This window comes from Pseudodesulfovibrio halophilus DSM 5663, assembly GCF_059568665.1.
The window spans coordinates 1-56,915 of record NZ_JCANTV010000015.1 but is presented as its reverse complement, the minus strand read 5'-3'; the positions used below and the strand labels follow the sequence as shown (position 1 = coordinate 56,915).

Annotated in this window: 54 protein-coding genes (1 of these 54 running past the window's edge); 28 read left to right on the top strand and 26 right to left on the bottom strand. The window is 58.8% G+C overall.

The window, feature by feature from the left end:
- The 8 genes from BR24_RS14750 to BR24_RS14715 all read right to left on the bottom strand — a co-directional run.
- Positions 1-656 carry the 5' portion of an alkaline phosphatase family protein gene (locus tag BR24_RS14750; protein ID WP_496542242.1) on the bottom strand. It extends 643 nt beyond the left edge of the window, so the window shows 656 of its 1,299 coding nt (coding positions 1-656); its start codon is at positions 654-656; the stop codon falls past the left edge of the window.
- A 44-nt stretch (positions 657-700) separates the two neighbouring features.
- Positions 701-1,582, bottom strand: a complete 882-nt coding sequence (locus BR24_RS14745) for a DUF2156 domain-containing protein (RefSeq protein WP_496542241.1) — start codon at positions 1,580-1,582, stop codon at positions 701-703.
- A complete protein-coding gene (locus BR24_RS14740; RefSeq protein WP_496542240.1) occupies positions 1,566-2,978 on the bottom strand; it encodes an MATE family efflux transporter in 1,413 nt (470 codons plus the stop codon). The genes BR24_RS14745 and BR24_RS14740 overlap by 17 nt, the downstream gene beginning before the upstream one ends.
- A gap of 116 nt (positions 2,979-3,094) precedes the next feature.
- Positions 3,095-3,814, bottom strand: coding sequence for an energy-coupling factor ABC transporter ATP-binding protein (locus BR24_RS14735; protein ID WP_496542239.1), 720 nt, complete (start codon positions 3,812-3,814; stop codon positions 3,095-3,097).
- Complete coding sequence (gene cbiQ, locus BR24_RS14730; RefSeq protein WP_496542238.1) at positions 3,811-4,578, bottom strand: cobalt ECF transporter T component CbiQ; 768 nt, start codon at positions 4,576-4,578, stop codon at positions 3,811-3,813. The genes BR24_RS14735 and cbiQ overlap by 4 nt, the downstream gene beginning before the upstream one ends.
- A gap of 71 nt (positions 4,579-4,649) precedes the next feature.
- The gene (locus BR24_RS14725; RefSeq protein WP_496542237.1) at positions 4,650-5,204 is read right to left on the bottom strand and encodes an HDIG domain-containing metalloprotein; all 555 of its coding nucleotides are present in this window, start codon (positions 5,202-5,204) and stop codon (positions 4,650-4,652) included.
- 33 nt (positions 5,205-5,237) lie between these two features.
- A complete protein-coding gene (locus tag BR24_RS14720) occupies positions 5,238-6,191 on the bottom strand; it encodes an ABC transporter ATP-binding protein (RefSeq protein ID WP_496542236.1) in 954 nt (317 codons plus the stop codon).
- Positions 6,188-7,165, bottom strand: a complete 978-nt coding sequence (locus BR24_RS14715; protein WP_496542235.1) for an ABC transporter ATP-binding protein — start codon at positions 7,163-7,165, stop codon at positions 6,188-6,190. Before BR24_RS14715 ends, BR24_RS14720 begins: the two co-directional genes overlap by 4 nt.
- Positions 7,166-7,239: 74 nt before the next feature.
- On the opposite strand from BR24_RS14715, the gene trmFO reads away from it, so the two are divergent.
- From trmFO to BR24_RS14695, 4 genes are all read left to right on the top strand, one after another.
- Entirely contained in the window at positions 7,240-8,553 is a 1,314-nt protein-coding gene (gene trmFO / locus BR24_RS14710) for a methylenetetrahydrofolate--tRNA-(uracil(54)-C(5))-methyltransferase (FADH(2)-oxidizing) TrmFO (protein ID WP_496542234.1), read from the top strand.
- Positions 8,554-8,731: 178 nt separating this feature from the next.
- Positions 8,732-9,793 carry a M48 family metalloprotease gene (locus tag BR24_RS14705; protein ID WP_496542233.1) on the top strand — a complete coding sequence of 354 codons (1,062 nt, stop codon included), beginning with the start codon at positions 8,732-8,734 and terminating at the stop codon, positions 9,791-9,793.
- A gap of 85 nt (positions 9,794-9,878) precedes the next feature.
- Complete coding sequence (locus tag BR24_RS14700; RefSeq protein ID WP_496542232.1) at positions 9,879-11,222, top strand: MATE family efflux transporter; 1,344 nt, start codon at positions 9,879-9,881, stop codon at positions 11,220-11,222.
- A 213-nt stretch (positions 11,223-11,435) separates the two neighbouring features.
- Positions 11,436-11,774 carry a hypothetical protein gene (locus BR24_RS14695; RefSeq protein ID WP_018125320.1) on the top strand — a complete coding sequence of 113 codons (339 nt, stop codon included), beginning with the start codon at positions 11,436-11,438 and terminating at the stop codon, positions 11,772-11,774.
- Positions 11,775-11,849: 75 nt separating this feature from the next.
- Here BR24_RS14695 and greA read toward each other — a convergent pair whose 3' ends face one another.
- Complete coding sequence (gene greA / locus BR24_RS14690; RefSeq protein WP_496542231.1) at positions 11,850-12,341, bottom strand: transcription elongation factor GreA; 492 nt, start codon at positions 12,339-12,341, stop codon at positions 11,850-11,852.
- Positions 12,342-12,506: 165 nt separating this feature from the next.
- Positions 12,507-13,148, bottom strand: a complete 642-nt coding sequence (locus BR24_RS14685) for a hypothetical protein (protein ID WP_496542230.1) — start codon at positions 13,146-13,148, stop codon at positions 12,507-12,509.
- Positions 13,149-13,472: 324 nt separating this feature from the next.
- Between BR24_RS14685 and BR24_RS14680 the strand changes: the two genes are divergently transcribed.
- A complete protein-coding gene (locus tag BR24_RS14680) occupies positions 13,473-15,047 on the top strand; it encodes a DEAD/DEAH box helicase (protein ID WP_496542229.1) in 1,575 nt (524 codons plus the stop codon).
- A 58-nt stretch (positions 15,048-15,105) separates the two neighbouring features.
- On the opposite strand, the gene aroC is transcribed toward BR24_RS14680, so the two are convergent.
- From aroC to aroL, 4 genes are all read right to left on the bottom strand, one after another.
- Positions 15,106-16,170, bottom strand: coding sequence for a chorismate synthase (aroC, locus tag BR24_RS14675; protein ID WP_496542228.1), 1,065 nt, complete (start codon positions 16,168-16,170; stop codon positions 15,106-15,108).
- A gap of 8 nt (positions 16,171-16,178) precedes the next feature.
- The gene (locus BR24_RS14670; RefSeq protein WP_496542227.1) at positions 16,179-16,838 is read right to left on the bottom strand and encodes a potassium channel family protein; all 660 of its coding nucleotides are present in this window, start codon (positions 16,836-16,838) and stop codon (positions 16,179-16,181) included.
- 13 nt (positions 16,839-16,851) lie between these two features.
- Positions 16,852-18,216: a TrkH family potassium uptake protein gene (locus BR24_RS14665; protein ID WP_496542226.1), complete on the bottom strand. Its 1,365-nt coding sequence runs from the start codon at positions 18,214-18,216 to the stop codon at positions 16,852-16,854.
- A gap of 105 nt (positions 18,217-18,321) precedes the next feature.
- Positions 18,322-18,834 carry a shikimate kinase AroL gene (gene aroL, locus BR24_RS14660; RefSeq protein ID WP_496542225.1) on the bottom strand — a complete coding sequence of 171 codons (513 nt, stop codon included), beginning with the start codon at positions 18,832-18,834 and terminating at the stop codon, positions 18,322-18,324.
- Between the two features lie 173 nt (positions 18,835-19,007).
- Here aroL and BR24_RS14655 point away from each other — a divergent pair, with 173 nt between their 5' ends.
- Positions 19,008-19,415 (top strand): hypothetical protein, encoded by a 408-nt coding sequence (locus BR24_RS14655; RefSeq protein WP_496542224.1) that lies wholly within the window; start codon positions 19,008-19,010, stop codon positions 19,413-19,415.
- A 171-nt stretch (positions 19,416-19,586) separates the two neighbouring features.
- Here BR24_RS14655 and BR24_RS14650 read toward each other — a convergent pair whose 3' ends face one another.
- From BR24_RS14650 to BR24_RS14640, 3 genes are all read right to left on the bottom strand, one after another.
- Complete coding sequence (locus BR24_RS14650; RefSeq protein ID WP_496542223.1) at positions 19,587-19,895, bottom strand: tetratricopeptide repeat protein; 309 nt, start codon at positions 19,893-19,895, stop codon at positions 19,587-19,589.
- Positions 19,896-20,088: 193 nt separating this feature from the next.
- Positions 20,089-20,733: a FlgO family outer membrane protein gene (locus BR24_RS14645; RefSeq protein WP_496542222.1), complete on the bottom strand. Its 645-nt coding sequence runs from the start codon at positions 20,731-20,733 to the stop codon at positions 20,089-20,091.
- A gap of 58 nt (positions 20,734-20,791) precedes the next feature.
- Entirely contained in the window at positions 20,792-21,634 is an 843-nt protein-coding gene (locus BR24_RS14640; RefSeq protein WP_496542221.1) for a purine-nucleoside phosphorylase, read from the bottom strand.
- A gap of 98 nt (positions 21,635-21,732) precedes the next feature.
- Between BR24_RS14640 and BR24_RS14635 the strand changes: the two genes are divergently transcribed.
- From BR24_RS14635 to BR24_RS14600, 8 genes are read left to right on the top strand one after another with little or no spacing between them, the layout of a single operon-like run.
- Positions 21,733-22,482 carry a motility protein A gene (locus BR24_RS14635; RefSeq protein ID WP_496542220.1) on the top strand — a complete coding sequence of 250 codons (750 nt, stop codon included), beginning with the start codon at positions 21,733-21,735 and terminating at the stop codon, positions 22,480-22,482.
- 3 nt (positions 22,483-22,485) lie between these two features.
- The gene (locus BR24_RS14630; RefSeq protein WP_496542219.1) at positions 22,486-23,229 is read left to right on the top strand and encodes an OmpA/MotB family protein; all 744 of its coding nucleotides are present in this window, start codon (positions 22,486-22,488) and stop codon (positions 23,227-23,229) included.
- A 47-nt stretch (positions 23,230-23,276) separates the two neighbouring features.
- The gene (locus BR24_RS14625; RefSeq protein WP_496542218.1) at positions 23,277-23,648 is read left to right on the top strand and encodes a PilZ domain-containing protein; all 372 of its coding nucleotides are present in this window, start codon (positions 23,277-23,279) and stop codon (positions 23,646-23,648) included.
- Between the two features lie 8 nt (positions 23,649-23,656).
- Complete coding sequence (locus tag BR24_RS14620) at positions 23,657-25,066, top strand: biotin carboxylase N-terminal domain-containing protein (protein ID WP_496542217.1); 1,410 nt, start codon at positions 23,657-23,659, stop codon at positions 25,064-25,066.
- Between the two features lie 3 nt (positions 25,067-25,069).
- Positions 25,070-27,337: an acetyl-CoA carboxylase carboxyl transferase subunit alpha/beta gene (locus BR24_RS14615; RefSeq protein ID WP_496542216.1), complete on the top strand. Its 2,268-nt coding sequence runs from the start codon at positions 25,070-25,072 to the stop codon at positions 27,335-27,337.
- Positions 27,338-27,384: 47 nt separating this feature from the next.
- Positions 27,385-28,032, top strand: a complete 648-nt coding sequence (locus BR24_RS14610; protein WP_496542215.1) for a biotin/lipoyl-containing protein — start codon at positions 27,385-27,387, stop codon at positions 28,030-28,032.
- A gap of 9 nt (positions 28,033-28,041) precedes the next feature.
- Positions 28,042-28,386, top strand: a complete 345-nt coding sequence (locus BR24_RS14605) for a hypothetical protein (RefSeq protein WP_496542214.1) — start codon at positions 28,042-28,044, stop codon at positions 28,384-28,386.
- A gap of 35 nt (positions 28,387-28,421) precedes the next feature.
- The gene (locus BR24_RS14600) at positions 28,422-28,976 is read left to right on the top strand and encodes a single-stranded DNA-binding protein (protein WP_496542213.1); all 555 of its coding nucleotides are present in this window, start codon (positions 28,422-28,424) and stop codon (positions 28,974-28,976) included.
- Between the two features lie 37 nt (positions 28,977-29,013).
- On the opposite strand, the gene BR24_RS14595 is transcribed toward BR24_RS14600, so the two are convergent.
- Positions 29,014-30,672: a response regulator gene (locus BR24_RS14595; RefSeq protein WP_496542212.1), complete on the bottom strand. Its 1,659-nt coding sequence runs from the start codon at positions 30,670-30,672 to the stop codon at positions 29,014-29,016.
- A gap of 60 nt (positions 30,673-30,732) precedes the next feature.
- Here BR24_RS14595 and BR24_RS14590 point away from each other — a divergent pair, with 60 nt between their 5' ends.
- Positions 30,733-31,173, top strand: a complete 441-nt coding sequence (locus BR24_RS14590; protein WP_496542211.1) for a hypothetical protein — start codon at positions 30,733-30,735, stop codon at positions 31,171-31,173.
- A 112-nt stretch (positions 31,174-31,285) separates the two neighbouring features.
- Here the strand turns inward: BR24_RS14590 and BR24_RS14585 are convergent, their stop codons facing one another.
- Together BR24_RS14585 and BR24_RS14580 are read right to left on the bottom strand one after the other, a co-directional pair.
- Positions 31,286-32,194 carry a hypothetical protein gene (locus BR24_RS14585; protein WP_496542210.1) on the bottom strand — a complete coding sequence of 303 codons (909 nt, stop codon included), beginning with the start codon at positions 32,192-32,194 and terminating at the stop codon, positions 31,286-31,288.
- Between the two features lie 3 nt (positions 32,195-32,197).
- A complete protein-coding gene (locus BR24_RS14580) occupies positions 32,198-35,407 on the bottom strand; it encodes a DEAD/DEAH box helicase (RefSeq protein WP_496542209.1) in 3,210 nt (1,069 codons plus the stop codon).
- Positions 35,408-35,595: 188 nt separating this feature from the next.
- Between BR24_RS14580 and BR24_RS14575 the strand changes: the two genes are divergently transcribed.
- Positions 35,596-37,182, top strand: a complete 1,587-nt coding sequence (locus BR24_RS14575) for a peptide-binding protein (RefSeq protein WP_496542208.1) — start codon at positions 35,596-35,598, stop codon at positions 37,180-37,182.
- A gap of 3 nt (positions 37,183-37,185) precedes the next feature.
- On the top strand, positions 37,186-39,354 hold the full coding sequence (locus BR24_RS14570; protein ID WP_496542207.1) for a RelA/SpoT family protein: 2,169 nt from the start codon (positions 37,186-37,188) through the stop codon (positions 39,352-39,354).
- Between the two features lie 243 nt (positions 39,355-39,597).
- Here BR24_RS14570 and folE2 read toward each other — a convergent pair whose 3' ends face one another.
- The 3 genes from folE2 to BR24_RS14555 form a co-directional block, all read right to left on the bottom strand.
- Positions 39,598-40,362, bottom strand: coding sequence for a GTP cyclohydrolase FolE2 (gene folE2, locus BR24_RS14565; RefSeq protein ID WP_496542369.1), 765 nt, complete (start codon positions 40,360-40,362; stop codon positions 39,598-39,600).
- A gap of 11 nt (positions 40,363-40,373) precedes the next feature.
- Entirely contained in the window at positions 40,374-40,793 is a 420-nt protein-coding gene (gene nikR, locus BR24_RS14560) for a nickel-responsive transcriptional regulator NikR (RefSeq protein WP_018125197.1), read from the bottom strand.
- Between the two features lie 70 nt (positions 40,794-40,863).
- A complete protein-coding gene (locus BR24_RS14555) occupies positions 40,864-41,538 on the bottom strand; it encodes a class I SAM-dependent methyltransferase (protein ID WP_496542206.1) in 675 nt (224 codons plus the stop codon).
- Between the two features lie 295 nt (positions 41,539-41,833).
- On the opposite strand from BR24_RS14555, the gene gcvH reads away from it, so the two are divergent.
- The 4 genes from gcvH to lpdA all read left to right on the top strand — a co-directional run bounded on the left by gcvH (position 41,834) and on the right by lpdA (position 46,431).
- Complete coding sequence (gcvH, locus tag BR24_RS14550; protein WP_496542205.1) at positions 41,834-42,214, top strand: glycine cleavage system protein GcvH; 381 nt, start codon at positions 41,834-41,836, stop codon at positions 42,212-42,214.
- A gap of 65 nt (positions 42,215-42,279) precedes the next feature.
- Positions 42,280-43,614, top strand: a complete 1,335-nt coding sequence (gene gcvPA, locus BR24_RS14545; protein WP_496542204.1) for an aminomethyl-transferring glycine dehydrogenase subunit GcvPA — start codon at positions 42,280-42,282, stop codon at positions 43,612-43,614.
- Positions 43,614-45,065 carry an aminomethyl-transferring glycine dehydrogenase subunit GcvPB gene (gcvPB, locus tag BR24_RS14540; RefSeq protein WP_496542203.1) on the top strand — a complete coding sequence of 484 codons (1,452 nt, stop codon included), beginning with the start codon at positions 43,614-43,616 and terminating at the stop codon, positions 45,063-45,065. Before gcvPA ends, gcvPB begins: the two co-directional genes overlap by 1 nt.
- Positions 45,066-45,069: 4 nt before the next feature.
- The gene (lpdA, locus tag BR24_RS14535) at positions 45,070-46,431 is read left to right on the top strand and encodes a dihydrolipoyl dehydrogenase (RefSeq protein ID WP_496542202.1); all 1,362 of its coding nucleotides are present in this window, start codon (positions 45,070-45,072) and stop codon (positions 46,429-46,431) included.
- 393 nt (positions 46,432-46,824) lie between these two features.
- Here lpdA and BR24_RS14530 read toward each other — a convergent pair whose 3' ends face one another.
- Both BR24_RS14530 and dut read right to left on the bottom strand, forming a co-directional pair.
- Positions 46,825-48,024, bottom strand: a complete 1,200-nt coding sequence (locus BR24_RS14530) for an aspartate aminotransferase family protein (protein ID WP_496542201.1) — start codon at positions 48,022-48,024, stop codon at positions 46,825-46,827.
- Between the two features lie 9 nt (positions 48,025-48,033).
- Positions 48,034-48,498, bottom strand: coding sequence for a dUTP diphosphatase (dut, locus tag BR24_RS14525; protein ID WP_496542200.1), 465 nt, complete (start codon positions 48,496-48,498; stop codon positions 48,034-48,036).
- Between the two features lie 596 nt (positions 48,499-49,094).
- Here dut and BR24_RS14520 point away from each other — a divergent pair.
- The 7 genes from BR24_RS14520 (at position 49,095) to BR24_RS14490 (ending at position 56,508) form a co-directional block, all read left to right on the top strand.
- Positions 49,095-50,618 (top strand): glutamate synthase-related protein, encoded by a 1,524-nt coding sequence (locus tag BR24_RS14520; protein ID WP_496542199.1) that lies wholly within the window; start codon positions 49,095-49,097, stop codon positions 50,616-50,618.
- A 62-nt stretch (positions 50,619-50,680) separates the two neighbouring features.
- Positions 50,681-51,778: a class II glutamine amidotransferase gene (locus BR24_RS14515; RefSeq protein WP_496542198.1), complete on the top strand. Its 1,098-nt coding sequence runs from the start codon at positions 50,681-50,683 to the stop codon at positions 51,776-51,778.
- Positions 51,779-51,783: 5 nt separating this feature from the next.
- Positions 51,784-52,539, top strand: coding sequence for a GltB/FmdC/FwdC-like GXGXG domain-containing protein (locus tag BR24_RS14510; protein ID WP_496542197.1), 756 nt, complete (start codon positions 51,784-51,786; stop codon positions 52,537-52,539).
- Between the two features lie 44 nt (positions 52,540-52,583).
- Positions 52,584-52,964 (top strand): preprotein translocase subunit YajC, encoded by a 381-nt coding sequence (gene yajC / locus BR24_RS14505; protein WP_496542196.1) that lies wholly within the window; start codon positions 52,584-52,586, stop codon positions 52,962-52,964.
- 126 nt (positions 52,965-53,090) lie between these two features.
- Positions 53,091-54,668: a protein translocase subunit SecD gene (secD, locus tag BR24_RS14500; protein WP_496542195.1), complete on the top strand. Its 1,578-nt coding sequence runs from the start codon at positions 53,091-53,093 to the stop codon at positions 54,666-54,668.
- Positions 54,669-54,677: 9 nt separating this feature from the next.
- Positions 54,678-55,754 (top strand): protein translocase subunit SecF, encoded by a 1,077-nt coding sequence (gene secF, locus BR24_RS14495; RefSeq protein ID WP_496542194.1) that lies wholly within the window; start codon positions 54,678-54,680, stop codon positions 55,752-55,754.
- 88 nt (positions 55,755-55,842) lie between these two features.
- Complete coding sequence (locus BR24_RS14490) at positions 55,843-56,508, top strand: HAD family acid phosphatase (protein WP_496542193.1); 666 nt, start codon at positions 55,843-55,845, stop codon at positions 56,506-56,508.
- A 90-nt stretch (positions 56,509-56,598) separates the two neighbouring features.
- Here BR24_RS14490 and BR24_RS14485 read toward each other — a convergent pair.
- On the bottom strand, positions 56,599-56,915 hold a 317-nt coding region (locus BR24_RS14485; protein ID WP_496539554.1), incomplete at its 5' end, for an integrase core domain-containing protein.

The window sequence follows — 56,915 nt, the reverse complement described above, 5'->3', positions numbered from 1 at the left end:
ATGGCATCCGTTACGGCTGTAAACAGGAAATGAAAGAGCCGGTCGGTTTCCGTCAGTACGAAGACGAAGAGGTCCCAGCCCAGATCGGGCCAGAGCATGTCCAGCGCCTTTCGCCGCGCCTTCAGGCTTTCGCGCAGGCCCTGCAGGAGTCCGGCTGGATCGGCGGCAGCGTTGGCGGTCTCAGGTTCAATGAGATAGCCCGCCTCCTTCAGCTTCGGCAGCAGGAAGGGCGGCTGCACGGCTCGGTCAAGGTCTTCGGCCACGAAGCCCGCCACCAGCATCCCCCGAATGGGCCGGGCCGGATAGGTGTTCGGCAGGTTGATTACCCGCGAGACGCGGCCCGCCTCTCCCAGGCGATCAAAAATGGTGCGGCAGGCCACGGCATCGAAGCTGGCGGGTGAAGAGCGGTAGGTGTCCGGATCGAACCGCGCGAAACCGAATACACCGTGCTCTTCCGGCCCCTTTCCCGTGAACATGGAGGTCCAGTTCACCGGAGAGAGTTCCGGAATTTCAGCGTCAACGGTGTCAGCCTCGGCGGCGATGCGGGCAATGTTGGGCAGAGTGTCACCGAGCCGCCGGGCGAGGTCGAGCGGAAGCCCGTCCAGACCGAGCACGGCCAGCCGGTGCCACTGCCTGTCCTTCAGTACGATACTCACGGATACGCTCCGAAAGGGACCGCCGGAGCGGCCCCTTCAGGGGGCTACTTGAGCCGCGCCTCGTATTTCTTCAGCAGAAACGCAGGATTGTACGAGAGCTTGGCCTTGCGAAGGCCCTCGTCGCCAAGGTCCTGCTCACGGTTCACGTACTTGAATTCCTGTGCGTTGTGCTTGAGGAACATCTGGTTGATGGCCTGATAAACGCCCTTGTACCGTACGTCGCCCTTTTCGAAATGGATGACCACGGTTTCCTCGTCCAACGCTTCGGCCACAGTGTAGGCGATGACGCGGCCGTCCACGCGAATGGCTCCGCCGTACAGGGTTCCGATGCGGTCGAAATCATGAAGCACACGCTCGATGGCGTGATTCTCGGCCACGAGGGCTTCTGACGGATTGTTTTCTTCGTACCACGCGATCCATTCGGCCTGCATGGCGAGGACTTCCTCCACGCACTCCGGCTCCATCGGGTGGTATTCGAAGTCCGTCTTCTTCACGAACTGGTTGAGCAGGTTCTTTTTCTTGTGGAATTTGTTGCCGCGCAATTCGGTGAGGTCTTCGACGGAATAGAGGTAGTCGAAATGGTCCCGGTTCTCGGTCAGCTCGATGCGGTCGGCGTAGGCCTCCTGCCAGAGCTTGGCGAGGTAGTCGGGCACACGGGTGAAGCTGCCTGCCTCCACCATGGCCTTGCAGCCGAACCAGTCATACTCGTGCCACGGGCCGACCGGGGCCCAGCAAACGGTTTCCGGCTTGGTCTGGCGGATGAAGACCATGTTCTTGTGAAAGGCCCATTCAAGACCGTAATGCTCGGCCCAGCCCCAGATGTTGGCAAAGGCGTAGTCAGAGCTGGCCCTGTCCGGGCAGCTGAACAGTGCTTTGTGATATTCTTCCTGACGCGCAAGGCTGATCGGTTCAAATTCTAGCGCCATTGAATGTACCCTTTTTCAGTTTTCGTTCCTTTATCATTGCGAATCTCTGCCAGTTGCGGGTGGCGTAGGTGTGCAGCAGCACGGCGGCCTGTATCACCTGCGAGCAGAGCATTGCTATCCATATCCCTTCGGCCTCGTTCATGAAATGATGGCCCAGTACCCATGCCAGCGGCAGACGCACGAACCATGTGGCCGAGCCCATTATCACCATGTTGTACAAGGTGGCTCCGGCGCCGTTGAGGCAGCCCGCCATGATCATGCTGGTGAGCGTAAACGGTATCGCGAGCACGTTCCACTTCAGATAACTGAGTGCCTGCGCCTCAACGAGCGGTTCCTGTGTCAGCAACGCCACCCATGGCGGCAACAGCGGCCAGATGGCAAATGTCAGCAGGCTGATGCTGACGACCCCGATGCCGAGAATCTTGTACCCGAAAGCCTTGGCGGTGTCCGGGTCGCGCGCGCCAAGATAATGCCCGATGAGAATGCTCGCCGTCATGTTCAGGGCGAATGCGGGCAGAAAGAGCAGTGACTCGATGCGCAGCCCGATGGACATGCCGGCAAGCGCGTCCACCTCGCCGCGGGGCAGGCTCGCCGTGATGGCGTACAGCACGAGATACCCGGAGTGCCAGACGATCTGCATCAACCCGGACGGCCACGCCACCTTCACCAGATACGGCAGGGCCGCCTTGATCCAGCGTACCGGCGGAAAGCTCGCGGGGTCCAGCGCGCCCTGCTTGAGCAGGACGGTCAGGTTGCAGAGCGCTCCGGCCGTCACCGAGCCGAAAGTCGCCCACGCAAGCCCCTTGTAGCCGAGGTTGGGTAGCCCCCACATGCCGAGCCCGAGGCCGACATCCATGACCGCGTTGACGGTGGTCACGACCACCATGGAATACAGCGGCACCATGACCTGCTTGCGCGCCCGGAACACCGCGTTGGTTGTGATGAGCAGATAGTAGGAGGGCAGGATCATCAGGTAGACGTTGAGAAAATACTCCGTGACGTAGCGCATCTCCTGCGGCACCTGAAGAGCGTCCTGCAATATCCCCCGGCAGGGCATTCCCACGAGGAGGAACACGCCGCCGAGCGCCAACGCGCAGGCTACGGCAAGACTGACGTAGCGCTTAACCCGCTTGTGCAGTCCAGCGCCCTCGGACTGGCTGATGGCTGCGACCGCGCCGTTGGCCACGGCAATGGCCACGACCAGCAGGAAGAACAGGGACTGGGTGATGATACCCAGCGAGGCCTGCACTTCGCGGTTGATCTTGCCCGCCACCCAGACGTCGGCCATGCCGATGAAAAAATGGAAGACCATCATGAGTACCTGCGGCCAGGCAAGTCCCCAGATGGTTTTATAGGGAGAACGCGTCATGCGCTCCGAGAGTTCAGGACTGCTCAACGATTCGCTCCTCGATCAAGTGCATCCCGACAGGATAGCCATTTTACGGAAAAAGCCAAGAGGCGGGAGGTAGGAAAATCCTCCCCGGTCGGGTCGATTTGGATCGCGCGGTCCAGCTAGTCGTGCCGGTGAGGAACGTCGCCTTCCACATGAACGTGGGTATGCGTATGCGGGACAAGGGTTCCCGACACTATCCTTCCGTCCTTCATGGCCGCTATCCGCTGTGTGGTGGCGTCGAGGAAATCGGCCTCATGGGAAACGATGAGCTTGGGCACGTCCAGCGAATTGAGGGTTTCGACAAGCTGTTCCCGTGCCTCGGGCGAAAGGCCGGTTGTGGGTTCGTCAAGAACCAGCAGCCCGGGGCGCATGGACAGGACGGTAGCGAGGGCGACAAGCCGCTTCTCACCGCCGGAAAGACGGTACGGGACGCGGTCCTCGAAGCCATGCAACCCGAGGGATTCGAGCGTGCTCACGGCCAGTTCGCGCGCCTCAATGCGCTCCATACCTTGATTCAGTGGACCGAAGGCGACGTCGTCGAGAACGGATGGACAGAACAGCTGATCGTCGGCGTTCTGGAACATGAAACCGATCTTCAGCCGGACCCGTTCAAATTCGTCAGCAGTCTCCACGGGCTGCCCGAAAATGCGAATACTGCCGCTGTCCGGCTTGATCAGCCCCATGAGTACGTGGAGCAGGGTGGTTTTCCCCGCACCGTTGGGCCCCATGAGCCCGAGATTTTCGCTCTGATGCACGGTCAGATCGAGATTGTCGAGCACCTTGCCGCGACCGGGCCATGCGTATGAAATATCTTGAAGTTCGACGAGGTGATCGGTCATGCGGTCCTCCGGATGAATTCGAGCCAGACGAGTCCGGCGGCGACGAGCAGGATAAGGGTCAGAAACGCGACATCGCGTCCGGATGTTCGGAATACGGCGAGGGAGTGAAAGCGCCCGGAGAAGCCCCGGCAGCGCATGGCGTCCCGGACGCGCTCGGCCCGGTCCCAGCTGCGCACAAGCAACATACCTGCCAGCCATGCGTAGGAGCGGTAGGTGTGTACATCCGTGCGCGGACGAAAGCCGCGGGCACGCGCCGCACGGTTCATACGGTCTAATTCCTCCCGGATCAGCACGGCGTAACGATGCGTGAAAACAAGCATGTGGCAGAGCTTGTCCGGCACACGCAGCGACTGCATGGCCGGGCCAAGGTCACGCACCGGGATGCTGCCCATGAGCGCCGTGAGCGAGAGCACCACGGCGTTGGTCTTCAGTGTGATGAGACCGGCCAGCCGAAGGCCTTCCATGGTCACATCAAGTCCGGCGATGCTCGTCAGCGATGTCCCCGGAGTGCTGAAGGGAAGGAATATCCACATGAACAGCGTAAAGAAGTTGACCGCGAGCAGTCGCTTCGCCAGTCGGACAGACGGGAGCCGCGCCGCGAATGCCAGCACGATGCCCACAAGCAGGGCGCTGCCTGCCGCCACGGGGCGCGTCAGAAGCGCGGCGGGCACGGTCAGGACGACTGCGGCAAGCAGCCTGAAACGCGGGTCCAGCGAGTGGACCGGCGATACTGCATGCGCGAACGGTTCGGTTGATTCCGGCAAGCGGCTACTCCGGGCTGAGAGGTGTGTTACGCGATGCGCTCAGGTAGCACACGCGACGTCGACCCGCAAGATCAGGCCAGATCCACTTCGGGCGCGATGGCCGTGATGGCCCCGATGGAGAGCGTAAGGAATTCGCCGAGATCCATGCCGATCTTCTCGCACTCGCGGATACTGTCACGGTTGACGCTGGCGGCGAAGGCCTTGTCCTTCATCTTTTTCTTAAGACTTTTGGCCTTCATGCCGTCCATCTTGGTGGGACGGACCAGAGCGGCCGCGTGGATGAGGCCGGTGACGGTCTCGCCGCAGCGAAGGGCGTAGTCGAACTCGGTTTCCGGCTCCTCGGCGCCGTTCATCTCGCAAGCGTGGCGGCGGATGGCGTTGACGGCGTCCTCGGGCAGTGCGCCGTCGAGCATGTCGATCGTGTCCAGGCCGTGGCGTTCGCCGTTTTCCTTGGTCCCGGCATAATCGAGGTCGTGCAGCAGGCCGGTGATGCCCCAGAGCTCCTCGTCCTTGCCGAGCTTGCTCGCCAGCGCGCGCATGACGGCTTCGGATTCGAGAGCGTGGTTGATGAGGTTGTCTTCGCTGTTGTGCTTTTTCAGCAGTTCAAAGGCTTCCTGACGATTCATTGTACTTATTTCCTTCAAATGATTTGACGATTTTCAATACAGCCAGCAGGCGGCTTCCACGCCCGCAGCAACTTCCTTGAGTGGCGGTTCTTCCCTCGGACATTTGTCGAACGCCTTGGGGCAGCGCGGATGAAACGGGCAACCCGATGGCGGTGCGACGGGGTTGGGCGGCTCGCCTTCGAGTTTGACCGCATTGCTCACCGCGCCGGGCGTCGGGACCGGCACCGCCGCGAGCAGGGCCTGCGTGTACGGATGCCGCGCGCCTGCAAATAACGCCTCGCTGTCCGCAAGCTCCACGATGCGTCCCAGATACATGACGGCCACGCGGTCACACAGGTTGCTGACCACGGAGAGGTCGTGGGAAATGAAGAGATATGTCAGCCCGAAGCTGCTCTGCAGTTCGCGCAGGAGCGAGAGTACCTGCGCCTGTACGCAGACGTCCAGCGCCGAAACCGGCTCGTCGCAAACGATGAGCTCCGGTTTGAGGGCAAGCGCGCGGGCAATGGCGATGCGCTGACGCTGTCCCCCTGAAAACTCGTGCGGATAGCGGGACGCGTAGTCCTCGTCCAGACCGACCTGCTTCAGAAGTCTGAGAGCTTCCGCCTTTCGCTCGGCTCGACTGCCGAGCTTATGGATGTCCAACGGCTCCTTTACGGCTGAACCGATGCTTTGACGCGGGTTGAGCGAGGAGTACGGGTCTTGAAAGATGATCTGGATGTTGCGCCGAAGTTCACGGTCATCCCACTCATTGAGTGTCCTGCCCTTGAACTCGATCTGTCCCGAATCAGGCGGCTCGAGTCCGCAGACGAGCCTGCCGAGGGTAGACTTGCCGCAGCCGGACTCTCCAACAAGTCCCATGGTCTCGCCCTCGCGCATGGTCAGGCTCACCCTGTCAACGGCGCGCAGGCGCGAGGCATCCAACCCCAGCAGGCCGCCGCGAATGCGGTAAGTCTTGGTCAGTTCGGTGAGGGTGAGCAGAGCGGTCATCCCTTCACCCCTTTGTCGAACAGCCAGCAACGCAGATGTCGTCCGTCACGTACCACCTCCCGCGGAGGGACGGTGCGGCAGATGCCCATGCAGTGTGGGCAGCGCGGATGAAAGCGACACCCTTCGGGGCGATGGAAGATTGACGGAACCGTGCCGAGGAGGGCTTGAACGGGTGTCCTGTCGCCGAGTCTCGGCACCGACGCCATGAGTCCCTGCGAGTATGGATGCAGCGGCTCGGAAAAGAAATCTCCGGCAGGAGACAGCTCCACCAGCTCGCCAGCGTACATGACCGCCACGCGATCCGCCATGCCCGCCACCACGCCGAGGTCGTGCGTGATCAGCATGAGCGATCCGTTCATGCGTTCCTTGAGCTCGGACATGAGATCGAGCACCTGCGCCTGAATGGTCACGTCGAGGGCGGTGGTGGGCTCGTCCGCGAGCAGCAGCTCCGGCTCGCAGGCCAGCGCGATGGCGATGACGACGCGCTGTCGCAGGCCGCCGGAAAGCTCGTGAGGAAACGATCTGGCGATTCTTTCCGGGTGTGGGACTCCCGTGAGTCGCAACGTCTCCACGGCGCGGGCGTCGGCTTCGGCGCGCGACAGGTTCATGTGCAGCCGCACGGCCTCGGCGATCTGTTCCCCCACGCGAAAGACCGGGTTCAGGGCGGTCATGGGTTCCTGAAAGACCATAGAAATGCGATTGCCACGCATGGCCCGGAGCTGGTCCGGGTCCATTTCGGTGATGTCGTCGCCGTGAAACAGGATGTGGCCGTCCGTGATTCGGCCGGGCGGATCCGGAACCAGTCCCATGACGGACAGGGCCAGCACGGACTTGCCGCAGCCCGATTCTCCGACAAGGGCGAGGGTTTCGCCTTGCATTACGGACAGGCTGACGGTATCCACCGCCTTGGCCACGCCCTTGGGGCTGGCGAAGCTGGTCGTGAGGCCCTTGATTTCGAGGACGGGTTGCGCCATGTGGGTCGATACTCCGGATTTTCCGGATGTATACAGCAAATCCGTCCATTTAACAACGATCCCCGGGAGTGAACGTGAAGAAGGTAGCCGTTGTCGGCGCAGGACTGGCCGGATGCGAATGCGCGTGGAAACTGGCGGAATCCGGTGTTTCCGTGACGCTTTTCGAGATGAAACCCGTCAAGTACTCGCAGGCTCATGAGCGCGACACCCTTGCCGAGCTGATCTGCTCCAACTCTTTCCGTTCCGCGGACCTCACCGCGGGCGTGGGACTGCTCAATGCCGAGATGCATGAGCTTGGGAGTCTCGTGATGGAAGCGGCGGACGCCACGGCGGTTCCGGCAGGCAAGGCTCTGGCCGTGGACCGCGAACTTTTTTCCCGCCACATCACCGAGCGCATCGAATCTCACGTGAACATCGAACTCAAACGAGAAGAGATCACCTCCCTCGATGACGAGCGCATTCAAGGCTTTGACGCGGTCTGCATCACCGCCGGACCGCTGGCGAGCGAGCCGCTTGCCGAGAGTCTGACGCAGAGCGTTGGCGGAGAAGGGCTCTACTTCTACGACGCCATCGCGCCCATCGTGACGCGCGATTCCATCGACTTTTCAAAGGCTTTCTGGGGATCACGCTGGCGGCCCGAGGATGACGACTACCTGAATTGCCCCATGACCGAGGAAGAGTACAAGGCGTTCATCAACGCCCTGATGGAGGGGGAAAAGGTTCAGGCTCGGGATTTTGAAAAGGAAATCCACTTCGAAGGCTGCCTGCCGGTGGAGGAAATGGCCGAGCGAGGTGAAATGACGCTGGCGTTCGGTCCTCTCAAGCCGGTGGGCCTGACCAATCCGCACAGCGAAGAGCAGCCCTTCGCCGTTGTCCAGCTGCGGGCCGAGAACCGCGACAAGACGGCCTTCAACCTCGTGGGTTTCCAGACCAAGCTCAAGTACCCGGAACAGAAGCGCATCTTCCGCATGATTCCGGGACTGGAAAACGCCGAGTTCCTGCGGCTTGGGTCTATCCACCGCAATACCTACGTGAACGCACCGGAAGTGCTGACCGACGAGCTGGAGCTCAAGGCCCGTCCGGGAGTTTTTCTCGCCGGGCAGATTACCGGCGTTGAAGGGTACCTTGAATCCGCGGCCTGCGGTCTGTGGCTCGGACTGCTGCTGCGCGACAGGCTGGAAGGGAAGGAGTCGAGCCATCCGCCTGCAGAAAGCGCTCTCGGCGCACTCATGGGGCATCTGCAGGCCACTCCGCATAAACGTTTTCAGCCGTCAAACATCAATTTCGGCCTCATGCCGGGGCTCAAAAAGCGCGTGCCCAAGAAATTCCGCAAAGAGGAATATGCGAAGCGCGCAAGAGATGCATTCAAGGACTGGCTCGATTCATAGAACACACAGTACGCACAATTGATTTCTGATAGAAGTTTGGCTACCAAGTAGTGAAACTTCTATCGAGAGAGGGCTTGTTGTGCATACTCATGTTCGTTTGATTGCTCTGGCTGCGCTGACCGTTGTTCTTTGCGGATGTTACCGAAACACCACTGTCAATCCTCATATAGATGAAGATTTGGTCAAACGTGAACAGTTGTACCAGAAGACGTTCGCGTTGGAACGTCGCCTTGGATACGAAGAGAGGGCCGAGAGCGTCGGGCTTCGCATTCTGCAGGCGGGCATGCCCTTTTGCAGAGAAAACTGGAACTACGCGCAGGGTGTAAAGCTAACCACCATCGACTCTATCGAGGATGATTGGAAGCAGGCGTACATCGATTATTTTGATCTCCCGAAGGGACGGGACAACTACGTCTTTGTCGAATCCGTTCAGGCAAACGGTCCAGCAGACAAAGCAGGGCTGAAGCCGGGGATGATCGTCCTCGCCGTCAACGGCAACGAGTTTCCCGACGAAGGGTGGGACTGGAAGCACGAGGTCGCCGACATTTGCGAAGAAGCCTCGGACAAGCCTCGTGTCGTTTTCACGGTTCAGGACAAGGGCAAAGAGAAAAAACTTTCAATCCATTCGGTAAAAGTCTGCGACTACGACGTGAAATATTCGGACAAGGCAGAAATGAACGCCTTCGCCAATGGCGAGGAAATCATCATCTGCAAGGGGATCATCAAGGAATTCCCCGATGATTCCAAACTGGCTCTCATCGTCGGCCATGAACTCGGGCACAACATCGCGGGGCATATCGACCAGAACAAGGCCGCGATCAACACCGGCCTTTTTGTGGACATACTCATCACCGGCCTTACCGGCGTGAGTTCCAACGCCGGCGTGAGCATCGCAAACCAGATGAATTACAGCAACAGCATCGACCATGAAAAGGAAGCCGACTATCTCGGCATGTACTTCGCCTACCGAGGCGGCTACGAAGTCCAGGACGCGGCCGACGTCTGGCGCGGCATGGGGGCCGAGAGCCCTTACGCCATCTCGCATGACACGACTCATCCGAACTCGGCGAGTCGTTATGTGTATCTCAATGAGACATACGATGAGATCATGACGAAAGAGAGGCATGATGAAGTGATCCTGCCGAACCTGACGCAGGAGGCGCTCGATCACTACGGCGGGGTGGAGGAGGTTCCCTACGGCAGCCCCAGAGACCGAGGTGAAGTCATCGCATCAAAGTAGCTCAAGGCCCCGCTTCGGCGGGGTCTTTTTATGCTTGATTCCGCCACGGGCCGGGCGTAGGCATTACCGGAACCCGGAGCTTTCCATGCTGCATCAAGATCATCCTTTTCACCGCTCACCCAACCGAACCATCCTCAAGCTCGCGATCCCCGTGCTTTTTTCCCTTGTGGCAGAACCTGTCACGGGGTTGGCCGACACCGCCTTCGTCGCCCGGCTGGGATCGGAAGCCGCAGCCGCGCTCGGCATCGGGACCATGGCCTTTTCGGCTGTCTTCTGGGCCTTTTCCTTTCTCGGAATAGGGACGCAAACGGAGGTCGCCCTCTCACTCGGTGAAGACGATCCGTCGCGGGCTGCCAGAATCAGTTCGCTGGCCTGCGCCATGGCGGTCGCGGTGGGACTTCTTCTCTTCTTCGGTGCGCTGCCGCTCCTCGACGGCATAGGTGCGCTGCTGGGCGGAGAGGGACCGGTGCTGCAGAACGCCTCCGAATACATGGAGTACAGACTGCTCGGCGCGCCGGGCGTACTGGTGACCGTGGCCTGCTTCGGCGCGCTGCGGGGGGCTCAGGATATGAAGACCGCCCTGTACGTTGCGGTAGGCGTCAATGCCATGAATGTGCTTCTGGACTGGGTTCTGGTCTTCGGCGTTGGGCCTTTCCCGGCCATGGGGGTCGGCGGGGCCGGTCTCGCCAGTTCCATCAGCCAGTGGTGCGGTGCGATCTGGGCGCTTGTCGCGACGGGCCGGATGGTCGGTCTTTCACGCGACTTTCGCCTGGCGGACTGCAGGAAGCTGCTTTCCATCGGCGGCGACATATTCGTGAGGACCGGCGCGGTGCTCGTCTTCCTGTCCCTCTGCACACGTGCCGCGAATCAGGTCGGGCCGGAAGAGGGTGCGGCCTATCAGGCAATCCGCCAGTTCTTCATCTTCGCCGCGCTTTTTCTCGACGCCTTCGCAATTACCGCGCAGTCTCTTGTAGGCTATTTCGTGGGCAGGTCCGACCGGGATACAGCCCGGAGCGTGGCCCGTCTGACCTGCTTCTGGAGCATCGGCACCGGCGCGGCGCTTTGCCTCGGCATGATTCTGTTCCGCGCACAGGTGGCATGGCTGCTCGTGCCGGCTGGCGCGGTCGCGGTCTTTCATCCCGGATGGCTGACGGCGGCGCTCATGCAGCCTCTCAGTTCTTTGTCCTATGCCACTGACGGCATTCATTGGGGCACGGGGGATTTCCGCTTCCTGCGAAACGCCATGGTGATCGCTTCGCTCTGCGGTGTCGCAGCCGTTATCGGCATAGAGCAGGTTCGTCCTGAACCGGCGCTTGTGTGGATATGGCTCGCCGCCACGCTGTGGACATCCATCAGGGCAGGGTTCGGCATAGCAAGAATCTGGCCCGGAATAGGTGACGCTCCCTTGAACCGGCGCGGTGCCATTTGACACCACTGGACCGATCGGAAACGGCCCTTGAGGAACTGCGGGAAAACGGGTGGGAAGACGCGACAGTACTGGATGCGTGCAATCAGGGCACGTTCATGGCGGAAACGCGGTTGCTCATGCAGGCTTTTTCCGTGGGGCGCGGGGCTTGATGAATCCATTGATCATGGGATATGAATCCCTAGTCACAACCGATTCAAATCCAAGGATTCTCCAATGGCGCTGATATTCGGCGGGCCGAAGAAGCCCGTATACAAGGAAGAGAGCAAGAACGACCAGCGGCTTGAGCTTGCCAAGAACCTCTATCTGGGCGGCAAGATCAAGATCGTGACCACCGATGAAATGCCGGGCCGGGAGATTGCCGGTGCGTTCGGCCTCATCGTCTGTCGCAGCTACATTTTCGACAACGCCTTCTACGGCCTGCTGGCTCAGGCGGTTGACGTCAATGCGGACGCCATCATCGCTTATCGCGAAAATGTCTCGTTCCATCCGGAAGGGGACAAATACTATTCCTGCTACGGTACCGCAGTGCGCCTGAAACCCGTCAAGAAGTAACGGGGCCAAGAATGGAAAAGCCCCCGTCCCGTAAGGGAGGGGGGCTTTTTGGTGTTCGCATGGACGGTGGGGCCGCTACCGCTTGACTGCGGCTGCGCCCTCGTACTTGACGGAGATGACCTCATATTCGATCTTCCCGCGCGGGGCGTCAACCACGATCTCGTCACCTTCCATCTTGCCCAGCAGCGCCTGCGCCACCGGAGACATAATTGAGATGGTGCCGTTCTTGTAATCGGCCTCGTCAGCGCCGAGGAGCGTGTATTTCTTGACTTCCTCGGTCTCCATGTCTTCGATCTCGACGGTAGCGCCGAATACGATCTCATCGCTGTTCTGCTTGTCGAGGTCGATCACGTCGAAATACGGCATGCGGGATTCGATGTGGCTGATGCGGGCCTCCAGCATGCCCTGACGTTCACGGGCGGCGTCGTATCCGGCGTTTTCCTTGAGGTCGCCTTCTTCGCGGGCTTCCTTGATGGCCTGAATGACTCCCGGACGTTCCTTCTTCAGCTCGTCCAGTTCCTTCTTGACGCTCTCGTAACCCTGAATCGAAATGGGAATGCGGCTCATGGTGTTCAGTCCTTGATTTCTGTTGATAATAGTAAAGCACACCGGCCGCCGCCTCGGCGGCTGGATTGGTAGTGGTGCGCGACTGCAAACCAGTATCCCTAAGTCAAGCGCAACGAGTGGTCAAGAGAAATCGGATGGAGAAGGTCCTTCTGGCTATTCAGGAGTTTAGCCCTGCAAACCGCAGAGCAGAAACCCCATTATCGGGCGGCATTTCTCGTCGCAGGCAGGGTAGAAACGGCCATGCTGTCTGCTGCCGGAGCGGTTCTCCCGGCCCCAGAAGAATTCCGCGATGCCGAGCGGACGCCAGCCGTTGAGCGCGGCCTGTCGGAGCAGCTTGGGCGCGCAACAGTCCCCGGTTCCGGTCGGGATCCCGCTTCCCTGAAACACCTGCCGGATCGGAGCTGTGTTCCCCCTGAAATCCGTAAGGGTATACAGGTCATGTAGTTCCCGCATGAGCTGGGACGAGAGCTCGCGGCGCATTCGCTTGAGCTCCACGCGCAGGGGATCGTGAACATCAAGCCTGTTTATGCGGCGTCCCAGACGTTTGATCTCGGGCTCTATGTCTTCAGAAAGATTGTCGAAGGACCTCTGGTCGACAAGAGGCGGCGCCCAACCTTCAACGGACCAGACTCCACTGAACTGGCCCGAAAAGGCTTTGGATACGCCGTGAGTGCCGTCAGCATCCCTGAAGACCATCACTCCGAACATCTGGCCGCGGGCCTCTCCGAAGAGTGGGGCGATCGAAAGTCTGGGATCACCCTCCGGCATTTGCCAGTCTATGCGTCCATGACGTTCCAGGTCGTCCATGAGCCCTCGGCACGCCTCAAGGGCCGGTCCGGCGGCCAAAGTGTGGCGAGTGCCGCACAGGGCGCAAAAACCTTCGCAGGAAACGGTTTTCGATGTAAAAGCCTTCATGGCGGTGGACAATGCATCATGGACGCGAAGGAGTAAAGCCAACGGAGACAGAGAGACGAAGCGGAGCGCTGCGCCCGTCTATCCGGAAATGCGGCGAAGAATCGCTTATATAATACTTGGTGCCGGGTCTGAGCCTTGCTCTTGAGCCGTATCTCGGGTAGGCGTATGAACACGGATTGCGAGATTACCGCACCGAACAGGAGTATACATCACCATATGACTGACGAAACCAGACCCGATCAGGGAGCCGAAACCGAAAGCAAGGGCTCCGAACAACTTCCAGAAATTTCCTTCGATCAACTGCCCGAACCGCTCATGGACGCCTGCAAACGCGTGGGTTGGTCCGACATCATGCCCGTGCAGAAAAAGGCGTTGCCTTATGTCATGCATGGGCGCGACGTCATGGTTCAGGCCCGCACCGGCTCGGGAAAGACAGGCGCCTTCGTGCTGCCGCTTCTCGACCGCATAAAGCCCGAATCCACAGATTGTCAGGCCCTCGTGCTGGTTCCCACCCGCGAACTCGCGAAACAGGTGGCTCAGGAAGCCGAGAACCTTGCCGGCGATTCCGGCATCAACGTCGTGGCCGTATACGGCGGCGTGGGCTACAAGGCCCAGCTCGACGCGTTCTCCGAAGGCGCTCAGATCGTTGTGGGAACGCCCGGTCGTGTGCTCGACCACCTCAAGGGCGGCTCCCTGAACCTGAACAAGCTGCAGGTTCTCATTTTCGACGAAGCCGACCGCATGCTCTCCATCGGTTTCTATCCGGACATGAAGCGGATTCAGGCGTTTCTCCCCAAAAGGCTTGCCGGCGCATTCATGTTCTCCGCGACGTACCCGCCCGTGGTGCTGCGGCTCGCAGACCAGTTCCTTGATAACCCGGATTTCCTGAGCCTCTCACAGGATCAGGTCAACGTCGCGGAAATCGAAAACATTTTTTACGAAGTTCCGGCCATGGGCAAGGAGCGCCATCTGCTCAAGCTCATCGAGACCGAGAACCCCACGTCCGCCATCGTGTTCTGCAACACCAAGCGAAACGTGGAATTCGTGGCCACGGTCATCAAGCAGTTCGGCTTCGACGCCGAGCCGCTGACCGCGGACCTCTCGCAGAACAAGCGCGAGAGCGTGCTGAACCGTATCCGCGAAGGTCAACTCAGGATTCTCGTGGCCACCGATGTTGCGGCACGCGGCATCGACATCCCCGAGCTCTCCCATGTCTTCATGTTCGAACCGCCGGAGGACCCCGAGTCCTACATTCACCGCGCGGGCAGGACCGGCAGGGCAGGCGCGTCCGGAACCGTCATCACGCTCGTGGACCTCGTCCAGAAGGCCGAACTCAAGCGCATTGCCGCCAAGTTCAAGATCAACCTCGTCGAGCGCGAAATCCCTGACGATGAAGAGGTGGCATCGGTCATCGAAGAGCGCCTCACGGCCATGCTCGAAAAGAAGCGTCGCGACCTGACCTATTTTCAGGGCGAGCGCATTTCCCGCTTTCTGGACATCGCCAAACGCTTCGCAGAGGAAGAGGACACCTTGGTGCTGCTGGGCATGCTGATGGATGAATTCTATCAGCAGTCGTTGCACACCCCGCCCGAAGTGCCGCTTTCCGAGCAGCCGAAGAAGAGCCCGCAAAAGAGCAGGGGCAAATCGGATCGCAAGTCTTCCGATGACAGGAAGCCGTCCGATGACAGGAAACCTTCTGCTGATCAGGGCGGCTCGGAAGAAAAGCCCAAGCGCAAGCGCAGGCCGCGCAGACGCAAGAAGAAGCCCGCGGAAAACAAGGGCTCCGAATAAAAGCAAAAAGGGAGGACACCGACGGCGTCCTCCCTTTTTACATTTCAGCCGAGTGTGATCAGGGCCTGACGCCGAGGCGACGGTCCCTGAGAATCAGGTCTGCCAGCGTGAGGGCGGTCATGGCCTTCAGCACCGGGTTGATTCTGGGGATGGCGCATATATCGTGCCTGCCGCCGATGCGCATGCAGACCCGCTTTCCTTCCACATCCATGCAGTGCTGTTCCTGCGCAATGGACGGGATGGGCTTGATGAACGCGCGGGCCACCAAGTCCTGCCCGCTTGAAATTCCGCCGAGAATGCCGCCGGCGTTGTTGGACGAAAAACCGGCGGTGGTCATGTAATCGTTGTTTTCGCTGCCCAGTTTTCGGGCCGCCTCGCAGCCGGAGCCGATTTCAACGGCCTTGACCGCGCCCACGCCCATGAGGGCGTAGGCCAGACGCGCGTCCAGCTTGTCGAAGACCGGCTCGCCAATCCCCGGAGCGATACCGGCAATGCGGACCTCCACAACACCGCCAAGGGTGTCGCCGAGTCCCTTGACTTCCCGAATGCGCTCCTCCCACTTTTCCACCACTTCTTCATCCGGCGAAAAGAAGGGGCGATTCTGGGCGTTCTCCAGGTCGTCCGGTTCAGCACAGATGCCGCCGATCTCGGTCGTGTAGGCGAAAACCGAAATGCCCTCGGTCCGAAGGAATTCAAGGGCTACGGCTCCGCCAGCCACGCGGGCCACGGTCTCCCGACCGGAGGAGCGCCCGCCGCCGCGATAGTCGCGCACGCCACCAAACTTCGAGTGATACGTGAAGTCTGCGTGCCCCGGGCGAAAGACATCTTTGACGCGCGAGTAATCTCTGGAGCGCTGGTCCTCGTTTTCCACAACGAAACCGATGGGAGTGCCGGTGGTTTGTCCTTCGAAGACCCCGGAGTAAATCCTGACGGTATCGGACTCCTTGCGGGCTGTTGAGGCCGCCCCCTGACCGGGTTTACGACGGTCCAGTTCCTGCTGGACGATCTCCTCGGACATGGGGATTCCGGCAGGGCAGCCGTCCACCACGCCTCCGAGTCCGGGGCCGTGGGATTCACCGAAGGTTGTGAGCGTAAAGAGCTCGCCAAAAGTGTTGCCGCTCATCGTACCCCCTAGGTTTTCTTGAGCTTGAGAACGTTTTCCGCCTTGCCGAGAACCACGAGTACGTCGCCCTCTTCCAGCGGTTTGTCGGGACTCGGGACGAATGTGAAATGCTCGCTGCCTTTGTACTTGATGGCCACGACCTGCACCTGATGCTCATTCGTGAGATCAAGATCGCGGAGCGTGCGGTCTTGCCACTCCTCCACCTCGATCTCGCGGGTCAGCACGTCGTCGCCAAGGCCGAGGTAGTCCATGATGCCGGGGACCGCCAGTCTATGGGCCATCTGCTTGGCCACGAACTGCTCGGGAAAGACCACGAAATCCACCCCGAGGCGCTGCAGAACCTTTTCGTGCTGGGAACTCACGGCCTTGACCCAGATGTTTTTGACCCCGAGGTCCTGCAGATTCAGCACCACCAGAATGCTGGATTCCATGGAACTGCCTATGGACACCACGACCTGTTCCATGTCCTTGAATCCCAGCTGCTCAAGTGCGGCCTTGTCCGTGCCGTCGGCCTGAAATACCTGCGGTAGCCGGTCACGCATCTGGCGCACGTTGGCCTCATAGCGGTCAAGAGCCAGCACGTCTACCTCCAGTTCCTGAAGGGCCAGCGCTAGGGAACCGCCGAACTTGCCGAGTCCGATTATTCCGATTTCGCGTTGTTTCGTCATGTTTATCCTTGATTCAGCCAAGCGGCAGGCTGTCTTCGGGTACTTTGTATCTGGGTGGCCGCTGCCAGCCGTGAAGGGCAGAGAGCAGCCAGATTGGACCGAGCCTGCCCACGAACATGAGCATTATTATCACACCTTTGCCCGGACCGGAAAGCGAGTCGGTGATGCCGGTGGAAAGACCCACGGTGCCGAAGGCGGAAACAACCTCGAAAAGCGTATCCAGAAAGTGCCCGCGAACCATATGGTGCGGCAGGTCGCCGCCCTCGGTGATCTCCAGCGCAAGGGCGGAGAAGCCCACGATAAATCCCGCGAAGACCACCAGCGTCAGGGCGCGCCGCATGGACTGCAGGTCCAGTGCGAAACGGCCTACCCGTGCCTGCTCAGCGCCCTTGAACTGGGAGACGATGAACCCCCAGATGGCGCGGAAGGTGGTGGTCTTCACCCCGCCCGCGCACGAGCCCGGGGAACCGCCGATGAGCATGAGCATCAGAATGAGCACGAGCGAAACATTGGTGAGATCGGCCATTTCCATGGTATTGAAGCCGGCAGTGCGGCTCGTGACGGAGTTGAACAGGGCCTTGAGCAGCTCCTTATGCCACGGCTCGTTCCAGCCGCCGCCGTACATTTCCGCAAAGAATATGGCTGCGGTTCCGGCCACTATGAGGAAGGCAGAGGTCTTGAGCACCACACTTGTGTGCCATGTGAAGAAATAGCAGCCCCCGTTTCTGGGCGGCCGAAGCCGGGCCGCGTCCGCAATGCGGGTGGCCAGCTCATTGAGGACGTAAAAGCCCAGGCCGCCGAGGATGATGAGCGACATGAACACCGAGCAGACGAGCCAGTCGCCCTGCCAGCGGGTCAAACTGTCCGCATGAAGCGAAAAGCCCGCGTTGCAGAACGCGCTGATGGAATGAAAGAAGGCGGACCAGAGGGAGAAGCCGCCGGGATGAGAGAAATAAAGCAGGGCGGTTCCGGCCAGTTCTATGGCGAAGGTTCCGATCACGACCCGCAGCAGGAAGCTCTTCAGACTGAAACCCGGATCGTGCAGTAGGCTGTTGCTGACCGCAAGCCGGTCCGCAAGGGAGACGTGCTGGCCCAGCAGATAAAGCGCCAGGCTGGTGTAGGTCATGATGCCGAGGCCGCCAAGCTGTATCAGAGCGAGAATCACGCCCTGACCGTAAGGGGAGAAAAACGATCCCGTGTCCACGACGATCAGTCCGGTCACACACATGGCCGAGGTGGCCGTAAACAGGCTGTCCAGCCACGAAAGCGTCTGGCCGGGGTGAGCCGCGTCGGCATGAAGCAGCACCGTCCCCGTGAGAATGCCGAGGGTGAAGAAATGAATCGGCAGCCAGAATGGCGTCAGCAGCTTGGTTCGCATCACACGTCCTTACGCCCGCCGCGTACGGAAGGCAACCGCCTCAAAAGAGGATTCCTCAGGAAAAACGGGAGGTCTTGATGCGAAGCCTTCCAAGGTCCCGGGGGATCAAAAAAAGCCGGCCCTGACTTTTTCCGCTACGAAATCAGCGATCCGCCACGGTTCGGAGACCTTCATGACGAGGTTCGCACAGTCGAAATACAGCGGTTCCCGCTCCTGAAGCACCTGCCTGACTTCATCATCCAGTCTTTGGTCCGTCAGGGAAGGGCGTTGTCCCTCGGAGGGGTCGGCCTTGAGCCGGCGGGTCAACTCGTCGGCGGAAGCCTTGAGGTAGACGCAGAATCCTTTTCTGAGCAGGTCCCTGTTGCTCTCGCGCAGGACTATCCCGCCGCCGCATCCGACTACGGTTCCGGAATCCCGGGAGACGGTTTCTAGTATTTCTGCTTCGGCGTCACGAAAGGCGTCCCACCCGTTGCGGGCGACGAAATCAGCAATGCTGCCGTGCCTCTCAAGAAAAACGGCGTCCGTGTCGACAAATGGTATTTCCAACCTGTCGGCCAGTTTTTTGCCAATGGTCGTTTTTCCGCAACCGCGAGGGCCTATCAGGTAAATGTTTCGCATATCCCCAAAATAGCTCAAGCCACTGGCTCTGGCAACGGCAAAGGATGGTTTCACGCAGCCTCCTGCGGTGCGGGCTTGCACGCGTCGGACAATACGCGTAACCATTGAATACTGAAAAGAGCCGGGACGAAAAGGCTCTCGATGTCAAGAAACTGCGCAGCAGCGGGGGCGCCATGGAACATGCACTCTACACCATGAATCTTGAGACGGCACGGATCATTTTTCGCGACAACGATACGATGCAGGAGTTCTTTACGGATATCGCGCTGCAGCACGGCATAACGCCCGAAGAAGCCCTGTTGGTCTCCGGATATCTCCAAAGCTCGATGCCGAACGGCCATTCCGCTCCTCGAGAAGCTCTGGATGAGCATTGCGAACGCTTTGCGCGCGGGGAGTATGCGGCGGTCACCGACAAAGGCAACCTGCATCTGGTCTTGCGTGAAGGGACAGCCGATGCCCTCGAAACCGCGCCACCCAACGTCCCGGAACGGTTCAGGAGTGTTCCGGTGCCTCTCATGCTGCTCGGAGGGGCCATCGCGGTGGTGCTCGTATTTCTTTTGGCCAACAGCCTTCTGTCATGACAAACCCGGCCGGAGCCGGGTTTGTGAAATCTATTTCTCCTGAGAAACCTGGGGCTCCCGAGAGTGCTTCGGGTGACGGAGCGACCTGTTGCCAAATGCCTTGAAAGCGCTCTTCAGGAAGCGTTTCCTGTCTCCGGAGGAAAGGGTGGGTCTGTTGCTCATGACTACCTCCTAGGCTGCGCATCCGCAGCGGCGAAAGTTGGTTTCGATTCGTTTGAAGATTCCTGTATCCTCGCCGACCTCGTCCCTCACAATCCTCAACGCCGCTTCAAAATTCTCTGAGGCGGAGCGAAGGTCGCCGTCCTGCTGAAGAACCAGTCCGAGGTTGTTCCGAATTTTCGCCTCGTTGAGCGGCGACTTGAAAAGTCGGCACTTGTCCAGTGCCTGATGGAGCAGAAACCTCGCATTCATCAAGTCACCATCGGAAAGAGCCTTCATTCCTTCACGGTTGAGATGTCCCACAAACCTGGCGTTATTCATTCAGGTACTCCTTTGTGAAAAGTGCCGGGACCGAGGGGGGGGCCGGTCCCGGCGGGTTACAGTGAAGAATGGAGGAGGTGTCTTTCATTTGGTTCCAAGGAGGTTTCGTTTGCCTTGACTAGACTGATAGTGAAAATCGTTTTCATCGTCAAGGGAAAAGATGAGTTTTTCGATCACCGATGCGAAATATCCATCAGAACTCGGTACGAACGGTGGGCTGCATGCTCTCGGACGGGTCGGACAATCCGAGAAGATCGCGTACGCGCTGGTTCATCGGCAGCGACCAGGCGTGAGCGGCCGCAACAAGATGGTCGCGAAGTCGAACCACACGGGCGTGGACGAGGACGGAGCCGTCGCCGACCTCGAAATTCCCTACAAGCAGCGAAGGCTGTAGGTTGTACTCTTTTTCGCGAAGCATGAGCCCTTCGTCCTCATGCTCCTCAGCCTGCTTGTCGAATTTTTCGACAGGGTTTTCGGGCGGTGCGCCGTCGGCAATGAGCCAGCCGTGTTGGAACAGTCCCACAGCCACCTGCTCTGAGACTACCTTTCCGAATGGAGAGCGATCGGCAGGGTTTTCGATGTTGACGAAGCGGGTGACGTAGACGGGAGAATCCACGGGCAGCAGAGTTCGGTCGACGTTCCAGTTCAAATCGTCGGCTGCGTCGAACGCGGCTTCCACGAGGATTTCATCCTTATCGGGAAAGATCGGCGTGGCAGTCGGCTCCCGGTCGAAGATGAACTCATAGGTTGAAACCGCGCTGTCCTTCACGGTGGAACAACTCGCGGCAAGCACCGAAACGAGAAAGAGAATGAGAAAAACGCATGCCGCCTTGTTCATTGAGTACCCCGTATTGATTTTCTGCGCAGCACAACCCCGGATTCGGGGAGAGTCCTGACTACTCATCGGACGGATAACGGATATCCTTTAGGATTTCCATGAGCAGGTTCGCGATGGAGCGCGAAGCCCGTTCCGCCGCGGCAAGCACGGCCTCGTGAGACGTCTGCTCCATGGCATCGGGGACATTTTTGTTCGTCAGACAGGACAGCGCCATGACACGCATCCCGCAGTGCACGGCCGCCACGGCCTCGAGAGCCGTGGACATGCCGATGGCGTCGGCCCCGAGACGCCGGTAGGCTCGGGTTTCGGCTGGGGTCTCGAGGTTGGGGCCGGGAACCTGTACGTACACACCGCGCTCAAGAGGGATGCCCAATTCCAGAGCCTTGTGGACGGCCAGCTTCTGCAAGGCAGGGTCATAGACCCGGCTCATGTCGGGAAATCTGGGGCCCCATTCATCCTCGTTCTTCCCTGTCAGACAGCTCGCGCCGGAAAAATTGATGTGATCGGTAACGAGCATGGGGCGCCCGACCTCGAATCGGGGGTCGAGGGCGCCGGCGGCATTTGTGAGGATGACCGTATTGATGCCGAGCTCGTGAAAGACGCGGACCCCGTGAACCACTTCGTCAGGCGTGAAGCCTTCGTAAAGATGGATTCTGCCCTGCATCACGGCCACGTTTCGACCATGAGCCCGACCGAAGACAAGCCTCCCGGCATGACCTTCGACAGTCGAAACGGGAAAGCCCGGTATATCGGAATACGGGATGGAGTGGTCGACCTCCAGAGCATCCGCAAGGGCTCCCAGACCCGAACCTGTAACGATTCCTGCGCATGCGGGTTGTGTTTTTCCCACATTTTCCTGTATATATCGAACAGATTGCAGCACGGTCCTGCGCTTGCTCATGATCATTCTCCCTGTGAGGACGTGGTTTCAACCGTGTCCGTTTTAGTTGCAACTTCTCGGATTAATTTTATATCCGACATAAGGCAGGTTTACTTCTGATGGATATAGCAACCCTTCTCGGACTCATCATCGGCTTGGGGCTTGTCGTGGGCGCCATTGTCATCGGCGGCGCCGTGGACGTCTTTCTCAACGTCCCCGGCATGATGATCGTGGTGGGCGGGACCCTTGCATCGATCATGGTCGCTTTTCCTTTTGAAGAAGTCTTACAGGCGGTCAAGGCGGCGTTCAAGGTCTTTCATCAGAGAAAGACCAGCGCACGCGACGTGGTGAACATCATGGTCAAGGTGGCTGAAATCAGCCGCCGCGAAGGCCTGCTCGCCCTCGAAAACGTCCAGACCGAGAACATGGTGCTCAAGAAATCCTGCCAGCTCATCGCGGACAACGCGGACACGCAGCTCATCCACGCGACGCTGGCCATCGAGATCAATTCCATGCGCAGACGGCACCAGGTGGGGCAGGACGTCTTCAAGCGTCTCGGCAGCCTCGCCCCGGCCTTCGGGATGATGGGAACGCTCATCGGCCTTGTCCAGATGCTCTCGCGCCTCAACGACCCCTCCACCATCGGACCGGCAATGGCAGTGGCCATTCTGACCACTTTCTACGGCTCGGCCATGTCCACGCTGATTTTCATTCCGCTCGCCGCCAAACTCAAGGCGCGCACGCTTCAGGAACAGCTCAACCTCGAGATCATCTTCGAGGGAGCCAAGTCCATCCTCGAGAACAACAACCCGCGACTGGTTTACGAGAAGCTCTCCTCGTTCCTGTCGCCCTCCGAGCGCGGAGAGTAGCCGGTGAAGGAAGACTACGACCTCTACAACATCCCCGTTCAGGAAGAGGAAGGGGACCAGCAGGACTGGCTGACGACGTTCGCCGACCTGTCCATGCTGCTGCTTGTCTTCTTCATCCTGCTGTACTCCATGTCCACCATCGACACCACCAAGTTCTCCGAGACCTTTTCCTCGGTCACGCACGCCCTTTCGGGCAAGATGAAGGAAATCGCCACCAGCCGCATCACGCGCGAGGAGGCCGGGGTTCTCATCGATCAGGCGCTCATGCGTCGTCAGATCATCGAGTCGCAGCGCAAGGTCTTTGCGGAAGTCAAGACCCTGCAGACCACCAAGGGGCTGGAGGGTGTCGTCAGCGCGAATTTCGAGGACGGCGTGATAACCATCCGAGTTCCGGGGGACGTCATGTTCGGCTCCGGCAGAGTGTCTCTCAGCCCGGAAGGGAAGAGGGTGGTGTCCCAGCTAAGAGACTTCTTCATCAAACACCCGGACCAGACCATCAAGATCCTCGGCTACACCGACAATACGCCCGTGAGTGGTCGCGGACGTTTCAAGGACAACTGGGAAATTTCGGCCATGCGGGCGGTGAACGTCCTCCGCATGTTGCTGCAAATGGGCATTGAACCGTCACGGCTCACCGCCACCGGCCTTGCGGACATGAACCCGATTTATCCGAACACGACACCGGCCTATCGCGCCAAGAACCGCAGGGTGGAGTTCGTGCTTGAAAAACGGGTTACCGGAGGGTAAGGGATTACCCCCTCGGATTTCCGGGGACGAATCATCGAGGTGAAATAATGGATTTCAACATATCCCTGCCCGATGCTGAAGAAAAACTTCGCAGGGCCTTTCGAACCCGTGTTCCCGGCCTGACCGTGGAGTTTCTGGAACTGGGCAAGACGCTTCCGGTCAAGGACATCTCCGCGACGGGTTTCGCGGTGGAGGGTGATTCCGCCATGCGCGAGGGGACCTCGCATCCGGTGAAGCTCATGCTCAACGGAAAGCTCTTTCTTTCCGACATCAAGGCCAACGTCATTCGTGTTGCGGAAAACGGTATCGCCGGCCTCAACTTCGAACAGCTGGACCGCAGACAGCAACAACGTCTGGACAAGCTGGTCCTCGAAGTGCAAAAAAGACTCATTGCCCTGAAGAAGCAAAAAAACAAGTAGGCGCGTCTTTGGCTGAGAAACACCGCATCCTCATAGCCAACCGCGGGGAAATCGCGATTCGCATCATGCGGGCCTGCCGCAAGCACGGACACGATTTCGTCGCTCTCTATACCGAACCCGACAAGGATTCCGGGCATGTCACCCTTGCCCGTGAACTGGGTGGCGACAAGTCGCTTTACCGCATCCACTCCTACCTCGACGCCAATGAAGTGCTCTCCGTGGCAGACGAGACCGGCGCCACCGCCGTACATCCCGGCTACGGTTTTTTTGCCGAGGATTTCCGTTTCGCGAGAAGGGTGGTTCGCCGCGACAGACCGCTGCTCTTTATCGGCCCCTCCTGGTGGGTCATCCGCGACCTTGGTGACAAGATCAACACCAAGCGCATCGCCCGCGGCCTCGGCGTGCCGACCATTCCGGGCTCAGACCGGCCCATCTACAGCGAACTCGAAGCCGAAGAGATAGCCGAGACCCTGTTCGCCTTTCAGGCCGAGCAGGGCATGAGAGATTCCTGCGTGCTGGTCAAGGCATCCGCAGGGGGCGGCGGCATGGGAATCGAAGAGGTGGAAGACCCGGACGAATTCCGCTCCGTGTACCGCCGCATTCGAAACTACGCCAAAAGAAATTTCAACGACGAGGGCGTGCTCATCGAGCAGCGCATCTTCGATTTCAACCACCTCGAAGTGCAGGTGCTCTCGGCCAGAGACGGCAACTCCCACGTTCACTTCGGTACTCGCAACTGCTCGGTGCAGTCCACGGGAAAACAAAAGCGCATCGAGGTGGCTCCGGGATTTGCGCCGGATGAGCTCGGCTATGCCTTCGACGCGGCCGGAGTGCTTGAGGCGGTCATCGACCATTCTCTGAAAATGGCCGCCGAGGTGGGATACGACTCCGTGGGAACCTGGGAATGGATTGTCACGCCCAAGGGCGAACCGTTCCTCATGGAAGTCAATACGCGGATTCAGGTGGAAAACGGCGTGTCCGCTGCCGTCTCGCGAATCAATGGCGAAGACGGCACCGATCTCATCGCCGAACAGATTCGGCTGGCGCTCGGGCAGCCCATGGGATACGGTCAGGAAGACATCTCCTTTGAAGGTGTCGGCATCGAATACAGGATTATAGCCGAAAAGACCGCCGAACGTTTCGCCCCCTGCTCCGGAACCATCACCCGCCTCGACTGGCAGCCTCAGCCGTGGCTCACCATGCATACGCAGGTGCCCACGGATCGCGAATACGAAATCCCCATGGAGTACGACCCGAACCTCGCGCTGGCGATCATCCACGGGGCCGACCTCGCCGAGGCCAAGCGGCGCGGCATCGAATTTCTGGATCATCTCGTTCTTGAAGGGGAGGGCGCCGGCGGCTTTGCCACCAACATCGAATACCTTCGCGAACGTACCGCGACACTGTTGGAGTTCTAGGGCATGGACAGCGATAAGAGAATTCAGGCCCTCCGGGACCGCTTGAACTATGCCAGAGACATCGTCGGCGACGGTGAAGGCCGCGCCAGCGTCACCATTCTCGAGGCCAAGTTTCAGGAACTGCTTGAAAAGCTCAAGTCCTGCAACGGGACCGAACCGACCCGGGACATCGCCCACATGGAGGGGCTGTTCGACTTTCTCGAAATGAAGCTGGACCAGAGCCTGTCCCCCATGGACAAGGTCCGCATCGTCCGCCATCCCCAGCGCATCTGCCTCAAGGACATCCTTGAGAATGTCTACGACAATTACTCCGAGATAGGCGGGCAGGGGGAGTTCAGCATCGACCCCAGCATGGTCATTGCCCGCGCGTACCTCACCAGACGGGTCGGGCAGAAGGTGTTCAACCAGTCCGTCATGGTCATAGGGCAGGAGAAGGGACACGGCGAAGAGTTCAGGAACGGCGGCTCGGTCAAGCCCTGGGGAAACGCCAAGGCGCTTCACTACATGAAAGTGGCCGAAACCGAGAACATCCCCGTCCACGCCTTCATCTTTACTCCCGGCTCCTACCCCATAGAAGACTATCCCGGCGCAGCACAACAAATCGCCAAGAACCTTTACGAAATGGCCGCTCTTCGCGTTCCGGTCATCGCCACCATCTCCGAGGGCGGCTCTGGAGGCGCAGAGGCCATCGGGCTCGCCGACAGGCGCATCATGCTTTCTCACGGATACTACTCCGTCATATCCCCTGAAGGAGCAGCCGCCATCGAAGGCGGCCTGCACGGCGACGGGAAGGCCGGTGCGGAGCTGGTGGAAAAATGCGCCCGACAGCTCGGAATCACGGCCGAGGATAACCTGAAGAACGGCTATGTGGACCGAATCCTCAACGAGCCGCCTCTTGGGGCCAGGCCGCACCACTACAATTTTTTCAAGGATCTCAGGCGTGAGCTTATCCAGTCCACCAATGAGGCTGTACTCGGGGTCAAGTCCATGCAACTCTTCCGCTCGCTCGCCCTCAAGCAGCAGAAGCGGGGACGGGACGCAGACGCCGAGAGCATCTTCGTTCGCTGGAGCCTTTCCCGAGGCGCAAGAACGCGTCTGGTGGAAAAGCGATGGGACAGGTTCCGTCAGATGAGCCTGCACGCGCATCGCGACAGCCGCTCCGTCATGAAGCGCGTCGCGGAATCGTGTGAAAATGTCGGGCTGGCGCTGAACTCCTTCGTGCGTCACGACATGTTGGGTCGGCACAAGAAAAAGCTCGACAGCTTCATGGAGGAGGTGGCCGCAGAGGTGCACCTCGTGAGTGAACGTCTCGTGAAGCCAGTTAAGAAGCTCATGTCAAGCACCGCCACTGGAGAAAGCTCCGGGACGAACGCGGACATCAGGAAGCTGACCCGGCTTTCAAAACCCGAAGAGGGCGCCTACCTCGGCGATGACCAGTGGCTCTGGATCAGCCCAAGAAGCAGAGACGACAAGACGGTGTCCTGCCCCAACGTGCGCACGCACGGCTGCCCGGACGTATGGGCGCCGGACCTGTTCGGAGAGTTCGCGGGCGTCTGCCCGAACTGCGGGCATCACTTCCGCATGGAGTACCAGTGGTACCTGCACAACGTCTTCGACTTCCCGCACGCCCATGAATTCGGACGTGAGATAGAGTCCGTCAACCCGTTGAACTACGAAGGTTTTCAGGTCAAGATTGATCAGGCCCGGGAACGCACCGGCCTCAACTCGGCCTGCATCACCTTCGAGACCAACCTCGAGGGCATTGACACCGTCGTAGCCGTGCTGACCGCGCCCTTCCGGGGCGGCACGGTCGGAGCCGCGGAAGGAGAGAAGTTCATCCGCGCCTGCGAGCGCGCCATGAAACGGCGCTACCCGCTCATTGCCTATGTGCATGGAACCGCAGGCATCCGCATTCAGGAAGGGGTGAACGGGGTCATCCAGATGCCCCGTTGCACACAGGCCGTTCGCCGCTACATCGACGCGGGAGGCCTTTACCTCGTCGTATACGACACCAACTCGTACGCCGGACCGGTGGCCAGCTTCCTCGGCTGTTCGCCGTACCAGTTCGCCATCCGGTCCACGAACATCGGCTTTGCCGGCCCCGGCGTCATTACCGAAACGACCGGGATGGAAGTGCCGCCGAACTATCACAAGGCCTACCTCGCCTTGTCCAGAGGGCACATCCACGGCATATGGGACCGCCGCGAGCTCAAGGGCAACCTGCACAGAGCGCTCTTGACCATGGGGGGACGCAACCTCTATTATCGCTGACCCTGCGTGGCACCGCTTCAAGAAAACATATCCGGGAGGAGAATCCCGTGCTGAACGTCAAGGAACTGCTTGAGGAGATCAAGGCATCTCCCTACAAGGAAATAGTCGTCCGCGCCCCGCATACCGGGGTGGTGGAATTTGCGGGTCTGAAAACCGGCGACAAGGTCGTCGGCCGCTCCGGCTCCTACATGGAAAAGCCGGGCACGCAGGTGGCAACACTCACCCGCGAAAAAAACAACAAACCGATCAACGCCCCGGAGAAGGGTGAGATTCAGTCCGTACGCACGGAGTTGAACGGTCAGTTCGTGGAAGCCGGCGAAGAGCTTCTGACCATTCGCCACTTCCTGACGAAAAAGGAAGTCATCGAGCTGATTCTTCAGCAGGCCCTGCACCTGTTCCGCGCGCCTGAGCGGGCCAAGTACTACTTCGTTCCGGAAGTGGACCAGAAGCTCAAGGTGTCGGGCAAGCAGTCGGTAAAAGTCCACGAGGGCATGGAAATCCTCATTGTGTCCCGGATGAAGCGCGAGACCCCGCTGGCTTACACCGGCCCCGATGGAATCATCTATTCCGTATACTTCCACAGAGGCGACAACGTCGACGCCGGCGAACCGCTGCTCGGCATCTGCCCGGAAGACCAACTCTCGACCATTCAGGACGTGGTCAACCGCGTCCAGAGCGAATGGGAGGAAGAATAGGAGGGAGTCATGGGCGGCATTCTTCAGGTACGGGTTTCGGCCTGGACCTTTGATGAGAAGGAAGTGGCGAAGCGCTGGCCTTCCCTGACGACACTCGTCTGGGAGGACGGAACCTTCATCACGCCCGCAAGAGGCGTCATGGAACTGGCCGAGGCCGTACAGACGGCCTGTCAGGCCGGGTTGATCGACAAGGACAGGGTCGAGGCGCTAGAAGACAAGGCTGCAGCCGCTCACGACACGCTGCAGAAGCTCCGCTCCAGTCTCGCGGACTGGCAGCCACAGGAGGCTGACAAGCTGACTTATGTCCTTGAAGACAGCCTCGACGCGCTGGAAGACATTGCAGCGAAATTTTGATACTTGAATCCCACAATTCAAGATGAGGAGAAATCATGGCTGGAAGCCTTAACAAAGTAATACTGATAGGCCGTCTGGGACGCGATCCCGAGCTGTCTTACACCGCCAACGGGCAGGCGCTCGCCAAACTCTCCGTTGCAACGGACGAGGGCTACCGCGACAAGCAGAGCGGACAGCGGGTGGACCGCACCGAATGGCACCGGATTGTTGCATGGCGCCAGACCGCCGAGTTCTGCGGGAACTACCTGAAGAAGGGCAGCCTCGTTAACGTCGAGGGCAAACTGCAGACCCGCAAATGGCAGGACCAGAACGGGCAGGACCGCTGGACCACGGAAATCGTGGCCGACCGCGTTCAGGGACTGGACTCCCCCAGAGATAACCAGCAACCGCGCCAGCAGGGCGGTGGCTATCAGCAACAGGGCGGTTATCAGCAACAGGGCGGGTATCAGAACCAGGGTGGTTACGCTCAAGGCCAGCAGCAGGGCGGATACCAGCAGCCTCAACAGCCTCAGCAGCAACAGCAGCCCGAAGAGGACCTTGGTCCGGCGTTCCCCTCCGAGGCGAGTGGAATGGACGACGTCCCCTTCTAGTTGCGGACTCCCAAAGAGCTATCCAACGGACGGGACCTCAGGTTCCGTCCGTTTTCTTTTTCCCAACCGTGTTGTTGAGGACGCTGAAGAGTTCCTCCGCCTCGAAAGGCTTTGAAATATAACTGTCAGCCCCCTTGTCGAGGAACTGCTCGCGGTCCCCTTTCATGGCATGAGCGGTGAGAGCGATGATCGGAATATCCGGGTCAACTCCCGGGATATTTCCACTACGAATTCGGGAAATGGCCTCAAGGCCGTCCATCTCAGGCATCTGGACGTCCATGAGAACGCAGTCAAAAGAGTCGTTTCCGAGCGCCTCCAGCGCCTCAAGACCATTGCCCGCCGTAATCACGTCATGGCCCGCCAACTCAAGAAACCGTTTCGCAGCAATGGCGTTTATCCTGTTGTCCTCCGCCAGCAGAATGGAAAGATTCTGAAGCGTCTGCATCGGAGCACCGAACAGGTCGTCCTCAGCCACGCGCGGATCGCTTTTGAGCATGGTGATCCAGAAGTGCGCTTCGGTGCCCTTGCCCGGGCTGCTCGTCAGGTTGAGATCGCCGCCAAAGAGACGGCAGAGTCTTCGTGCAATACCCAACCCGAGGCCTGAACCGCCGAATCGTCTGTTGAACGTTTCGTCCGCCTGCGTGAAGGGGGAGAAAACGGAATCCAACCTGTCTTTCGGAATCCCTATGCCGGTATCCTGGATGTAAAAATCAAGGCGATACCTACCGTCCTTCAATTCTCGTCCGGAGACCGTCAGGCCCACATTGCCTTCCGGGGTGAATTTGACCGCGTTGCCGACAAGATTGAACAGAATCTGGCGCAATCTGGCCGGATCGCCGAGAAACGCCGTCGGCAGTTCGGGATCAATCTGCATCCCAAGCCGAAGCCCCTTCATGCGGGCAGTGTCGACAAACGATGCGTGGACACCCTCAACCACTTCGCCGAGTTCGAAATACGTCTCTTCAAGCTCGGTCCTTCCGGCCTCGATTCTACTGAGGTCCAGAATATCGTTTATGATGCCGAGGAGACTTCCTCCGGCTGTTCGTGCATGATTCAGGAGCGCCTGCTGATCTTCGTCCAGGTCGGAATGTGCCAGCAGTTGGAGCATGGACAGCACACCATTGAGAGGGGTGCGGATCTCATGACTCATATTGGCGAGAAACTGCGATTTCGCTTCACTCGCCTGTTTGGCCTCATCGTTGGCCCGGCACATGCTCTCTTCCATCCGCTCCCGTTCTATCGCGCTGCCGATGATACGTGCGGCCGTGCTCAGAGCCTCGACCTCTCCGAAATTCCAATCCCTCACTCGGCTGCAATCGTCCAACCCAAGAAATCCCCACCATTCACCATCCGCGTTAATGGGGACAGCCACAAGGGATTTGATGCCCTGCGGTGCGAGCTCTGCCTGCTCTTCCTCGGGGAAGTCGGCCACGGCTCCGCTGATGATTTCGCCACCGGAGAGAAGTTGTTTCCAACGCTCTGCCCCCACCTCATCATAGGCGGCATCCTGCAGGGAAGGATTACCCATTTGCGAATCAATGCCTGAGGCCACCCATTCATGCAGTTGGGACATGGCCAACCGGCCATCGGGCGTTCGGGTGTTTTGAAAGATGTACACCCTGTCCGCATTGGCGGCATGTCCGAGTTCGGAGAGGGTTTCATGAACATATTGCCTCCAGCCGCCTTCACGAAGCATTCGCTCCGCTATCCGGCTGACGGAACTCAGAATGTTGATTCGTGAAGACAGGACGTCTTCGTGGTGCTTGCGGCTGGTGATGTCCGTGGCGATCTCAAGGCGGGCCATTCTTCCGTCCCACCACGGAATGGCGCGGTCCTGAATAAGGTACCAGCGCCCGTTCACCGTGTTCTGAAACTCCCATACGATGGAATCGCCCGGGTCTCCCTGCTCGTCGAGCAACAGGTCATTGGTACAGAATGGGCAGCGACCGCTCTGGCCGTCCTGAAGAACCTTCCAACACTTGCTGCCGCTGTAGTCTACGGAAATGCCGAGGGTTTCGATCGCCTTACGATTGAGAAAGAGGATTTCGTCGGTCTTGAGGTCCGTGGCATAGACAATGGCATCAAGACTGTTCAATACCTTCAGAAGGTTCCTGAATCCGGCTTCATGCTCAGGGAATCCTTCCTGAAGAAAAGCGTTTATCCCCTCGTGGGCGGGGTGGCTGCTAGCGGAATCTGAAACCATCGCAATGCCCCGAAAGTAACGCTGAGTCGTTCAAAAACGTTCAACGCGATTAAAAAAACATGATTAAAGTAGCACACAGGGACAAAGACTGTCCACATATCCGGTATTATTTCCGGTGACCGGCTCTGCCCGGGGCAAAAAAGGTATTGTAGGTGAGCGTCAGGAGCACCGCATAAATGGCTGCACCGACGCCGATGAGGGCGTTGTAATAGATGGGGGCGGTCAGGGCGAGGCGAATCAGAAGCGTTGCCAAGGCAAAGCCAGAATTTCTGAAAACTGCCCGGAACTGCGGGAGAAAGCGCTGAGAGATGAGCACCAGCAGAATGTCGCTGAAAATCAGCACCGTGAACATGGCGTGGAAAACATCAAAGGTTTCCCCTTTATGGAGCAGCATGACACAGCTTTTGACTCCCAGCGCAATGAAAGCGACGAGCAGCGAAAGAGCCACGATTTTTTTTGCTGAGACAAAGCGAAACAGAATCTGCCCCTTTGACCCCTCGTCTTCGATCGGACGGTTTATGAGCAGGTATACGCCCAGAATGGCAAAGATGAGCAGCGCACCCGTTGCATCGGAAACGATGCGCAACAGAGCGTCCATATGACCCGTGAGGGCGATGGGCTCGGGGAACTCCGCAAGCTCCTTGAAGGAGCTGCGCAACAGGATCAGGGCCAGAATCTCGAACTGCTTGCCGAGAGCGCGTGAAATGGAGCATGGCAGCGCGAAGATCAGCCCGACGACCTCGACCACGAGCACCAGCGTGAAAGCCAGATTGATGGCCATGTAATGGCTGGTCGGGGTAGATGCGGCAAAGGGCTCCGGCAAGAGCCCCTGACGATTCAGCTCAATTCCCACGAGTCCCAGCAGGAATACCCCGATGAGGCCGCCAGCCACCGCCCGCTGGGTGGTGTCTCGCTCCCAGAAGTGGTGCAGCGGGTCGAAAATGTACGTGACAAGCCGATAGACGCGGTCCATGGGGCCCTCACCGGTTTCCGCGATATTTCTCGGCTCACGCATCGACTACACCTCGAAGAGCATTTCCAGATCATCCCTTGTAAGGCTCTTGAGCGCCGCCTGACCGGGAATGACGGCCTCGGCGACGTCCTTCTTTGCTTCCTGCAGCTTGAGAATCTTTTCCTCCACCGTATTCTGGCAGATCATCTTGTATGCGAACACCTGTCGCTTCTGGCCGATGCGATGTGTACGGTCGGTGGCCTGATTCTCCACAGCCGGGTTCCACCACGGGTCGTAATGGATGACATAATCCGCGGAAGTGAGGTTCAGGCCGGTGCCTCCCGCCTTGAGCGAAATGAGGAAGATCGGGATGTCCTCGTTTTCGTTGAAGCGGTCCACTTGATCAAAACGGTCCTTGCTGGCGCCGTCGAGGTAGCAGAAGGGAATCTCCTTGATCTGCAGCCAGGAACGGATGACATGAAGCATCTGCACGAACTGGGAGAAGACAAGCACCTTGTGACCGCCTTCAATGATCTCCCGAATAAGGTCCTTGAAAGCGTCGAACTTGCCAGAGGGCAGATTGGTATCCACGCCCGGCATGTCCAGTTTGAGCAGGCGGGGGTGGCAGCAGATCTGGCGCAGTTTGAGCAAGGCGTCGAGGATGGACATCTGGCTCTTGGCAAGTCCTTTTTCGTCCACATCCTTGAGCACCTGATCCTTGAGCTTCTTGGCCAGCGCATTGTAGAGCTCGCGCTGCTCGTCGATGAGTTCGCAGTAATGCGTGGTCTCGATCTTGGGCGGCAGGTCTCGCGCCACCATATTCTTGGTACGACGCAGAATGAACGGCTTCACTCGAGAGCGAAGGTAGTCCAAGGTTTCCTCGTCGCCGTCCTTGATGGGCTTGACGATGCCGCGCTGGAAGGAGTGCTGCGAGCCAAGGAAGCCGGGCATGAGGAACTCGAACAGCGACCACAGCTCGAAGAGGTTGTTCTCAATGGGCGTACCGGAAAGGCAGAGCTTGGTGTCCGCTTCCAGCTTGCGTACCGACCTCGCGGTGATCGTGTTGGGATTCTTGATGTTCTGCGCCTCGTCAAGAATCACCGACGAATACTTGTACTTGAGGAGCTCGTCGAGGTCGCGGCGCAGCAGGGCATAGGTGGTGATGACGAGATCGGAGTCCTTGATCTTGGAAAAAAGGTCCTCGCGCTTGGTGCCGTAGATGGTCAGCCGCTTGAGCTGCGGCACGAACTTCTGCGCCTCGCGCTCCCAGTTCGGCAGGACCGAGGTGGGGACGATGATCAGGTTGGGCAACTCCGAGCCCGACTCGGACACTGAAAGAATGAAGGACAGCGTCTGGATGGTTTTCCCGAGCCCCATCTCATCCGCTAGGATTCCGCCAAAGCCGTAATCGCGCAGGAAGTTCAGGTAACTCAAGCCTTCCACCTGATACGGCCGCAGGGTGGCGTTCAGGCTCTTTGGCTGCTCAACCTTTCTGATTTCCCTGAAATTGTGTATCTTTTCCCGCAGTTCAACAAAGAATTCGTCGGTTCGCGTATTTGGGATGTCTTCAAGCAGCTTGTCCAGCACCGGAGCCTCGAACTGCTTGAACGTCTGCTGCGGGGGTTTTTCCGGGTCGAAGCCGAGGTTCTTGAGCTTGTGCCCGAGGCGGTTGAGCCACGATTCGGGAAGGCTGGTATAGGAGCCATCCTTGAGCTGCACGTAGCGCTTGCCCTGAGTCCAGGCCTTCCAGATCTTGTCGATGGGGACACGCTGTTCGTCGTATTCCACCGTGAGATCGAGCTTGAACCACTTGTTTTCCTCGTCGCTTTCCACCTCAGCCACGATTTCCGGCTTGGAATTGCGCACCTTGTAGCGCGTCAGGTTCTTTTCGCCAAAGACGCGGTAGGCTTCGACCAGCATGGGGTAGTAATCGAGCAGGAAATTGATGGCCTCTTCCTGCTCCATGAACCAGATGTGGTTGCTGCGCGGCTGGAAGCCCATGTCCGAGAGTTCCGCCAGCAGCATGGCTTCCTCGTCCTGCGCACGGCGGATGAGGTAGCTCTTGCCCTCGTAGTGGTACGAGCCGGTCTGCAGGTCCGGGTTGGGCCCGGGCAGGGAGAACTCTCCATGCTCGTTTTCATACATGTTCTGGACCTTGAGGGTGAGCAGGCTGCCTTCTTCGTCAAGATACAGCTTCGGATTGTACGAGGCATCCTGAAAGATCGGGCCGACCCGCTCAAGAAAGTCGTCGTGGCCGTAAAGGTCGGAGACGGGAATCTTGGTCCACACGCGGTCCAGAAATTCCGAAACGTCACTGTGCGGGATGATGGGCACCTGTTCCACCATGTCCTGAATGAGCTCGGGGTCAAGCCCTGTCTGGACCGGATAGAATCCCTGCTTGTAGTAAACCCAGAGGGGCAGCCGTCCGTAGAAAAAGATTTCCTCTTCGCCGGTGATGGAAAACGGAATCTGGTCCTCGCGGGAGAGCAGGATGTCGAACTGCAGGCCGTCCTCGCTCAGGTGCGGGGAGAGCTTGAGCTGCATGGTTTTGCTCTCTATCCGAACTGGCTGATCGGTCTCGCGCAGATAGAGATAGTACTCGTTCTTGATGGCGCGGAAAAACCAGGAATGCAGCCCCGCCGGAATCTCCACGCGGTGCCCCCAGTAGTCGAGATAATGTCCGATCATTTCCGCCACTCTGGGCAGGGAAGGGGAAGGGTCGCACCATTCGGGGTTTTCCACGATCTGGTGCAGCGTTATCTCGTTCTGGACCGAGGAGATACCGGATTTGTTCTGCCGGGCGCGGAAAAACGCGACCTGAAGGCGGCCCGGTTCGGGGTACAGGCGATAGATTATGTAGTGCTTGCCAGCTTCGGGTTCAAGCTCGGTGGCGAAGAAGGGGCGGAAGGTCTGGTGCCAGTCGGTCCGGGCGGTGGGGACGGATTCTCCCTGCTCTCCGTTGACCGAGTGCTGCAGTTTGATGGCCGTGGCGGCCACGTGCTTGCACACGCCCGAAAAGGATTCCGGGCAGTTGCAGTAGTAGTTGATCGTGTTATCGCCCAGATTCAGGCCGATTTCCGAGGCGTAATTCTGAAAATCGTCGCCCTGAACCATCCCGTCGATGTCCCAGTACTGATCCCTCTTCTTGAGGTCGATTTTCATGACACCGCTGCTCGCAACGATGTCCTTCGCCATTTCCAGAATGTATTCGGGAACGGTATCGCTTATGAATTCCTGAAGTATTTCCTTGACGATTGCTTCTTCGCCGTTAGCCATGCCGGACAGACTCCTTGGCCGGTTTGTCCTGATGTGTCCCTTCCGAAACCGGGGAAGGTTCGCGCCCCGGTCAAAACATCTCGATTCCGTTGAGGTATTGGCTTTTGCGCCGCTATGGTTAATACTCTAAGATGTCCAGCGGGCAACCGAATTTATATGATCAAAACCAGACGATTTGGCAAGGAAAAATGAGACTCGCTTTACTACTGATTTTAATTTTTTCAAGCATTCCAAGTGCATTTGCCCAGAACGTTCCCGACTACGGTGGGAGGTTCGTGGAGCCGATGCTCGGCAGGGTGACAAACCTCATCCCGCCGCTTGCCACGGATGCGGGCTCTCACGCCATTTCCTCATACCTCTACGTATCGCCCCTCAAGTATGACAAGAACATCACGCTGATACCCTACGCCGCGAAATCCTACCAGGTACTGGACGGCGGACGGCACCTCAAGTTCACGCTTCGCGACGACATTCGCTGGACCGACGGGGAACCGCTCACCGCGGAGGACGTCGAGTTCACCTACGAACTCATGGTGGACCCCGAGACTCCCACGGCGTACGCCGCTGACTGGAAACAGATCCGGGAATTCCGTCGCACAGGCAAGTATACCTTTGAAGTGTTTTATGACAAGCCCTTTGCGCGCTCCCTCGTTACCTGGGCACAGGACATCCTGCCAAAGCACGTCCTCGAAGGCGAAGACCTGCTGAACACGGATTACAGCAGAAACCCAGTTGGAGCGGGCCCCTACAAACTCAAGGAGTGGGTTCCGGGCCGACATGTCACGCTTGAGGCAAACGATGATTTTTTTCAGGGCAGACCGTACATGGACGAGGTTCACTACCGCATAATTCCGGACATCTCCACACAGTTTCTGGAGCTCAAGGCGGGCGGGCTGGACACCATGAGCCTGACGCCCCTTCAGTATCTGAGGCAGACGCAGAGCAGGGAATGGAAGGAGCGATTCAACAAATTCAAATACCTGTCCTTCGGCTACACGTACCTCGGCTTCAACCTGCGCCACCCGTTCTTCAAGGACCGGCAGGTCCGAAGGGCGTTGAGTATGGCCATCGACAAGAAGGAAATCGTCAAGGGCGTGCTTTTCGGCCTCGGAGTTCCGGCCATCGGCCCCTACAAACCCGGAACGTGGCAGTACAACGAGGATGTCGAGGACTACGGGTATAACCCTGAAAAGGCTAGAGAATTACTTGAACAGGCCGGCTGGAAGGATAGAGACGGCGATGGCTGGCTGGACAGGAACGGCAAACCGTTCTGGTTCACCATCATCACCAATCAGGGCAACTCGCAGCGCACCAAGAGCGCCGTGATCATCCAGCGCAGACTGGCCGACATCGGCATCAAGGTGGAAATCAGGGCCATCGAATGGTCATCCTTCATCAGCGAGTTCGTGAACAAGGGGCGCTTCGACGCCCTTATCCTGAGCTGGAACATTCTTCAGGACCCGGACCTGTACAATGTCTGGCATTCCGACAATGCCAAGCCCGGCGGTCTGAACTTCATCAATTACAAAGACGAGGAGCTGGACGAGCTGCTCATTCGCGGCAGGCAGCTCGTAAACCGCGAGGAACGAAAGAAAATCTACGACAGGGTGCAGGAAATACTTCACGAAGACCAGCCTTATGTGTTCTTGTACGTTCCGTACTCACTGCCGATAATCTCATCTCGCGTTCGTGGGGTCGAACCTGCTCCCGCTGGCATTTCACACAACTTCATCCGCTGGTGGATTCCCGAGAAACTTCAGCTGCGCGCACAGTAAAATATGATACGAATCAATGACATAACCGACCAAGTCGCCTCATACATCGACAACCCCGATCTGGAACTCATCCAACGGGCCTACGTCTTCGCCGCGCAATCGCACGACGGCGTGATACGTCTTTCCGGCGAGCCCTACATCTCGCACCCCATGTCCGTGGCCTACCAGCTCTCGGTAATGCAGCTCGACGAAGCCACCGTGGCCGCCGGACTGCTGCACGACGTGGTGGAGGACACCGACACGAGCGTTGACGAACTGGAGGAAATCTTCGGCGTGGAAGTGGCGGACATCGTGGACGGCGTGACCAAGATCAGCAAGATGCAGTTCGAGTCCAAGGCCGTGGCTCAGGCCGAGAACATGCGCAAGATGATCCTTGCCATGGCCGAAGACATCCGCGTGCTCATGGTCAAGCTGGCGGACCGCCTGCACAACATGCGCACCCTTGAGCACATGAAGCCCATCAAGCAGCGTATGATCGCCCAGGAAACGCTGGACATCTATGCGCCGCTCGCCAACAGACTCGGCCTGCACCGCATCAAGACCGAGCTGGAGGACATGTGCCTGCAGTACCTTAAGCCGGACGTGTACGAGCAACTCACGGATGCCGTGGCTCAGCACCGATCTTCCGGCCAGGAGTATATCGACAAGGTCATCGATATGGTCCAGAAGATGCTCAAGAAGAACAAGCTCGACGCCCACGTCTTCGGCAGGACCAAACACCTGTACTCAACACACCAGAAAATGGAGCAGCAGGGCCTGAGCTTCGAGGAAATCTACGACCTCATCGCCTTCCGCATCATCGTGAAGTCCATCAAGGACTGCTACGCGGTCCTCGGGCTGATCCACGCCGAATGGAAGCCCATCGCCGGACGCTTCAAGGACTACATCTCCATCCCGAAGGCCAACATGTACCAGAGCCTTCACTCCACGGTGATCGGCCCTGACGGAGAGCGCATCGAGTTCCAGATCCGCACCGAGGACATGCACCGCGTGGCGGAATACGGTGTTGCCGCGCACTGGCAGTACAAGGAAACCGGCAAGGGGTCGAAAAAGGGCAAATCCTCGGGCCAGCGGGACGCGGAGCGGTTCACGTGGCTGCGACAGATTCTGGACTGGCAGCGCGAACTCAACGATCCGCGCGAGTTCATGGCCTCTCTGCGCATCGACCTTTTTCAGGACGAGGTCTATGTCTTCACGCCACAGGGGGACATCAAGGAACTGCCGGACGGGGCCACTCCCATCGACTTCGCCTACCTCATCCACTCGGAGGTGGGGGACCACTGCGTCGGCGCCAAGATTAACGGCCGCCTCGTACCGCTGCATACGGAGCTGAAAAACGGCGACTCCATCGAGATCATCACGGACAAGAACCGCGTTCCGAGCCGTGACTGGCTGAAATTCGTCAAGACCGCCAAGGCCCGCACCCGCATCAAGCAATATATTCGCACCATCGAGCGCGAGCGCAGCATTTCGCTGGCCAAGGAACTGCTCGAGAAAGAAGGCCGCCGCCACGGCATCAACGTGCAAAAGGCCATCAAGGACGGCTACTTCGTCAAGCTGGCCGAGGACTTCAACTGCGGCAGCGCGGACGACCTCATGTATCAGGTGGGCTTTTCCCGCCTGACCCCGAGAAAAGTCCTCAGACGCCTTTATTCCATAATGTACGACGGCCAGAAACCGGACAAGCCCGGTGAACGCCGCCATCATGGAAGCGAAGAAGAGAAGAAGCCGAAATCCGACAACCTGACCATCAGCGGCGTGGACAACGTCCTCGTTCGGTTCGCCAGTTGCTGCAACCCGCTGCCCGGCGAACCCATCGTGGGATACATCACTCGCGGACGCGGCGTAACGGTGCACCGCTCGGACTGCCACAATGTCAAGAATTTCGAGTCGGAACGACTGGTCAACGTGTCGTGGGAAGGGGAGGAGGAACGCTCCTACCCTGCGAAGATCCGTGTGCGCTGTCAGAATAAGCTCGGGATGCTGGGCAGCATCTGCAATATTCTTGCGCAGGCCGAGGTCAACATCGACTCGGGCACATTCCAGTCGAACGTGGACGGAACGTCGGACCTGAACTTCACGGTTGACGTGAAGGATCTCAACCAGTTGTATTCAGCCTTGGCCAAGGTCAAGGCCCTGAAGGCAGTCAGCGAAGCCGTCCGCGTGTCCTGATTCAACTGCCCCACAGCCATCCAAATATCCCCCGACGAACCATCGCCGGGGGATATTTTAATGCCCACTCACTGCACCCTATCCCACACGATTTTCCCTCCAAAAAAGAACCTACCAGCAACAACCTGGCGAAGCCCAAACCAAAGGTTTCTTGGAGAGGGAGAAGAGAAGTCTAAGGGGAAGGGGAGAGCCGCCGGAGGCATCCTTTTCGGGGTTCAAGTAGAACTTGAACCCCGAAAGAGGCTATACGCTTTCGATCATGGCGAATGCGGAGTGATTGTGAATGGATTCAAAACTTTCCACTTCCACCTTGAACCACTCGATCTGCTCGTGCTTGTCGAGTCCCTGTGCGCAGTTTCGGACAACATCCTCCACAAAGCAGGGGTTGGCGAAGGCGTCCTCGGTGACATATTTTTCATCCTGCCTTTTGAGCACTGAGTACACCCTCGATGAGGCTGACTGCTCTGCGATGGCGATGATGTCTTCGAGCCAGAGGAAGCCCTTGAAGCGGCAGCGGATGCGTACAACGGCGCGCTGACTGTGGGCCCCTTCCTCGGAGATGGCCTTGGAACACGGGCAGACGGTCATGACGGGAACGTCGGCGCCGAGCGTGAAGGTCATCTTGCCGTCCTTGAGTTCCCCGTCCACCTGGCACTTGTAGTCCATGAGCCCGCTGGCGCCGCTGCTGGGGGAGGTCTGCCGCAGAAAGTAAGGGAAGACGAAGCGGCAGTGTGCGCGTTCGGCTTCGAGTCGCTCGGCAATGTCCTGAAGCAGCTTCTTGAACGAGTTGTAGTCCATCTCGTCGTAACCTTCGAGGGCTTCCACGAACCGGCTCATGTGGGTGCCTTTGAAGTGGGCGGGCAGATCCACTGAAAGGTCCACCTTGGCCACAGTGTGGCGGATGCCTTTTTCGCGGTGACGCACCACAAGGGGCATCCTGAGGCCTTTTACGCCCACGCGGTCGATGGGCATGGCGATGTTCGCCGGGTCTTTCTGCACGTCCTGCATGGGTGTCGTCATCAGATGAGGTCCCTTCCGGTGGTGGTGAGTGCGAGTTCGCCGTGTTTGACGCCCTTGGTGGAGATGAGCTTCTGGCCGAGACTCTTGATGGTGTCGGCGTCGCCCTTGAGCACTATCACCTCAAGGCAGTTGTGGTGGTCCAGATGGATGTGCATGGTGGTCTGGATCACGTCGTGTGCGTCGTGCTGCAGCTCGGTGAGCTTCTGGGTCAGGCCGCTGCTGTGATGGTCGTAGACGAGGGTGAGGGTTCCGGCCAGCTCGCCTTCGGAGTCTTCCCACTCGCGCTCGACCAGAGCCTTGCGGATAAGATCGCGGATGGCTTCGGAGCGGGTCTGGTAGCTGCGGTCGTCACAGAGCTTGTCGAACTTTTCCAGCAGGTCGGAATCGAGGGATACGCCGAATCTGATCGTCTTGCCCATTGGATACTCCTTTAATGTTTCGTCCGAAAAAAGCCGGACGACGGTTCCTTGTAATCGTCGGAAACAGGCCTCAGTCGGCCGGATTCCTCATTTCCCAGAGGTTGACCCTCGGATGCTGGCCGCAGAGCGGTACGCTCTCCGTGGTCAGCCTGACCGGGGCGAACCCGGCCTTTTCAAGATCATCCCAGACAGGTCTGGAGACGGTCCTTACAGGCTCGCCGATCCATATCCGGCCGCCGGGAGCCAGCGCGTGGCGAAACAGAGCGGTCAGGGGATCGAAAAAGCGTTTTTCATAGAGAACATCCCCGGCCCAGATGAAGTCAAAGCTGCCGGGTTTTACTGCCGGGTAGCGCCAGTCCATGACCATCCAGAGAGGCTGCGGGACACCGTTGAGCTTCGCGTTGGCTTGGGCGTAGCGCAGAGCCCGTGAAATATAATCGAACGCAACCACTTCTGCGCCAAGGTTGGCGGCCACGAGCGCCGTCAAGCCGAGGCCGCACCCCACGTCAAGACACTTCCGGCCCATGACCAACTCGGCGTTGCGTGTGATCCATTCGCCCAGCAGCACGCTGGCCGGCCAGACCTCGGCCCAATAAGGCAGACACTCATCGTCGTCCAGATCCCCCTCGTCCATGCGCTCCCAAAGCGTCTCCAGATCCGCTTCGCGGTCAAGAAGCCACGACCGCCCCGCAATAACGGCTTCAACCCGGTTCGGGACCTCTTTTATGTGCCCAGCGTGTGTCATGAGGTCTTGTTACACTCACCATGTGTGACTGTCAACATCAAAGGTAACACAAATAGTAGAATCGAACTGCCAAAAAGTCACTTCAGGCAAGCCAATGAACTGTGATCAGTATGCTTTCACAAGCTACTGCATGGTAGGAACGGCACGCCGTTGTCATTATGTTGACATTTGTACAGAAAGAGAAATGCACAAAGGTTTCGGGTCAATATTTTAACGGTTCCAATGATTCGTTGAGCATGCTAGGAAGCGGCAAAATCCGTTGACAACACCCATCTCAATATCAGGAGGTAGCCCCATGGTTCCCAATGGTCTCAAGTATGCAAAATCCCACGAATGGGTTCTCGTCGAGAACGATATCGCCACCATCGGCATCACCCAGTTCGCCCAGGAGCAGCTGGGAGATCTGACTTTCGTGGAAATGCCCTCCGTGGGCGACACGCTGGAGCAGGGCGACGAGTTCGGTTCCGTCGAGTCCGTCAAGGCGGCCAGCGAGCTGTACGCACCGGTTTCCGGGGAAGTGGTGGAAGTGAACGAAGAGCTCGAAGACGCTCCCGAAAAGATCAATGAAGACCCGTACGGCGAAGGCTGGATGCTCAAGGTCAAGATCAGCGCCGAACCCGAAGGGCTCATGGATGCCGAGGCCTATCAGGCCCAGCTGGACTCCGAAGACCACTAGGCGACTCTTTTCCGGGGCGGCTCCTTGCGGGGTCGCCCTTTGACTTCTACTAAGGACTGCATCACATGCCTTACGTTCCCCATACCCCGGATGAAGTCCGGGAAATGCTCGATGTCATCGGCGCCGGTTCCATCGAGGAACTCTTTGCCGAAATCCCGGAGGACCTCAGGCCCAAGAGCTTCGACCTGCCTGAAGGCCTGAGCGAAATGGACGTGCTCATGCGCCTCGAGGCCATGGCCGCGCGCAACGCCACCGACAAGGCCAGCTTCCTCGGCGCCGGATTCTATGACCACTATATCCCGGCCACCGTGGACGCACTGACCATGCGCGGCGAGTTCTACACGGCCTACACGCCGTATCAGCCCGAGGCCAGTCAGGGCACGCTGCAGGCTATTTTCGAATACCAGACCGCCGTCTGCCGCCTTCTGGGCATGGACTGCTCCAACGCATCCGTCTACGACGGCGGCACCGCGCTGTACGAAGCCCTCATGATGGCCGTGCGCAAGACCAAGCGTCGCAAGGTGGTGGTGAGCGAGGCGCTCAACCCGATCTACCGGGTCATGCTCGACTCCTACACTTCCAACCTGAATCTGGAGTTCGTTTCCGTCCCGCACAAGGACGGCATGACAGACATCGAAGGGATCAAGGCCGCCATCGACAAGGAAACCGCCGCGGTGATGGTGCAGAACCCGAACTTCTTCGGCTCCGTCAACGACTTCACCGAACTTTTCAAGACCGCTGCCGAGCAGAAGGCCGTCTCCATCATTTCATCCTATCCGGTCCTTCAGACTCTGCTCAAGACGCCGGGCGAAATGGGCGCCGACATCGCAGTTGCGGAAGGCCAGAGCCTCGGCATGCCGCTCTCCTTCGGCGGCCCCTATCTCGGCATCATGACCTGCACCAAGAAGATGGTGCGCCAGATGCCCGGACGCATAGTGGGCCGGACCAAAGACACCGAGGACCGCACCGGCTACGTGCTCACCCTGCAGGCGCGGGAACAGCATATCCGCCGTCAGAAAGCGACCTCCAACATCTGCTCCAACCAGTCGCTGTGTGCCCTGCGCGCGCTGGCACATATTTGCTCCCTCGGCGAGCAGGGCCTGCGCCGCGCCGCGCGCCTCTCCATCGAACGCGCGCACCAGCTGGCCGACCGCCTCACCGCCATCGAGGGAGTGCAGATGCTGACCAAGGGCGCCTTCGGCAACGAATTCGCCGTAACCCTGCCTGTTCCCGCATTCGACCTCGTCGGCAACATGCTGGAGAAGGGCTTCGTGCCCGGATTCCCGCTGGGTCGCTACTATGAAGGGCTGGAAAACGGACTGCTGCTGGCGTGCACCGAAAAGACCACCGAGGAACAGATCGGCGTGTTCGTCGAGATGATGAAGGGGGCGTTGAAGTAATGAAGACCATATTCGAAAAATCCGTGCCCGGCCGCGAAGGCTGCTGGCCCTGCGACGGCATCGGCGAAGAGGCATACATCCCCCGCGAACTGCTGCGCGACGGCGAGGCCGGACTGCCCAGTTCCGGCGAGCTGGACGTGGTGCGCCATTTCACCAAGCTCTCCCAGCGCAACTTCGGCGTTGACGGCAATTTCTATCCGCTCGGCTCCTGCACCATGAAGTACAACCCCAAGTTCACCGAGCTGGTAGCCGGGATGCCCGGTTTTACACGGCTACACCCCGTCATGCCCCAGCTTCAGGGAGCAGGGCGGTTCTGTCAGGGCGCACTGGAGGTCATGTACGACACGGAGCAGCTGCTGTGCGAACTCACCGGCATGTATGCCTACACAATGCATCCCATGGCAGGCGCACACGGCGAGCTTACCGGCGTCATGCTGATGGCCGCCTATCACAAGGACAAGGGCAACAAGAAGAGCAAGATCATCGTCCCCGACTCCGCGCACGGCACCAACCCGGCATCCGCCGCGGTCGCCGGCTACGAAGTGGTCTCCATCGAATCCCGCGACGGAATCGTGGACCCCGCAGCCCTGCGCGAAGTGCTCGACGACGAGGTAGCGGGCGTCATGATGACCTGCCCCAACACCCTCGGCCTGTTCGAGACCCACCTGCCCGAGATCGTCAGCATGCTTCGCGAAGTGGACGCGCTTCTTTATTATGATGGAGCCAACCTGAACGCCATCATGGGTCAGATGAAGGTCGGCGACGCCGGTTTCGACATCGTGCACCTGAACCTGCACAAAACGCTGGGCACCCCGCACGGCGGTGGCGGCCCCGGCTCGGGTCCCGTCGGCGTTTCCAAGCGCGTCGAGCCGTACCTGCCCATTTCCCGCGTGGAAAAGATGGAAGACGGCCAGTTTGCCCTGAGCTACGACCACCCCAAATCCATTGGCTACGTGGCGCCGTTCTACGGCAACTTCGGCGTGTACCTGAAGGCCTACGCCTACATGCTTCGCCTCGGCCGCACGGGTCTTTCCCGCGCATCCGAGCACGCCGTGCTCGCCGCAAACTACATGCGCAAGCGCCTCGAAAAACACTTCGAGATTCCTTTCAACCGGACCTGCATGCACGAGTTCGTCGCCAGCGCGGTCCGTCAGGCGGAGAAGGGCGTCCGCGCACTCGACATCGCCAAGGCGCTGCTGGACAAGGGCCACCACGCTCCCACGGTCTACTTCCCGCTCATCGTCAAGGAATGCATGATGGTCGAGCCCACCGAGACCGAAAGCAAGGCTACGCTGGACCGCTTCGTGGACGACCTGATCGCCATCGCCGAGCAGGCCGACGCCGATCCCGAGAGCCTGCACCAGTGTCCGACCACGCTGCCTGTCACCCGCCTCGACGAGACCTTTGCGGCAAGGGCCATGCAACTCACGCAGGACATGGTCGAGGACTAGACGGATGACATATGATATCGCAGTCATAGGCGCCGGTCCCGGCGGATACGACGCAGCCACGGAAGCCGCCTCCCTCGGCCTGAAGGTCGCGCTGGTAGAGAAGGGCGATCTGGGCGGGACCTGCCTCAACTGGGGCTGCATCCCGACAAAGGTCATCCTCGGCGCCACATCCGCCGTAGAAGAGCTCGCCAGCCAGCGCAAGATGAAAGTCGCGGACGGTGAAGTGAACATAGATTACACTGCTCTTGCCGCTCGAAAGGACAAGCTCATCGCCGGAACCCGCAAGGCCATGTTCCAACGTCTGAAACAACTCGGCGTGGACCTTTTCACGGGGTTCGGTAGTATCCCGGAGACCGGCAAGGTGAGTGTCGAGACGCAGGATGGTACGCAAGAGCTTGAAGCCGCGAACATCATCGTTGCCACCGGCTCCAAGCCGACCTTCTTCCCCGGTCTTGAACCCGACGGCGAGCGCGTCATGGATTCCAACGGCTTCCTCGCCATGACCGAGATGCCCGAAAGCCTCATCGTGGTCGGCGCAGGATTCATCGGCCTCGAAATGGCTCAGGCCGCGCACCGCATGGGTGCGAAAGTCACGGTCGTGGACGCCATGGACCGCGTTGCACCGCTGGAAGACCCCGAAGTCTCCAAGACCCTGCAATCCATCTTCAAACGCTGGAAATGGGACGTACGCCTCGGCGTACGCGTGCAGTCCGTCAAAACCGAGAACGACAAGGCCGTTCTCACCCTCGAGGGCGGAGACATAGTCGAAGCCGACAAGGCCCTTGTTGCCGTGGGACGCGGCCCCGTTTCCGACAGCCTCGGACTCGAAGAACAGGGCGCGACACTCGAGCGCGGTACCATCAAGGTCAACGAATACCTTGAAGCCGCCCCCGGCATCTATGCCGTTGGCGACGTGAACGGCATCATCCAGTTGGCGCACGCCGCCAGTCATCAAGCTCACTACGTGGCCTCGCGAATCGCCGGAAAGACTGACGCCCCTTATGAATCCGGCCCCGTGCCCAGCGTCCTGTACGGTGCCCCCGAAACCATGCGCGTCGGCCTGATGCCCGATCAACTCAAAGCCGAAGGACGACCCTGCGAGGCCTCGAAATTCGCCTTCGCAGGCAATCCCATCGCCCAGTCGCATGCCTCAACGCAAGGCTTCTGCAAAGTAGTCTGGAGCGAAAACAAAGTTGTCGGAATCACCGCCGTGGGGCACGACGCCTCACGCCTGACCACGCCCGCAACCATGATAGTACAAGAAGGATGGACGCCGGATGACATCCACGGCACCATCTTCCCGCACCCATCACTGGACGAAGCGCTCCTGAACGCACTCAAAGCAGAACGCACCAAATGTAAATAAAAATGGGCGGCGCAAAAGCGCCGCCCATTTTTTGCCTCCGGCGGCTTAAGAACCTTTTTAGCAAAAGGTTCTTAAGAATCTCCAAAATCTGTTGGGTTGCCAAGCCGCTTTAGGGCTTTCCGAAAGCTGAGATTTTCATGCGGCTTGGCGGGTAGGATAACAGCGGTTTGTGGTTATGAGAGACGTGACCGCTTAGGTAGTTACTTGCTGTTTTTGCTAAGAATCGCAGTTCGCAAGTCCCCGTCAGCGGGGTTGCAGCATGGACGTGGATTATGCGACCGCATGAACCTTGCGCTGCAACCCCGCTGACAATCCAGGGATTGCAAAGGGGGCCCGCCCCTTTGCCGGGGTGCAGGGGCAGAGCCCCTGCCCGCCGGAGGCGCACCTTGAAGACTATGCCTCTAAAACTTCTTCCAGTTCTTTAAGAAATCGCTTCAGATCTTCTTTTTCTATGATGAGTGGTGGGACGAGTCGCAGGATGTTGCCCTGTGTGAGATTGCAGACGATTTTGCGATCAAGCAGAGCTTTCCAGACGTCTTTTCCATCGAAGGTGAGTTCGACTCCGAGCAGCAGGCCCAGACCGCGTGCCCCTTTGACTTTGTCCGGATGCCTCTGGGCGAGTTTGGCTGCCTCGAGCTTGAACCATTCTTCGAGTTGAGCTGCGCGCTGATCGAGTTTGTCGTGGCGCATGATATCCACCACTTTGGCGGCGACAGCGGAAACAAGTGCACCGCCTCCGAAAGTCGTGGCGTGAGAGCCTGGCTCGAATCCTTTGGCGACCTCCTCTGTGGCGAGGACGGCTCCCATGGGCAGACCGTTGGCAAGGGCTTTCGCGGAAGTGAAGATATCTGGCACGAGGCCGTAGTGCTGGTGTGCCCAGAAACGTCCGGTACGACACATGCCGGTCTGCACTTCGTCGACGATGATGAGAAAGCCGTATTCTTCGCGCAAGTCCTTAAGGGCTTCCACATAATCGTGGGGCAGGGGGCGGACGCCACCTTCACCCTGAACCATTTCGATCATCACGGCGGCGGTGTTGGAAGAGAGGGCAGCCTTGAGAGCCTCTATGTCAGCAAAGGGGACCGTGGTGAAGCCCGATGGCAGGGGGGCGAAGCCATCTTTGATGGGGCCTTCCTGTCCGGTGGCGGTGAGGGTCGAGAGGGTGCGGCCGTGGAACGACTGCTGAAGCGTAATTACCTCTGCGGCGTCTTTCTGCCGAACCTTTCGCATGTAACGGCGAGCCAGTTTGATGGCGCCCTCGTTGGCTTCCGCGCCGGAATTCGAAAAGAAGACCCGATCGGCGTCGCAGGTTCCCAGCAGCTTCTCGGCAAGGTCGAGCTGCTCATTCTGATAGAACAGGTTGGAGACATGGACCATCTTGCGAGCCTGCTCGGCCATGATGTCAGCCAGTTCGGGACGACTGTGGCCGAGACTGCACACGGCGATGCCGGAAAGGAGATCGAGGTATTCGTTGCCTTCGGGGTCGAGGAGTTTGCATCCCTGAGCTTTTGTTACGGCCAGCGGATAACGGCCGTAGGTTTGCATCATAAGGGACTGTTCCCTGTCGCGGATCTCATCGAATGAAGCGGTCATTGTATTCCTCTATACGGTTCCTGAGTGGCCGAATCCGCCTGCACCGCGAACGGTCTCGCCGAGGGATTCGGTAACGACGATATCGCCCTGCCAGCATTTCTGGAAAACCAGTTGCGCAATGCGCTGCCCGCGTCTGATTCGTCGCTTCTCGCCGGAAGTATTGAGAAGAAACACCTTGATCTCACCGCGATAATCGGGGTCGATGACGCCGACGCCCTGTGCAACGGTCAGCCCCTCCTTGGCGCCGAGCCCGCTGCGGGAATAAATGAAGCCTGCAATGCCGGGCTCGCCAACCTCAATGGCCACGCCTGTAGGTACGGCGCGACGCTCACCCGGAGCGATTTCCACTTCCTGCTCGTCAATGCAGGCTCGCAAATCCAGCCCTACGGAGTGTTCGGTGGCATAGCTGAGGTCATGCTCCTTCCAGACATCATGGAGGAACTTGATTTTAACGGGTACCTTGGGTGGTTGCATCATATCTCCTTACTATCGACTTGGACACGTTGAATCGCCCGAAACGGCTTCCGTGTCAATCGGAAGGACGGCGCATGCGAAAACATTTTTTACATACCTGTACAAATCAACAAAACCAAATAGTTATAAATCCATTTTTAACAGAATTTAGAGCTTTGTCCGCAACAAGGTGAACACGAAAGAGACTTTGATCATTGATTCACAAGCTCTTTTTTTCATTTTTCATCCAAATCCTGAAAATAATCGAGCTCATATTTGCACAGTGGCAAGAATATACGGGCAACATGAGATGCATTTCAGTCACCCTCAAGGATATCGAGCACGGACTTGACTCCTGCAAGCCTCGGAAAAGAATTGGCTCGGATTAAGCCATTTTTATTCAAGTGCCTAAAATTAATTAATAAGACACAAGAGCTAAAGCCACAATGACGAGTGCCGGACAATGCTGGCGTCGCTTGCTTGACACTGATTCCCAAACTGTGGTCTGTATTTCGTACACTGAATGAAAGCACCCCTATTACCATTTTGTCTAAAAATGAGATTGTAAAAAAGATTCAACGGTCGTCACATAACCATTTTGAAAAAGGTGGCCACAAATGGCAAAGCCAATCAATAAGAACTACCATGAATTCCGCATAGAACGTGATCGCGGGCTTTGTATCGACTGCGGCGCCTGCGTCCGCCAGTGTACCTATGACGCACATTGGACGGACGAAGAAAGCGGCAAGGTGGTACACGACAACACAAAGTGTATCGGGTGCCATCGATGCGAAGCCATTTGTCCGACCGGGGCGTTGAACATTCGTCTGAACAGGTCGGAGTTTCGGCCCAACGCCAACTGGCGGCCCGTTTTCATGCAGAACATCTACAAACAGGCCGAGACCGGCGGCGTCCTGCTGGCGGCCACGGGCTCACCGGTGGATCTTCCGGTCTACTGGGATCGCATGCTCCTGGACGCCAGTCAGGTTACAAACCCTTCCATCGATCCGCTGAGGGAGCCGATGGAACTCAAGACCTTCCTCGGGAACAAGCCCAAGGGGCTTCGGGTGGATACGGGCGAAGACGGCACCCATGAGCTCAAGACCGAGCTCGCCCCCCAAATCGAGCTGGAAAGCCCGATCATGTTCGCGGGCATGAGTTTCGGCGCCATCAACTTCAACCTGCACAAGGCCATGGCCATGGCGGCGCAGGAGACCGGCATAGCCTACAATACGGGCGAGGGCGGTCTGCATAAATCATTATATGAATACGGCGGCAACACCATCGTGCAGGTTGCATCAGGACGCTTCGGTGTTCACCGCGAGTACCTGAACGCGGGCGTGGGCATCGAGATCAAGGTCGGGCAGGGCGCAAAGCCCGGCATCGGCGGGCACCTGCCCGGAGAGAAGATCAGCGAGGCCATTTCGGAGACCCGCATGGTGCCCCTTGGGTCCGACGCCATCAGCCCGGCGCCGCACCACGACATCTATTCCATCGAAGACCTGCTGCAGCTCATTTTCGCGCTGAAGGAGGCCAGCGAATACAGGCAGCCGATTTCCGTGAAGATTGCAGCCGTGCATAACGTTGCCGCCATCGCCTCGGGCGTTGTACGCGCAGGAGCGGATATCGTCACCGTTGACGGAATGCGCGGAGGCACCGGCGCCGCTCCCGCCATGACGCGCGATAACGTTGGCATCCCCATAGAACTGGCTCTGGCCGCCGTCGACCAGCGGCTCAGAGACGAGGGTATCCGCCACAAGGCGAGCGTGGTTGCTGCCGGCGGAATCCGCTGTTCCGCCGACGTCCTCAAGGCTATCGCCCTCGGTGCGGACGCCGTCTACATCGGCACCGCGGCACTCCTCGCTGTCGGCTGCACTCTCTGCGGACGCTGCTACACCGGCAAATGCCCATGGGGAATCGCAACCAACGACCCGAAAATCGCCAAGCGCCAGAAGCCGGATGAGGCAGCTGAAAGAATGGCGAACCTGATCAAGGGATGGAGCCACGAAATCAAGGACATGCTGGGCGGCATGGGCCTCAACTCCATTGAAAGCGTACGCGGCAACCGTGACAAACTTCGCGCCGTCGGCCTGTCCACCACGGAAATGGACATCCTCGGCATCAAGCACGCGGGACGCTAGCGGCTCGACACAGTCTCAAACGAGTCCGGGCGCGGTGAAACGGCCCGAGACAAGGAGTGGCAATGAAAGCTCCCGAAAGATCTTACGATTTCCAGAAGGACATTTCCGGCTGCGGCGTCTTTGGTGTCATCAGCAGGGAAAAGAAGCTGATCCCCGGCGACACGCCCATCAATGCCATGGCGTGCATGCACGACCGAGGCAACGGCCTTGGCGGCGGCTTCGCGGCCTACGGTATCTACCCGGATCACGCGGACAAATACGCTTTTCACATCATGTGTGACGACAGAAGGGCGGTGGAAGGCTCCGAACACCTGCTCCGGCAGTACTTCGACATTCATGAGTTCGAACCCATCCCGACCAGAAAGACCCTTGCCATCCACAACCCGCCGCTCGTGAATCGCTATTTCGTCACCGTGCGCGAGGACAAGCCGGAGGACCTGAGCAAATTGCCCGAGGACGACTACGTGGTCGCCGTGGTCATGAAGCTCAACACGCAGGTTCCCGGCGCGTTCGTCTTCTCCTCCGGCAAGGATATGGGGGTGTTCAAAGGTGTCGGCTATCCGGAAGACATCGCCGAATTTTTCCGCCTGGACGAATACAAGGGCTACATCTGGACCGGACACAACCGTTTTCCCACGAACACACCCGGCTGGTGGGGCGGAGCGCACCCGTTCACCATCCTTAACTGGTCCATCGTGCACAACGGCGAAATAAGCTCCTACGGCATCAACCAGAGATACCTCTGCGAGCACGACTATCTGTGCACCCTGATGACCGATACAGAGGTGGTGGCTTACGAACTGGATCTGCTCATTCGCAAGCACGGCCTGAGTTGGGATCTTGCGGCAAAGGTCTTTGCTCCGCCGTTCTGGGAAGAGATCAAGGCCATGCCCGACAAGGAGCGGCAGTTGTACACCGCATTGCGCTACACATACGGCTCCGGGATGCTCAACGGCCCCTTCGCCATACTCGTGGCAGACAACAACCGGCTGATGGGCCTGAATGATCGCATCAAGCTGCGCCCGCTGCTTGTGGCGGAAAAGGACGACATGGTCTTCATGTCCAGCGAAGAAGCTTCGGTTCGGGAGATTTGCCCGAAACTGGACAGGGTCTGGATGCCCAAGGCGGGCGAACCCGTCATCATCGATGTGAAGGAGTAGGGCAGATGACCGCAAAGACGATCACACTTGATGCCAAAGGCATGTATTACAAGCAGTTCAACGAACTCATCCGCCGGAAGGCGCAAGAGGGATACACCGATTTCGTTCTGGAAAACATCAATGGACACCGCTATATCGCCACAGCGCTGTGCGGCGACCTGAAGCTGGAAATAAAAGGCGTCGCCGGTCAGGACACCGGAGCCTTCATGGGCGGGCCGCATCTTCGCATATCAGGCAACGCTCAGGACGGAATCGGAAACACGATGGACAGCGGAAAAATTGTCATCGACGGCATGGCGGGCGACGTTCTGGGCTACGCCATGCGGGGCGGCTCTATCCATGTTCGCTCAGACGTTGGCTATCGTTGCGGAATTCATATGAAAGCGTACATGGACTATGTTCCGGAAATAGTCGTTGGAGGCAAGGCCGGGGACTTTCTGGGCGAATACATGGCCGGAGGAATTATTTTGCTCTTGGGTATGTTTTCTGATAAGCCTGATGCGCCCGTTGCGGGCAGAAGTCTCGGCACCGGAATGCACGGGGGCGTCATATACGTCCGCGGGAGCGTTCCGGAATCGCAGCTCGGACCGAATCTGCATGCGCAACCCGCAGACGAGGATGATCTACAGACCATCCGGAGACTTGCGGATGCCTTCGCGTCGGAATTCGGGCTGGACGCCGAAGCCGTTATGAACGAGAATTTCGTCAAAATCCGGCCGTTCTCCCACAGACCTTACGGCAACCTCTACGTCGCCACTTAGGAAAGGGAACGGACCGAGAAACTTCAACACTGGGAGGAACCTCAATGTTCTTCGAATCCGTTGCCCTTGCCGCCGCGCCCCCCGCAAACGGCGCCGCCGGCGGTGCCGGCGGACTGCTTGCCGGTCCGCTGCCCATGCTCATCCTGATGTTCGCCATCTTCTACTTCCTGCTCATCCGTCCGCAGCAGAAGAAGGCCAAGGAACACAAGCAAATGCTTGAAAACCTTCAGGTAGGCGACGTGGTCTGGACCAACGGCGGCATCAAGGGAACCATCAAGCTCATCACCGATGAGATTCTCACCCTGGAAATCGCCAACGGCGTTGAAGTGGAATTCCAGCGCGGCTATGTCGCCGGGAAGTTCGACCCCGAAGCCGGTAAGCAGGCTCAGAAAAAAGAAAAGAAAGACAAGAAAGAAAAGAAGTAGTCGACGGGATCGGATGATCCCGTTTCTTCGGCCTTTCGCGGGCCGGGACGCATACCGTGCGACCCCGGTCCGCGCCTTGCGTTCCCGCTCGGGCCGATGTTTTTATTTCACGACAGGGGAGAACTCATGCAGAGTCTGCGTTGGAGAATCATTGTTTCGCTCTTAGTTCTGATGCTGGGGCTCGCGTACATGCTGCCGTCCCTTCCCGGCGTCAAGGGCACCTCGCTGGGCAAGACCCTTCCCGGCAGCGGCATCAATCTCGGCCTCGACCTCAAGGGCGGCATCCACCTCACCCTCGGTGTCGATATGGACACCGCATTCAAGAACGCCATGGCCCGCACGGGCGACGACATCAAGGAACTCGCCCGCGAGGACGAGATCTACGTGCTCAAACCCGTTGCCAAGCCCGGCGACAGAATCGAAATGACCCTGCTCAAAAACGAGCAGCAGGACCAGTTCGAAAAACTTCTCGAAGATTTCCAGTCGGTCACCATCGAATCCAGCACCAGCGCGGAAGACGGCAAAGTCAAATACGAGCTGGGCATGAATCCGAAATACCGCAAGGAACTGGCGCGCATGACCCTTGACCAGGCGGTCAAGACCATCCGCAACCGCATTGACCAGTTCGGCGTGACCGAGCCGGATATCCGCAAGCAGCAGGCCAGCAACCGCATTCAGGTGCAGCTGCCCGGCCTGAGCGATCCGGAACGCGCCATCCGAATTATCGGAAAGACCGCGCACCTCGAATTCAAGATCGTCGACCAGAGCGTTGACCCGACCAAGGGCATCCTGCCCCCGGGCCGCGAACTCAGCACCAGAGTCGGCCGTGACGGCAAGGAAGTGCCCGTCGTTCTCAAAAGCGACGCGCCCCTCACCGGTGAATACGTCACCGACGCTCGGGTCAGCTACGGCCGCATGAACGAACCCTATGTTTCCCTGACGTTCGACTCCAAGGGCGCGCGCCTCTTCGAACGCATCACGGGCGAGAACACCGGCAAGCTCATGGCCATCGTGCTCGACAAAAAGGTATACTCCGCACCGGTCATTCAGGAAAAGATCAGCGGCGGACAGGCGAGCATCACCGGCAACTTCACCACCGAAGAAGCCCGCGACCTCGCCATCGTCCTTCGCGCCGGTTCGCTTCCGGCTCCGATCTCCATCCTTGAACAGCGCACCGTCGGCCCGTCCCTCGGGCAGGAATCCATCGACAACGGCATCAACTCCGCGCTCATCGGCATGGCGCTGGTGCTGATCTTCATGGTCGTCTACTACGGTTTCGCCGGAGTGGTCGCCGACACAGTGCTGGTCTTGAACATCCTGCTGATTATGGGTGGTCTGGCCGCTTTCGGTGCGACACTGACCTTGCCGGGCATCGCGGGTATCATCCTGACAATAGGCATGGCGGTCGACGCCAACGTCATCATCTTCGAACGCATCCGGGAAGAGCTCCGCAAGGGACTGACCGCCCGGGCCGCGATCGAGGAAGGCTACAGCCGCGCGACGTTGACCATTCTCGACGCCAACGTGACCACGGTCATCGCGGCCATCATCCTGTACCAGTTCGGTACCGGACCGATCCGCGGTTTCGCCGTGACCCTGACGCTGGGTATCATCACGTCCATGTTCACGGCCATCTTCGTCTCGCGCATTCTCTTCGACATGTACGCCAAGAACCGCGCGGAAGGCGCCAAGATGAGCATCTAGGGGGAACAAATGGGACTTCAGATAATCAAACCCGATACCAAGATCGACTTCATCGGCTTCAGGAAGGTCGCCTTTCTGGTCTCCGCACTGGTCATCCTGATGGGACTCGGCTCCCTCGTCATGCAAGGCGGGCCCAAATACGGCATCGACTTTGCGGGCGGCATGATCGTTCAGATCAAAACCGAAAAGCAGGTGGACGTCGAAACCGTCAAGGACAACCTCGCCGAAGTGGAGCTGCCCGGACTCGTGGTACAGCGCCTCGGCCTTGAGGACGCCAACGAGTTCCTGATCCGCACCTCTTCCTCCGAGATTTCCTCGGGAGAGGTTCGCGACATGCTCTCCTCCGCGCTCGAAAGCGGGCTGGGCAAAGGCGGTTTCGAAGTGCAGCGGCTCGAGATGGTCGGCCCCAAGGTGGGTAAGGACCTCCGGACCAAGGCGCTTGAAGCCATGTTCTTCGCCGTCCTGCTCATCGCCATCTATATCTCCGGTCGCTTCGAGCAACGCTGGACCGCAGCAGCGGTCATGGCGACAGGCCTGTTCGCTGGCCAGTACGCCTTGGCGCTGACGGGGATGGACATGGCATGGCTCATCGTGGGCATGCTCGCCATCACCCTTGGAGTGTGCTGGTATCTCAAACTCAACTATGCCTTGGGAGCTGTTGTGGCCCTTGTCCACGACGTGACCATCACGGTGGGGATCTTCTCCATTCTGGGCAAGGAGTTCGACCTGACCATCATCGCCGCGTTGCTGACCATCATCGGCTACTCGCTCAATGACACCATCATCGTGTTCGACCGCATCCGCGAGAACCTGATCGGCTCCAAGGGCAAAGGCGAGTTCAAGGACATCATCAACAGAAGCGTGAACCAGACCCTGTCTCGTACGCTGCTGACCTCCGGCACCACGCTCATGGTCGTGCTCTGCCTGTACGTGCTTGGCGGAGGCGTAATCCACGACTTTGCACTGGCACTGCTCATTGGTATCTTCGTTGGTACCTACTCCTCCATCTTTGTGGCGAGCCCGGTCCTTCTCGGATTCGGTCCCACCCCCCCGCCTGAAGTGGACGAAGAGCCAGAAGCCGCCTAGACTCGGCTTACAGACGATTATAAAGGGAAGGTTCTTACGAGCCTTCCCTTTTTCGTGGTAGAGTCCTGACAAACACCGGAGGACTACCATGAAACTGCATAGCCTGCTCGCACTGTCGCTTCTCATTCTGACACTTCAGGGGTGCGCCGCCACCCAAGCCGAACGGATCGGCCTCGTCCCCCTGCCCAAAATGAAGGCCCAGATCACTGCCTATCACCTCAGTGGTGATTACGACACAGACGTGGCCAACGTCGCGGCGAAAGGGCTCGAGACCATTCTGGATACCATCGAAAAAGACAAGACCGAGCGGCCCGTGGTCGTCATGGATATAGACGAAACCGTTCTTTCCAACTTCGAGATAATGCAGAAGATGAATTATTGCTACACACCGTCGTACTGGAAGGAGTGGGTAAGACAGGCAGACGCACCGGCCATAACGCCTATGCTGCGGTTATTCAGGGCCCTGAGCGATCATGACATTCCGGTGGTCTTTCTGACCGGTCGAAACGAAACCATGCGCTCGTTGACCGCACAAAATCTAGAACAAGCAGGATACGACGACTGGCATTCGCTGCTCATGGCTCCAGCGGGCACGCCGGGTGACTCGGTGGGGGAATACAAGAAGCGGTCCATGGAAACACTTGTGGGACAGGGATGGACTATCATTGCCACCTTTGGCGATCAGCAGGGTGACGGGTACGAGAAAGCAATGAACTTCTTCAGGTTGCCCAACTACATGTACTCCGTGCCGTAACGCAGGTGCAGTGTACAACAGGATCACTTCACTTGCTTGAACACCACATGTCCAACGGTGGAGATGTAAAGTCCCCCATCTTAGGGCCAGTTAAGTGTAGAGATTTCCGACCGGTTTTTTGAGGTTGCCCAGAGGGCAGGGGGTCCCCCCTGCCCTCTGGGCTGCAAATTCGATTGGCGTCATGTTGCCGAGAGATTCATGAGGCCGCTCCTCATTGTACTCCCTGACAAACTCCTCGGTGCTTTGGCGGACTTCGCTCAAGCTGTCGAAGATATACAGATCCAATACTTCCTCCCGATATGTCCTGTTGAAGCGCTCGATATATGAGTTCTGTGTCGGCTTGCCCGGCTGGATAAAGTCCAGCTCAACGCCGTGCTCGGCAGCCCACATTTCCATTGCTGTGCTGA

What these genes read in the sequence shown, in the direction of transcription:
- lpdA (WP_496542202.1), top strand. Translation starts at nt 45,070, where the DNA reads ATGACATATGATATCGCAGTCATAGGCGCCGGTCCCGGCGGATACGAC.
- BR24_RS14735 (WP_496542239.1), bottom strand. Translation starts at nt 3,814, where the DNA reads ATGACCGATCACCTCGTCGAACTTCAAGATATTTCATACGCATGGCCC.
- BR24_RS14575 (WP_496542208.1), top strand. Translation starts at nt 35,596, where the DNA reads ATGAGACTCGCTTTACTACTGATTTTAATTTTTTCAAGCATTCCAAGT.
- BR24_RS14745 (WP_496542241.1), bottom strand. Translation starts at nt 1,582, where the DNA reads ATGGCGCTAGAATTTGAACCGATCAGCCTTGCGCGTCAGGAAGAATAT.
- aroC (WP_496542228.1), bottom strand. Translation starts at nt 16,170, where the DNA reads ATGAGCGGCAACACTTTTGGCGAGCTCTTTACGCTCACAACCTTCGGT.
- BR24_RS14665 (WP_496542226.1), bottom strand. Translation starts at nt 18,216, where the DNA reads ATGCGAACCAAGCTGCTGACGCCATTCTGGCTGCCGATTCATTTCTTC.
- secD (WP_496542195.1), top strand. Translation starts at nt 53,091, where the DNA reads ATGCAGAGTCTGCGTTGGAGAATCATTGTTTCGCTCTTAGTTCTGATG.
- BR24_RS14720 (WP_496542236.1), bottom strand. Translation starts at nt 6,191, where the DNA reads ATGACCGCTCTGCTCACCCTCACCGAACTGACCAAGACTTACCGCATT.
- BR24_RS14715 (WP_496542235.1), bottom strand. Translation starts at nt 7,165, where the DNA reads ATGGCGCAACCCGTCCTCGAAATCAAGGGCCTCACGACCAGCTTCGCC.
- BR24_RS14585 (WP_496542210.1), bottom strand. Translation starts at nt 32,194, where the DNA reads ATGCGTGAGCCGAGAAATATCGCGGAAACCGGTGAGGGCCCCATGGAC.
- greA (WP_496542231.1), bottom strand. Translation starts at nt 12,341, where the DNA reads ATGAGCCGCATTCCCATTTCGATTCAGGGTTACGAGAGCGTCAAGAAG.
- BR24_RS14595 (WP_496542212.1), bottom strand. Translation starts at nt 30,672, where the DNA reads ATGCTTCGTGAAGGCGGCTGGAGGCAATATGTTCATGAAACCCTCTCC.
- BR24_RS14650 (WP_496542223.1), bottom strand. Translation starts at nt 19,895, where the DNA reads ATGAATAACGCCAGGTTTGTGGGACATCTCAACCGTGAAGGAATGAAG.
- gcvH (WP_496542205.1), top strand. Translation starts at nt 41,834, where the DNA reads ATGGTTCCCAATGGTCTCAAGTATGCAAAATCCCACGAATGGGTTCTC.
- nikR (WP_018125197.1), bottom strand. Translation starts at nt 40,793, where the DNA reads ATGGGCAAGACGATCAGATTCGGCGTATCCCTCGATTCCGACCTGCTG.
- BR24_RS14515 (WP_496542198.1), top strand. Translation starts at nt 50,681, where the DNA reads ATGAAAGCTCCCGAAAGATCTTACGATTTCCAGAAGGACATTTCCGGC.
- BR24_RS14510 (WP_496542197.1), top strand. Translation starts at nt 51,784, where the DNA reads ATGACCGCAAAGACGATCACACTTGATGCCAAAGGCATGTATTACAAG.
- BR24_RS14655 (WP_496542224.1), top strand. Translation starts at nt 19,008, where the DNA reads ATGGAACATGCACTCTACACCATGAATCTTGAGACGGCACGGATCATT.
- BR24_RS14490 (WP_496542193.1), top strand. Translation starts at nt 55,843, where the DNA reads ATGAAACTGCATAGCCTGCTCGCACTGTCGCTTCTCATTCTGACACTT.
- BR24_RS14605 (WP_496542214.1), top strand. Translation starts at nt 28,042, where the DNA reads ATGGGCGGCATTCTTCAGGTACGGGTTTCGGCCTGGACCTTTGATGAG.
- BR24_RS14555 (WP_496542206.1), bottom strand. Translation starts at nt 41,538, where the DNA reads ATGACACACGCTGGGCACATAAAAGAGGTCCCGAACCGGGTTGAAGCC.
- BR24_RS14635 (WP_496542220.1), top strand. Translation starts at nt 21,733, where the DNA reads ATGGATATAGCAACCCTTCTCGGACTCATCATCGGCTTGGGGCTTGTC.
- BR24_RS14520 (WP_496542199.1), top strand. Translation starts at nt 49,095, where the DNA reads ATGGCAAAGCCAATCAATAAGAACTACCATGAATTCCGCATAGAACGT.
- aroL (WP_496542225.1), bottom strand. Translation starts at nt 18,834, where the DNA reads ATGCGAAACATTTACCTGATAGGCCCTCGCGGTTGCGGAAAAACGACC.
- BR24_RS14725 (WP_496542237.1), bottom strand. Translation starts at nt 5,204, where the DNA reads ATGAATCGTCAGGAAGCCTTTGAACTGCTGAAAAAGCACAACAGCGAA.
- BR24_RS14670 (WP_496542227.1), bottom strand. Translation starts at nt 16,838, where the DNA reads ATGACGAAACAACGCGAAATCGGAATAATCGGACTCGGCAAGTTCGGC.
- BR24_RS14570 (WP_496542207.1), top strand. Translation starts at nt 37,186, where the DNA reads ATGATACGAATCAATGACATAACCGACCAAGTCGCCTCATACATCGAC.
- BR24_RS14680 (WP_496542229.1), top strand. Translation starts at nt 13,473, where the DNA reads ATGACTGACGAAACCAGACCCGATCAGGGAGCCGAAACCGAAAGCAAG.
- gcvPB (WP_496542203.1), top strand. Translation starts at nt 43,614, where the DNA reads ATGAAGACCATATTCGAAAAATCCGTGCCCGGCCGCGAAGGCTGCTGG.
- BR24_RS14580 (WP_496542209.1), bottom strand. Translation starts at nt 35,407, where the DNA reads ATGGCTAACGGCGAAGAAGCAATCGTCAAGGAAATACTTCAGGAATTC.
- gcvPA (WP_496542204.1), top strand. Translation starts at nt 42,280, where the DNA reads ATGCCTTACGTTCCCCATACCCCGGATGAAGTCCGGGAAATGCTCGAT.
- BR24_RS14645 (WP_496542222.1), bottom strand. Translation starts at nt 20,733, where the DNA reads ATGAACAAGGCGGCATGCGTTTTTCTCATTCTCTTTCTCGTTTCGGTG.
- secF (WP_496542194.1), top strand. Translation starts at nt 54,678, where the DNA reads ATGGGACTTCAGATAATCAAACCCGATACCAAGATCGACTTCATCGGC.
- dut (WP_496542200.1), bottom strand. Translation starts at nt 48,498, where the DNA reads ATGCAACCACCCAAGGTACCCGTTAAAATCAAGTTCCTCCATGATGTC.
- BR24_RS14640 (WP_496542221.1), bottom strand. Translation starts at nt 21,634, where the DNA reads ATGAGCAAGCGCAGGACCGTGCTGCAATCTGTTCGATATATACAGGAA.
- yajC (WP_496542196.1), top strand. Translation starts at nt 52,584, where the DNA reads ATGTTCTTCGAATCCGTTGCCCTTGCCGCCGCGCCCCCCGCAAACGGC.
- BR24_RS14685 (WP_496542230.1), bottom strand. Translation starts at nt 13,148, where the DNA reads ATGGACGACCTGGAACGTCATGGACGCATAGACTGGCAAATGCCGGAG.
- folE2 (WP_496542369.1), bottom strand. Translation starts at nt 40,362, where the DNA reads ATGCAGGACGTGCAGAAAGACCCGGCGAACATCGCCATGCCCATCGAC.
- BR24_RS14600 (WP_496542213.1), top strand. Translation starts at nt 28,422, where the DNA reads ATGGCTGGAAGCCTTAACAAAGTAATACTGATAGGCCGTCTGGGACGC.
- BR24_RS14695 (WP_018125320.1), top strand. Translation starts at nt 11,436, where the DNA reads ATGGCGCTGATATTCGGCGGGCCGAAGAAGCCCGTATACAAGGAAGAG.
- BR24_RS14700 (WP_496542232.1), top strand. Translation starts at nt 9,879, where the DNA reads ATGCTGCATCAAGATCATCCTTTTCACCGCTCACCCAACCGAACCATC.
- BR24_RS14625 (WP_496542218.1), top strand. Translation starts at nt 23,277, where the DNA reads ATGGATTTCAACATATCCCTGCCCGATGCTGAAGAAAAACTTCGCAGG.
- BR24_RS14615 (WP_496542216.1), top strand. Translation starts at nt 25,070, where the DNA reads ATGGACAGCGATAAGAGAATTCAGGCCCTCCGGGACCGCTTGAACTAT.
- BR24_RS14530 (WP_496542201.1), bottom strand. Translation starts at nt 48,024, where the DNA reads ATGACCGCTTCATTCGATGAGATCCGCGACAGGGAACAGTCCCTTATG.